This window comes from Gilliamella sp. B14384G10 (assembly GCF_016101685.1).
GTDB lineage: Bacteria > Pseudomonadota > Gammaproteobacteria > Enterobacterales > Orbaceae > Gilliamella > Gilliamella apis_A.
The window spans coordinates 1-57,671 of sequence record NZ_JACFQA010000001.1 but is presented as its reverse complement, the minus strand read 5'-3'; the positions used below and the strand labels follow the sequence as shown (position 1 = coordinate 57,671).

59 protein-coding genes and 1 tRNA gene (1 of these 60 running past the window's edge) are annotated in these 57,671 nt (G+C 33.3%); 39 read left to right on the top strand and 21 right to left on the bottom strand.

Features of this window, described 5'->3' with window-relative positions:
• Positions 1 to 286: the 3' portion of a cysteine hydrolase family protein gene (locus tag H3T54_RS00300; protein ID WP_198220334.1), read on the top strand. It extends 266 nt beyond the left edge of the window; the window shows 286 of its 552 coding nt (coding positions 267-552); the start codon falls outside the window, past its left edge; the stop codon is at positions 284 to 286.
• A 647-nt stretch (positions 287 to 933) separates the two neighbouring features.
• Positions 934 to 1,809: a DUF4261 domain-containing protein gene (locus H3T54_RS00295; protein ID WP_198220333.1), complete on the top strand. Its 876-nt coding sequence runs from the start codon at positions 934 to 936 to the stop codon at positions 1,807 to 1,809.
• A gap of 68 nt (positions 1,810 to 1,877) precedes the next feature.
• On the opposite strand, the gene H3T54_RS00290 is transcribed toward H3T54_RS00295, so the two are convergent.
• The 3 genes from H3T54_RS00290 to H3T54_RS00280 all read right to left on the bottom strand — a co-directional run bounded on the left by H3T54_RS00290 (position 1,878) and on the right by H3T54_RS00280 (position 4,604).
• A complete protein-coding gene (locus tag H3T54_RS00290; protein ID WP_110447771.1) occupies positions 1,878 to 2,294 on the bottom strand; it encodes a DoxX family protein in 417 nt (138 codons plus the stop codon).
• Positions 2,295 to 2,547: 253 nt separating this feature from the next.
• Entirely contained in the window at positions 2,548 to 3,381 is an 834-nt protein-coding gene (locus H3T54_RS00285; protein WP_086364579.1) for a phosphoenolpyruvate hydrolase family protein, read from the bottom strand.
• A gap of 11 nt (positions 3,382 to 3,392) precedes the next feature.
• Positions 3,393 to 4,604, bottom strand: coding sequence for a Tm-1-like ATP-binding domain-containing protein (locus H3T54_RS00280; RefSeq protein WP_198220332.1), 1,212 nt, complete (start codon positions 4,602 to 4,604; stop codon positions 3,393 to 3,395).
• A 219-nt stretch (positions 4,605 to 4,823) separates the two neighbouring features.
• Here H3T54_RS00280 and H3T54_RS00275 point away from each other — a divergent pair, with 219 nt between their 5' ends.
• Positions 4,824 to 5,450, top strand: a complete 627-nt coding sequence (locus tag H3T54_RS00275) for a TetR/AcrR family transcriptional regulator (protein WP_198220331.1) — start codon at positions 4,824 to 4,826, stop codon at positions 5,448 to 5,450.
• A 606-nt stretch (positions 5,451 to 6,056) separates the two neighbouring features.
• On the opposite strand, the gene H3T54_RS00270 is transcribed toward H3T54_RS00275, so the two are convergent.
• Together H3T54_RS00270 and crcB are read right to left on the bottom strand one after the other, a co-directional pair.
• The gene (locus tag H3T54_RS00270; protein WP_110447774.1) at positions 6,057 to 6,455 is read right to left on the bottom strand and encodes a cell division inhibitor SulA; all 399 of its coding nucleotides are present in this window, start codon (positions 6,453 to 6,455) and stop codon (positions 6,057 to 6,059) included.
• 105 nt (positions 6,456 to 6,560) lie between these two features.
• Positions 6,561 to 6,938, bottom strand: a complete 378-nt coding sequence (gene crcB, locus H3T54_RS00265; protein WP_086357986.1) for a fluoride efflux transporter CrcB — start codon at positions 6,936 to 6,938, stop codon at positions 6,561 to 6,563.
• 194 nt (positions 6,939 to 7,132) lie between these two features.
• Between crcB and H3T54_RS00260 the strand changes: the two genes are divergently transcribed.
• The 10 genes from H3T54_RS00260 to hxlB all read left to right on the top strand — a co-directional run bounded on the left by H3T54_RS00260 (position 7,133) and on the right by hxlB (position 15,362).
• Positions 7,133 to 7,741, top strand: a complete 609-nt coding sequence (locus H3T54_RS00260) for a riboflavin synthase subunit alpha (protein ID WP_198220330.1) — start codon at positions 7,133 to 7,135, stop codon at positions 7,739 to 7,741.
• Positions 7,742 to 7,842: 101 nt separating this feature from the next.
• The gene (locus tag H3T54_RS00255; RefSeq protein ID WP_198220329.1) at positions 7,843 to 8,397 is read left to right on the top strand and encodes a YbhB/YbcL family Raf kinase inhibitor-like protein; all 555 of its coding nucleotides are present in this window, start codon (positions 7,843 to 7,845) and stop codon (positions 8,395 to 8,397) included.
• A gap of 25 nt (positions 8,398 to 8,422) precedes the next feature.
• Entirely contained in the window at positions 8,423 to 9,223 is an 801-nt protein-coding gene (locus H3T54_RS00250; RefSeq protein WP_198220328.1) for an AraC family transcriptional regulator, read from the top strand.
• Positions 9,224 to 9,449: 226 nt separating this feature from the next.
• Positions 9,450 to 11,426, top strand: coding sequence for a transcription antiterminator (locus tag H3T54_RS00245; protein WP_198220327.1), 1,977 nt, complete (start codon positions 9,450 to 9,452; stop codon positions 11,424 to 11,426).
• Positions 11,416 to 11,871 (top strand): PTS sugar transporter subunit IIA, encoded by a 456-nt coding sequence (locus H3T54_RS00240; RefSeq protein WP_086364284.1) that lies wholly within the window; start codon positions 11,416 to 11,418, stop codon positions 11,869 to 11,871. The genes H3T54_RS00245 and H3T54_RS00240 overlap by 11 nt, the downstream gene beginning before the upstream one ends.
• A gap of 29 nt (positions 11,872 to 11,900) precedes the next feature.
• Positions 11,901 to 13,238 carry a PTS galactitol transporter subunit IIC gene (locus tag H3T54_RS00235; protein WP_086364285.1) on the top strand — a complete coding sequence of 446 codons (1,338 nt, stop codon included), beginning with the start codon at positions 11,901 to 11,903 and terminating at the stop codon, positions 13,236 to 13,238.
• 14 nt (positions 13,239 to 13,252) lie between these two features.
• On the top strand, positions 13,253 to 13,537 hold the full coding sequence (locus tag H3T54_RS00230) for a PTS sugar transporter subunit IIB (protein WP_034901958.1): 285 nt from the start codon (positions 13,253 to 13,255) through the stop codon (positions 13,535 to 13,537).
• A gap of 96 nt (positions 13,538 to 13,633) precedes the next feature.
• On the top strand, positions 13,634 to 14,149 hold the full coding sequence (locus H3T54_RS00225) for a YjbQ family protein (protein WP_086357980.1): 516 nt from the start codon (positions 13,634 to 13,636) through the stop codon (positions 14,147 to 14,149).
• A gap of 15 nt (positions 14,150 to 14,164) precedes the next feature.
• Positions 14,165 to 14,815: a ribulose-phosphate 3-epimerase gene (locus H3T54_RS00220; RefSeq protein ID WP_198220326.1), complete on the top strand. Its 651-nt coding sequence runs from the start codon at positions 14,165 to 14,167 to the stop codon at positions 14,813 to 14,815.
• A 10-nt stretch (positions 14,816 to 14,825) separates the two neighbouring features.
• The gene (gene hxlB, locus H3T54_RS00215) at positions 14,826 to 15,362 is read left to right on the top strand and encodes a 6-phospho-3-hexuloisomerase (RefSeq protein WP_198220325.1); all 537 of its coding nucleotides are present in this window, start codon (positions 14,826 to 14,828) and stop codon (positions 15,360 to 15,362) included.
• Positions 15,363 to 15,632: 270 nt separating this feature from the next.
• On the opposite strand, the gene mmuM is transcribed toward hxlB, so the two are convergent.
• The 5 genes from mmuM to mfd all read right to left on the bottom strand — a co-directional run bounded on the left by mmuM (position 15,633) and on the right by mfd (position 24,537).
• Positions 15,633 to 16,577, bottom strand: coding sequence for a homocysteine S-methyltransferase (mmuM, locus tag H3T54_RS00210; protein WP_198220324.1), 945 nt, complete (start codon positions 16,575 to 16,577; stop codon positions 15,633 to 15,635).
• On the bottom strand, positions 16,577 to 17,968 hold the full coding sequence (gene mmuP, locus H3T54_RS00205) for an S-methylmethionine permease (RefSeq protein ID WP_198220323.1): 1,392 nt from the start codon (positions 17,966 to 17,968) through the stop codon (positions 16,577 to 16,579). Before mmuP ends, mmuM begins: the two co-directional genes overlap by 1 nt.
• Positions 17,969 to 18,036: 68 nt before the next feature.
• Positions 18,037 to 19,422, bottom strand: coding sequence for a YdgA family protein (locus H3T54_RS00200; protein ID WP_198220322.1), 1,386 nt, complete (start codon positions 19,420 to 19,422; stop codon positions 18,037 to 18,039).
• A gap of 94 nt (positions 19,423 to 19,516) precedes the next feature.
• Positions 19,517 to 21,043, bottom strand: coding sequence for a DUF945 family protein (locus H3T54_RS00195; protein ID WP_198220321.1), 1,527 nt, complete (start codon positions 21,041 to 21,043; stop codon positions 19,517 to 19,519).
• A gap of 32 nt (positions 21,044 to 21,075) precedes the next feature.
• The gene (gene mfd / locus H3T54_RS00190; RefSeq protein WP_198220320.1) at positions 21,076 to 24,537 is read right to left on the bottom strand and encodes a transcription-repair coupling factor; all 3,462 of its coding nucleotides are present in this window, start codon (positions 24,535 to 24,537) and stop codon (positions 21,076 to 21,078) included.
• 159 nt (positions 24,538 to 24,696) lie between these two features.
• Here mfd and lolC point away from each other — a divergent pair, with 159 nt between their 5' ends.
• From lolC to lolE, 3 genes are read left to right on the top strand one after another with little or no spacing between them, the layout of a single operon-like run.
• Positions 24,697 to 25,899 carry a lipoprotein-releasing ABC transporter permease subunit LolC gene (lolC, locus tag H3T54_RS00185; RefSeq protein ID WP_198221110.1) on the top strand — a complete coding sequence of 401 codons (1,203 nt, stop codon included), beginning with the start codon at positions 24,697 to 24,699 and terminating at the stop codon, positions 25,897 to 25,899.
• A complete protein-coding gene (gene lolD, locus H3T54_RS00180) occupies positions 25,892 to 26,590 on the top strand; it encodes a lipoprotein-releasing ABC transporter ATP-binding protein LolD (protein ID WP_110447785.1) in 699 nt (232 codons plus the stop codon). Before lolC ends, lolD begins: the two co-directional genes overlap by 8 nt.
• 20 nt (positions 26,591 to 26,610) lie before the next feature.
• Positions 26,611 to 27,849 carry a lipoprotein-releasing ABC transporter permease subunit LolE gene (gene lolE / locus H3T54_RS00175; protein ID WP_110447786.1) on the top strand — a complete coding sequence of 413 codons (1,239 nt, stop codon included), beginning with the start codon at positions 26,611 to 26,613 and terminating at the stop codon, positions 27,847 to 27,849.
• A gap of 48 nt (positions 27,850 to 27,897) precedes the next feature.
• On the opposite strand, the gene H3T54_RS00170 is transcribed toward lolE, so the two are convergent.
• Complete coding sequence (locus tag H3T54_RS00170) at positions 27,898 to 28,626, bottom strand: rhomboid family intramembrane serine protease (protein ID WP_110447787.1); 729 nt, start codon at positions 28,624 to 28,626, stop codon at positions 27,898 to 27,900.
• Positions 28,627 to 28,673: 47 nt separating this feature from the next.
• A complete protein-coding gene (locus H3T54_RS00165; protein WP_198220319.1) occupies positions 28,674 to 29,168 on the bottom strand; it encodes a GNAT family N-acetyltransferase in 495 nt (164 codons plus the stop codon).
• Positions 29,169 to 29,739: 571 nt separating this feature from the next.
• Between H3T54_RS00165 and H3T54_RS00160 the strand changes: the two genes are divergently transcribed.
• Positions 29,740 to 31,026: a hypothetical protein gene (locus H3T54_RS00160; RefSeq protein WP_198220318.1), complete on the top strand. Its 1,287-nt coding sequence runs from the start codon at positions 29,740 to 29,742 to the stop codon at positions 31,024 to 31,026.
• 151 nt (positions 31,027 to 31,177) lie between these two features.
• Positions 31,178 to 31,711 (top strand): hypothetical protein, encoded by a 534-nt coding sequence (locus tag H3T54_RS00155; RefSeq protein WP_198220317.1) that lies wholly within the window; start codon positions 31,178 to 31,180, stop codon positions 31,709 to 31,711.
• A 73-nt stretch (positions 31,712 to 31,784) separates the two neighbouring features.
• Here H3T54_RS00155 and H3T54_RS00150 read toward each other — a convergent pair whose 3' ends face one another.
• Positions 31,785 to 32,690, bottom strand: a complete 906-nt coding sequence (locus tag H3T54_RS00150; RefSeq protein ID WP_198220316.1) for a LysR family transcriptional regulator — start codon at positions 32,688 to 32,690, stop codon at positions 31,785 to 31,787.
• 225 nt (positions 32,691 to 32,915) lie between these two features.
• Between H3T54_RS00150 and H3T54_RS00145 the strand changes: the two genes are divergently transcribed.
• The 3 genes from H3T54_RS00145 (at position 32,916) to H3T54_RS00135 (ending at position 35,787) form a co-directional block, all read left to right on the top strand.
• A complete protein-coding gene (locus H3T54_RS00145; RefSeq protein WP_198220315.1) occupies positions 32,916 to 34,118 on the top strand; it encodes an MFS transporter in 1,203 nt (400 codons plus the stop codon).
• A 33-nt stretch (positions 34,119 to 34,151) separates the two neighbouring features.
• Positions 34,152 to 34,943: a hypothetical protein gene (locus H3T54_RS00140; protein WP_198199991.1), complete on the top strand. Its 792-nt coding sequence runs from the start codon at positions 34,152 to 34,154 to the stop codon at positions 34,941 to 34,943.
• A 193-nt stretch (positions 34,944 to 35,136) separates the two neighbouring features.
• A complete protein-coding gene (locus H3T54_RS00135; protein ID WP_110447795.1) occupies positions 35,137 to 35,787 on the top strand; it encodes a hypothetical protein in 651 nt (216 codons plus the stop codon).
• 322 nt (positions 35,788 to 36,109) lie between these two features.
• On the opposite strand, the gene H3T54_RS00130 is transcribed toward H3T54_RS00135, so the two are convergent.
• Positions 36,110 to 36,691 carry a YigZ family protein gene (locus H3T54_RS00130; RefSeq protein ID WP_110447796.1) on the bottom strand — a complete coding sequence of 194 codons (582 nt, stop codon included), beginning with the start codon at positions 36,689 to 36,691 and terminating at the stop codon, positions 36,110 to 36,112.
• Between the two features lie 60 nt (positions 36,692 to 36,751).
• Between H3T54_RS00130 and nfi the strand changes: the two genes are divergently transcribed.
• The gene (gene nfi / locus H3T54_RS00125; RefSeq protein WP_198221108.1) at positions 36,752 to 37,417 is read left to right on the top strand and encodes a deoxyribonuclease V; all 666 of its coding nucleotides are present in this window, start codon (positions 36,752 to 36,754) and stop codon (positions 37,415 to 37,417) included.
• Positions 37,407 to 38,153, top strand: a complete 747-nt coding sequence (locus H3T54_RS00120) for a tRNA1(Val) (adenine(37)-N6)-methyltransferase (RefSeq protein WP_198220314.1) — start codon at positions 37,407 to 37,409, stop codon at positions 38,151 to 38,153. The genes nfi and H3T54_RS00120 overlap by 11 nt, the downstream gene beginning before the upstream one ends.
• Before the next feature lie 15 nt (positions 38,154 to 38,168).
• Here the strand turns inward: H3T54_RS00120 and H3T54_RS00115 are convergent, their stop codons facing one another.
• From H3T54_RS00115 to apt, 3 genes are all read right to left on the bottom strand, one after another.
• Positions 38,169 to 39,578, bottom strand: a complete 1,410-nt coding sequence (locus H3T54_RS00115) for a basic amino acid/polyamine antiporter (RefSeq protein ID WP_110447799.1) — start codon at positions 39,576 to 39,578, stop codon at positions 38,169 to 38,171.
• A 44-nt stretch (positions 39,579 to 39,622) separates the two neighbouring features.
• Positions 39,623 to 40,393 (bottom strand): dimethylargininase, encoded by a 771-nt coding sequence (gene ddaH / locus H3T54_RS00110; RefSeq protein ID WP_198220313.1) that lies wholly within the window; start codon positions 40,391 to 40,393, stop codon positions 39,623 to 39,625.
• 242 nt (positions 40,394 to 40,635) lie between these two features.
• Positions 40,636 to 41,181 (bottom strand): adenine phosphoribosyltransferase, encoded by a 546-nt coding sequence (gene apt / locus H3T54_RS00105; RefSeq protein WP_110447801.1) that lies wholly within the window; start codon positions 41,179 to 41,181, stop codon positions 40,636 to 40,638.
• Positions 41,182 to 41,451: 270 nt separating this feature from the next.
• On the opposite strand from apt, the gene H3T54_RS00100 reads away from it, so the two are divergent.
• From H3T54_RS00100 to H3T54_RS00090, 3 genes are read left to right on the top strand one after another with little or no spacing between them, the layout of a single operon-like run.
• A complete protein-coding gene (locus H3T54_RS00100; protein WP_198220312.1) occupies positions 41,452 to 42,798 on the top strand; it encodes a VWA domain-containing protein in 1,347 nt (448 codons plus the stop codon).
• 2 nt (positions 42,799 to 42,800) lie between these two features.
• A complete protein-coding gene (locus H3T54_RS00095; RefSeq protein ID WP_198220311.1) occupies positions 42,801 to 44,243 on the top strand; it encodes a cell wall metabolism sensor histidine kinase WalK in 1,443 nt (480 codons plus the stop codon).
• Positions 44,244 to 44,247: 4 nt separating this feature from the next.
• Positions 44,248 to 44,931, top strand: a complete 684-nt coding sequence (locus H3T54_RS00090; protein WP_086320679.1) for a response regulator transcription factor — start codon at positions 44,248 to 44,250, stop codon at positions 44,929 to 44,931.
• A gap of 181 nt (positions 44,932 to 45,112) precedes the next feature.
• On the opposite strand, the gene H3T54_RS00085 is transcribed toward H3T54_RS00090, so the two are convergent.
• Positions 45,113 to 46,174 (bottom strand): bifunctional transcriptional activator/DNA repair enzyme AdaA, encoded by a 1,062-nt coding sequence (locus tag H3T54_RS00085; protein WP_110447804.1) that lies wholly within the window; start codon positions 46,172 to 46,174, stop codon positions 45,113 to 45,115.
• A 335-nt stretch (positions 46,175 to 46,509) separates the two neighbouring features.
• On the opposite strand from H3T54_RS00085, the gene H3T54_RS00080 reads away from it, so the two are divergent.
• Complete coding sequence (locus tag H3T54_RS00080; protein ID WP_198220310.1) at positions 46,510 to 47,160, top strand: DUF421 domain-containing protein; 651 nt, start codon at positions 46,510 to 46,512, stop codon at positions 47,158 to 47,160.
• 82 nt (positions 47,161 to 47,242) lie between these two features.
• Here the strand turns inward: H3T54_RS00080 and ispE are convergent, their stop codons facing one another.
• Both ispE and lolB read right to left on the bottom strand, forming a co-directional pair.
• Entirely contained in the window at positions 47,243 to 48,085 is an 843-nt protein-coding gene (gene ispE / locus H3T54_RS00075) for a 4-(cytidine 5'-diphospho)-2-C-methyl-D-erythritol kinase (RefSeq protein ID WP_198221107.1), read from the bottom strand.
• A gap of 9 nt (positions 48,086 to 48,094) precedes the next feature.
• A complete protein-coding gene (gene lolB, locus H3T54_RS00070; protein WP_198220309.1) occupies positions 48,095 to 48,715 on the bottom strand; it encodes a lipoprotein insertase outer membrane protein LolB in 621 nt (206 codons plus the stop codon).
• A 159-nt stretch (positions 48,716 to 48,874) separates the two neighbouring features.
• Here lolB and hemA point away from each other — a divergent pair, with 159 nt between their 5' ends.
• The 8 genes from hemA (at position 48,875) to H3T54_RS00030 (ending at position 54,654) form a co-directional block, all read left to right on the top strand.
• Positions 48,875 to 50,146: a glutamyl-tRNA reductase gene (hemA, locus tag H3T54_RS00065; RefSeq protein WP_198220308.1), complete on the top strand. Its 1,272-nt coding sequence runs from the start codon at positions 48,875 to 48,877 to the stop codon at positions 50,144 to 50,146.
• A 34-nt stretch (positions 50,147 to 50,180) separates the two neighbouring features.
• Positions 50,181 to 50,435, top strand: coding sequence for a DUF1289 domain-containing protein (locus H3T54_RS12010; RefSeq protein ID WP_110447809.1), 255 nt, complete (start codon positions 50,181 to 50,183; stop codon positions 50,433 to 50,435).
• Positions 50,436 to 50,552: 117 nt separating this feature from the next.
• Positions 50,553 to 50,795 (top strand): zinc ribbon domain-containing protein, encoded by a 243-nt coding sequence (locus H3T54_RS00055; RefSeq protein WP_198220307.1) that lies wholly within the window; start codon positions 50,553 to 50,555, stop codon positions 50,793 to 50,795.
• Positions 50,796 to 50,894: 99 nt separating this feature from the next.
• Positions 50,895 to 50,981: transfer RNA gene (locus H3T54_RS00050), tRNA-Leu, on the top strand.
• An 833-nt stretch (positions 50,982 to 51,814) separates the two neighbouring features.
• Positions 51,815 to 52,369, top strand: a complete 555-nt coding sequence (locus H3T54_RS00045; protein WP_198220306.1) for a hypothetical protein — start codon at positions 51,815 to 51,817, stop codon at positions 52,367 to 52,369.
• A 680-nt stretch (positions 52,370 to 53,049) separates the two neighbouring features.
• Positions 53,050 to 53,598 (top strand): VENN motif pre-toxin domain-containing protein, encoded by a 549-nt coding sequence (locus H3T54_RS00040; protein ID WP_198220305.1) that lies wholly within the window; start codon positions 53,050 to 53,052, stop codon positions 53,596 to 53,598.
• Positions 53,599 to 53,641: 43 nt separating this feature from the next.
• Complete coding sequence (locus H3T54_RS00035) at positions 53,642 to 54,325, top strand: hypothetical protein (protein ID WP_198220304.1); 684 nt, start codon at positions 53,642 to 53,644, stop codon at positions 54,323 to 54,325.
• Positions 54,325 to 54,654, top strand: a complete 330-nt coding sequence (locus H3T54_RS00030; RefSeq protein ID WP_034901483.1) for a hypothetical protein — start codon at positions 54,325 to 54,327, stop codon at positions 54,652 to 54,654. Before H3T54_RS00035 ends, H3T54_RS00030 begins: the two co-directional genes overlap by 1 nt.
• 70 nt (positions 54,655 to 54,724) lie before the next feature.
• Here H3T54_RS00030 and H3T54_RS00025 read toward each other — a convergent pair whose 3' ends face one another.
• Complete coding sequence (locus H3T54_RS00025) at positions 54,725 to 55,027, bottom strand: SymE family type I addiction module toxin (protein ID WP_198220303.1); 303 nt, start codon at positions 55,025 to 55,027, stop codon at positions 54,725 to 54,727.
• 161 nt (positions 55,028 to 55,188) lie between these two features.
• Between H3T54_RS00025 and H3T54_RS00020 the strand changes: the two genes are divergently transcribed.
• The 4 genes from H3T54_RS00020 (at position 55,189) to H3T54_RS00005 (ending at position 57,401) form a co-directional block, all read left to right on the top strand.
• Positions 55,189 to 55,593 carry an Imm7 family immunity protein gene (locus tag H3T54_RS00020; RefSeq protein WP_198220302.1) on the top strand — a complete coding sequence of 135 codons (405 nt, stop codon included), beginning with the start codon at positions 55,189 to 55,191 and terminating at the stop codon, positions 55,591 to 55,593.
• Between the two features lie 482 nt (positions 55,594 to 56,075).
• Entirely contained in the window at positions 56,076 to 56,633 is a 558-nt protein-coding gene (locus tag H3T54_RS00015) for a cysteine peptidase family C39 domain-containing protein (RefSeq protein WP_198220301.1), read from the top strand.
• Positions 56,608 to 56,883 (top strand): hypothetical protein, encoded by a 276-nt coding sequence (locus H3T54_RS00010; protein WP_198220300.1) that lies wholly within the window; start codon positions 56,608 to 56,610, stop codon positions 56,881 to 56,883. The genes H3T54_RS00015 and H3T54_RS00010 overlap by 26 nt, the downstream gene beginning before the upstream one ends.
• 101 nt (positions 56,884 to 56,984) lie before the next feature.
• Complete coding sequence (locus tag H3T54_RS00005; protein ID WP_198220299.1) at positions 56,985 to 57,401, top strand: hypothetical protein; 417 nt, start codon at positions 56,985 to 56,987, stop codon at positions 57,399 to 57,401.
• The last annotated feature ends 270 nt before the right edge of the window (positions 57,402 to 57,671 follow it).

The following is a 57,671-nucleotide window of genomic DNA, read 5'->3' as shown; positions in this document are numbered from 1 at the left end:
TCCGAATAGTTTTTATCAAACACAATTACAGCAGAAGTTAAAGCAAGCAGAAATAACCCAGCTGGTCATTTGTGGCATGATGAGTCATATGTGTGTTGATTCTACAACTCGTTGTGCATATGAGCTCAATTACCAACCAATTTTAATTCATGATGCTTGTACTACCCGTGATCTTGAATTTAACGGTAATATTATTTCATCGTCAGATGTTCATAATAGCTTTATGTCGGCATTGATGCGATTTGCAACAGTAATGAATATTGAATCATTCATTGAAACAAATTAATAAGTTAAAATACTTTTTCTTAATTTTTGAGGATTAATAAAAAATCCTCATTTTTTGACATAAATATTTATCCGTGATAATCCTAACTGAAAGGAATTTTGTTATAGCTAGTTTTATAAATTGGATTTTATATGGCTCATCCTGTTAATCATATTAATAGTTATATTTTTTTGGGTTTTTCATGGTACCAATTTTTTATGGTATTTATACATTTTCGTTAATATTTGTATTTGTACGGATACATTGGATTATCATGGCCCATACTAGATGCAAATGATTTAAATATAGCAAATTTATTTGAATTTAATGATTGGCTAGAAGCAATAAAAACTAATCGGCACCCCCTATAGAAACAATAAACCATTATTAATATTTGATTAAATCATCGATGTTTTAATATTTATTAATTAATAGGATTTAAATATTTATGCTATTTACCCAAGTCGCAAATTATTACCACTTAGAACTCGATGTTTGATTGACTTTTTAATTATTGAATTAAAAAATTTACAATGGTGAAAATTGATAAATAAAATATTTACTTAATATATGTAAGTGGATATTATTGTTTAAGTTTTATAGCGTCAATTACTATAAAATGCACAAAATTTGATTTAATTTAAAATAGTTGTCATAAGGAATATGAAATGGGTATATTTTCTCGTTTTTTTGCTAAAAAAACAGAATCAAAACAGATGGATAATTCGATTGTCCCAAATCCTGATATTGAAAATGCCATTAGCGTAAGTATTGTATTTAGCGGTGCGCTTAATATTAATAACGATGAATTATTAGCAAAACTTAAATCGATTGATCCGACCATAAAAGATATTCGATATGAAACTCCGTTCGGACAACTTGAAGAAGGTATGTGTATTTTAGTAAGTTGGGGTAAACATGTTATTAGAGTATTTGGTCTTAATGCTCCTTATCCTAAAGCTGTATTAGAAACATGTGTTGCACCAGCAAGTTATAGTCAAGAAATAAAACAACAAGTTTATGAAAGTGATAGTCATTTATTATTATATTATGTCGGCTATGAACAAAATGTATTAGAGCAATACTTAGCTTTAACTCGTTTAGCGGTATGCTTTGAACAATTTAATGCGTTAGCAGTAATTAATGAGGATGCCCATACTTCATTACCAGTTAACTTTATTAATTCACTAGCTTCGGAAAAAGATGGTTTAACCACTTTAGGGGAGTGTTTACCTTTGTTGTTTTGTGGTTTTGTTAAATATGAAATAGAAAATATTAAAGGGATTTGGATGCGCACTTATGGTGCTAATAAATTTGGTTTACCTAATTTTGCTGCATTAGCCAATAGTTATGAGGAAAGTGAATATTATTTTGACATGTTTAGTAACATTTTAAACTATTTGCGACAAAGTCAAGCGACAATGAATCCTGGCGATACCATGGAAATGGGTGATAATCGTATGATGTCATTACGAGCGCCTCAAGATGAGGAATATTTCTTAAAAGATCAGGGTGATCTTTTAGTAATTGAAATTAATAACTAATTTATACTTTTCAAGTTTTAGGAAAGGTAATAAATATTTGTCTCAACCTTTCCTAAATACTTAGCATCTTATTGTTGAATCGTTTGTGGATATTTTTTACCTGCTAAAACACTAAATCGACCTGTCCCTAATAATGCCAAACTAAAAGCAGTTAGTGACATAAAAGCTGGATATTCCCAACCTCCACCAGGATTGGTAAATGACCAACCATTAGTCCAATGTACAATGGTTATTATTGCTAGTTGAAAAAAAGCAATTAGCGCTACTGCACGGGTTAAAATACCGAGTAACAATAGTGCGCCACCACCAATTTCAAAAACGATAACGATATAAGAAAAAAAGCTAGGAAAGCCAAGAGTATGAAAATACTCGGCGGTACCTTCAGGGGTTAGAACAAGTAGTTTGGTAAAACCATGGGCTAAAAACATCATACCTAAAGCAATTCGTAATACAAATGCAGCTACATCAGTTTGATATTCTTTCATTTTGGTTTCCTATATTAAGTTAGCAAAATAACAATAATGAAACTCATAAAGATTTCTTAAAAACGTTATTACTCTTTTAAAACATAGGATACTGCAATTAAGATTGTCTCACAGTTAACAATCAATAGTAAAGTAATAGACAATTATCATCAATTTTTATAACTGAAAATTAAGATGATATAAGTATAATTTGCTTATGTTTGTGAATAGAAAAAATAGCAGTGCGACGAGTCGTCGCACCGTTATTGCTTACTTATTGTTGGTGTCGAATAGACTTAAATCTTTCTGTTGTCTGAGTTAATGCTGTTTCTGTAGGCAAACGTTCCATTGAACTTGCGCCGTAAAAACCATTACAATCAGGACAATTTTGTAAAATATATTCTGCATCTTCAGGGGATGAAATAGGTCCGCCATGGCAAAGTATAATAATATCTGGACGAATTGCTTTAGCTGCTTTAGCCCATTGATTGATTAAAGGTACACAATCCGCAAGTTTTAATGCGGTTTGTGCGCCAATACTACCACCGGTGGTTAAGCCCATATGTGGAACTAAAATATCCGCTCCAGCTTTGGTCATATCAATAGCATCTTGCTCACTAAATACATATGGTGTAGTTAACAGATCTTTTTCATGTGCTTTGCGAATCATCTCAACTTCTAACGCATAGCCCATACCTGTTTCTTCAAGATTAGCTCTAAAATTACCATCAATTAAACCGACAGTAGGGAAGTTTTGTACGCCAGCAAAACCGGTAGCTTTAATTTGATCTAAAAACTGATCAAATTGGCAGAAAGGATCGGTGCCATTTACACCAGCTAAAACAGGAGTATGTTTTACAACCGGTAATACTTCTTTTGCCATATCCATAACAATTTCATTGGCATTGCCATAAGCTAATAAGCCAGCTAGCGATCCGCGACCCGCCATACGATAACGACCAGAATTGTAAATTACAATCAGATCAATACCACCAGCTTCTTCGCATTTCGCCGATAATCCTGTACCAGCTCCTCCACCGATGATAGGTTGACCTTTAGCAATCATATCATGGAATTTTTTTAATAATTGAGCACGTTTACTACTCATAATTTTCTCCATTATTTAATTATATTTTTAAATTCGTTAATAACTAAATTACAAAATTCTGGTGAATTAATATGATGCGAGGTTTTTATTAACCGTCGTTTTTCAGTTTGAATAAAGACTTTTTCAAACTCATCTATGAAAGCTTGATCCGCTTGCGGTGACCAAAAATCCCCATTTTCAATATCAAGTGCAGAAAAACCACTTTCAGGAATAATAAAAACGACTTCACCTTGACATTTATTTAGTTTAGTAGCGATCCAATTTGCCATGATTTTATTCTCTTCTGGCGTGGTTCGCATTAAAGTAACTTGTGGATTATGAGGATAAAACAGACGATCACGATATTTTTCTGGAATAGTATCTGGGCTACCGAAATTAACCATATCAAGGGCACCACATGATCCAATATATGGAACTTGACTTCTTGCAATGGCTTCAAATCGATCTTCATCACAAGCAAGTACTCCATCAAATAGATGATCACAAACTTCAGTGGTCGTAATATCAAGTACACCTTTTAATAAATGGCTATCAGCTAATTTTTCCATTGCCTTACCGCCACTACCCGTTGCATGAAAAACTAAGCAATCGTATTTATCATTTAATTTTGCTGAAAGTGATTGAACACACGGGGTAGTAACACCGAACATAGTTAATCCAATTGCTGGCTTATCTTCAACTTGTTCTTGCGTTTTAAATAACACTGAACCTGCGATAGAATTAGCTGCATTGGCGAGTACTTTTCTTGAAATAACATTTACGCCAGCAATATCTGTAACGGAATAGAGCATGGCAATATCACTTGCACCGATATATCCTGATATATCACCTGAAGCCATAGTTGAAACCATCAACTTTGGTATGCCAATAGGTAGTGCTTGCATAGCTGGAGTGATTAATGCGGTACCACCCGAGCCACCTAAACCGAGTATAGCGTCAACATCATTTTGCGCTATTAAAAATTGTTTAAATGCATTAGCCATTGCAACGATAGCCTTTCCTCTATCGGTGACAAAAACAGCTTTTTCACCCTCGGGATGATATTTAGCAACAGTGCTAGCACTAATATCAGCAATGTGATTAAAAGAATGTGGTTGCTTAGTGGAGATATCAACGATTTTACTTTCAACATTTCTTTTACTAAGTAAATGTTTGACGTAAACAATCTCTTCTCCTTTTGTGTCTAGTGTCGCGACCAAGTAAACCATATTATGCGATGCCATTTATTTCTCCTTAACAGATAAAATAGAACTCGATACTTCTTACTCAACTATCAGCGATTACTACTTTGACGATTATAAGCTAAAAATGAGACATTAGTCTCATTTTTTTTAAATTTTTTTAAAAATTTTTTTAATATTATAGTTATGTTAAAAAAAGTTGTATAATTTACAAAAGTTTACTAATTGGCAATAAATAAAAATATGAATATAGATAGCTTAATGATTTCTAAGAAATATTCTGGAGCCAAAAAAAGAACTTACGATCGTCTTATCGAAACTGCGATTGAGGCTTTAGAGCAGGGTAAAGAGATATCTATCACTGAATTATCAGATAGAACAGGTATTTCTAGAGCTACTGCTTATCGCTATTTTCCGACTAAAACCGATTTAATATCAGCGGCTGTTGAACAATCACTTAGTCCAATATTCTTATGGCAATCAGATAAAGAAAATGTCGAAGATCGGATAAATGATTTTTTAGCTTTTGCTTTGCCACAAATGTTAAAACATGAAGGAACATTACGCGCAGCTTTAAGCCTCTCTTTAAAACAATGGGCAGATGAACGGTCACAATTAACTGAAAAGACTAAAAAACTTGTGCGAGGTAATCGTAAGGAAATTCTTACCAATTTATTACAGCCACTCAAAGCACAATTATCTGATGAGCTTTTTGATAAAGTTATCTACTCAATTTCAATCATATATGGTTCTGAAATATTCATGGTGTTAAAAGATATTTGGAACTTTGACAGTGAGCAAGTAATAGATCTTTCACAATGGATTGTTAAAGCTATCATTAATCAAGCTAAACAAGAAGTGCAAGATGAATCGAATACTGAATCTTGATTGTTCTAAATTCGGTTAAAATTTTTTAATTACATTTTAGCAATAGTTTTAACTAAAATTATAACTTATATTTAAAATACAGTAAGTTATGATACGCTAGTTTAATTTATGCATTAAGTATAAATAAGTCTAATACAGAGTAATCTTAAATTCCCTCTTTTCGATAACAATATTTAACCTATTATCAATTTTAATCTTAATTAGAATAATAAATACAGTGTCTTATTAGGTAAGTTTAAAAATATTTTTAATAACAGCATTCAATTCATTAGAAACTTTAAAGTCTTGTAGCGCAATTTACCATTATTTTCTTAAATAAAAACCAATATTAGTTTGCCAACCTTTTGATGGTTTTAATGTTATTCGTTTGTTAAAAAAGTGATTAAAAACTTAATCCAACATTTAATAAACTTTTTAAAAGCTCGCTTATTCTTTCACAGTAGTAAACAATTTAGTTTATCAGGTGATTTAACATTAATGATCGGATAATAAATAAAAAAGACACTGCTAGATTAGATAGTGTCTTTTTATGATAATTGAAGTTAGTAAAGAAAATAATTAAATTGTATGCCAAATACTTTTATATTTGAAAGGTTAATTTTCAAATTAGTGGTATTGAACAGATTGCTGACTTTGCTCATCGTGAACTAAGAATAAACAAGTATCGCTGGTTAAAACGGCTTGTTCTATACGTTGTTTATCTTGCTCATTAAGATCGTTAATACAAGCAACCACATAACTACAGGTTTTACTTTGTAATGCCTTTTCAATAGTCGAGACTAAATTATTATTAGTTAGGTTAGCTAAATGTACGACTTTTTGTTTATCAAGCCCAGCAATATTCAGCCATGAACGTTTTAACATTGGACGATCTGATAGCCATAATTGCCATTTCTTTTCTTTATTGAACGAACGTAATAAAGGTCTCTGCTGTTGCAACACTTGTTGAAAAGGTGTTTCAAAATTGATAGCCATAAGTTGTGGTGATGAATGTTCAATAAGCATAATAACCTCTACACTGTTTATTTGCACAGTGTATATTAATACAGTATTTTGAGGTTGTAAATACCGTTTTGCTCATTTTTTATATTATTATAGTGTAATATATCTTCATGAACGAAAATATTGATAGGTCAAAATCCCTAAAAACGTCATTAATACTGAACCTGCAACATGAATAGCGATGGTAGTTAATCCCCAACCAATACGTCCTTCTTGAAGAAAATTGACAATCTCAGCTGAAAAGGTGGAGAAAGTCGATAATCCACCACAAAAACCAGTAATTATTAACAATCTCCATTCAGAAGATAGGGTAGAGTGATTAAAAAAGGCAATGGCGAAACCAATAATATAACCAGCAATTAAATTAGCAACTAATGTCCCTAACGGAATAGTAAAAGCAATCACATTTAACTTTAACGATAAAAACCAGCGTAATAAACCACCAGCAACTGAACCGACCGAAATTGCTAAAATAAGTTTTAACATAAATGGTAAACCTTTAAATCATTAATTAAACATGATCATATCAGTAGACTAATAAAATGTGTATCTTTTTGCTGAGTAAATTATTTCATTTATTAGTTAGGCTAACCAAAATCATTTGATTGTAATCATTATTATTTTTTATTGGTTTGCGTTAAAATAGCTGATAATAATGATGAATTATAAAGGTTAAAATAATGTTTACAGGAATCGTTCAAGGTGTTGGTCAAATTATTGATATCATCGATCAAGAAAAATTACGTACTTATAAGGTAAAATTACCAGCAAAATTAACACCGAATATCGAAATTGGTGCATCCATTGCTAACGACGGATGTTGTTTAACCGTGACCGATTTTAAAGATGATTGGGTTACTTTTGATATTATGCAAGAAACGTTAGCCTTAACAACTCTCGGTAGTAAAAAGTTAAATGATTTGGTAAATATTGAACGAAGTGCAAAATATGGTGATGAAATTGGTGGTCATGTAATGTCAGGTCATGTATCTTGCCGAGCCACCATTATTGACATCCAAAAAACAGCAACTAACTGTCAAATGACGTTAGCCATGCCAGAAAAATTTATGAAATATGTTTTATATAAAGGTTTTATTGGTATAGATGGTGCAAGTTTAACGGTAGGAGAAGTAAAAGATAATCAATTTAATATCCATCTAATTCCTGAAACATTAGCGATTACCTCTCTAGATAGTAAAAAAATTGGTGATGAAGTAAATATTGAAATTGACTCACAAACTCAAGCTATCGTTGATACGGTGGAAAGGGTATTAGCAACGAAAAAATAAAGTTAAGCTAATTTGTACCTAAATTGGCTGATAGTGTACTGATTGTTAGTTAATAATGGTTTATTGTTAAACATTCATACGTTAATAAAAAAGGAAACAACATGTTTATAGCAAAACACTTTAAACCATTATTATTAAGCTTGGCGATGCTTGTACCTTTTAATTGTTTAGCCGATCAATTAAAATTAATCATTCCAGAATTAGCTAAAGATGGATTTACTAGTAAATTTATTTCCAATCAATTTGGTTGTACTGGCGATAACATCTCACCGCAAATTGAATGGCAGAATGTTCCAAATAATGCTAAAAGTTTAGTATTGACCATGTATGATCCTGATGCACCGACGGGATCCGGTTGGTGGCATTGGCAGGTGGTAAATATTCCTGTGCAAAGCCAACTTATTATTGAATCAGCTGGTAATCAACCTAAATTATTACCTAAAGGTAGTCAATTAATTCGCAATGACTATGGTACGATTAATTATGGTGGTCCATGCCCACCGGAAAACAGCAATCACCGTTATCAGTTTACACTTTATGCTCTTGATATTGACCGTATTGATGTGACTGATCAAACAACACCCGCGATGATAGGATTTATTGCAAATGCACATCAAATAGCCAAAACAAGTATCACTTATCATTACACTCGTTAGGCAATAATTAATAGGTTAGACTAAATTGGATTTTAAATTAATCGGGCAGATTATTCATATTACTCAACATGGTAACCATAAGTTAAAATATATTGAAAACAGTCAGCCGTTACTGGTATATGTTATTAGTGGTGAAAAATTAGTTGAGTGGAATGGTGAAACACTTAGTGTTAAAGCAGGGCAGATTATTGCTATTCCTGCAAATACCATTTTGAATATGACTAATTTGTCGATTAATAATACACCTTACCAAGCAATATGTTTTAGTTGGTATGATGAATTACTAAATCAATTTGCATCTTCTAATAAACAAATTATTCCTAAACCCCTTAAAAAGATTAAAGTCGAAACTGATTTAAGAGATAATTTTATTAATCGTTTATCACAAATAGAATCTGAATTGATAAATAGCTCAGTGAACGTTTCTAGGATGAATTTGATGTTAGTTAAACATCTATTTTTAGAATTATTAATCAGGTTATCCTCAATAGGCATTGTTTTTAAAGCCAATAATAACACTAGCATCAGTTACCAGATAAGACAAATGATTAGCCAACAACCTGATAAAAAATGGAAACTAAGAGTTATCGCTGATCAATTTGCAATGAGCGAATCAACTTTAAGGCGTTATTTAGCTCGAGAAGGGCAAAATTTATCACAAATTATTTTAGATGTACGTTTAAATTATGGGTTGGTCTTATTACAAACTACCCAAAAATCAATATTAACTATTGCTCAATCAGTTGGTTATGATAGTGGTTCTCGCTTTACCCATTATTTTAAAAAACGCTTTGGCATTTCGCCTAAGATGTTACGTTCTGAATAAGTTTCTATCTCAATATCCACCAATTATTGGTTATCTACATTAAAACAAATACCCCATCTTAAGCTTGATATTCAGTCAATCTCATTATTTTACATTGATTAAGATCACATTCTATTCCAGATTAATCTGGAAAAAAATGTAATCGTCTTATTTATTTAACTAACTATACTTTAAATCATCAAGTTATGAATGTATTGCAACAACAATTAGAAAAAGGAGTTGAGTAATGGAACGACAAATCAAATTACTTAAACTACTTTTTAGCCAATCGGAATTTAAACCGGCTGCTTTTTTTAGTTCAAAATTATCAATTTCAACTAAAACTGTATATTACGATATTGAAAAACTAAATGAACAGTTAATAACGGTACCGAATACGGATATTCGAATCGAAAAGTCTCCCCGTAAAGGGCTAATGCTAGTAGGTGAAAAAACGGATGTTGAGCCGATTATTAGCTATTTAGAACAAAAAAATAGTCATAGCTATTTCAATCAAAAATCACGACGCTTAAGCCCTGAATATCGTCGATTAGATATTGTCAAACGCTGTTTGCTTAAAAGCGAATCAGTATCATTGGAACAATTATCGGATGATTATTTAGTCAGTAAAACATCGTTACACAAAGATATTGAATTTATCAATCGGGCTCTTGAGCAAGAAAATATTCTATTAAATGTCACTCATAAAGGAATCTGTATTGAAGGTAATGAAAATCAAATTCAACGAGCGATTAAACATTTCTTATCTTTGTATATTCATAAACAAGATGATTATTATCTCAATCAATTGATGAAATCATTTATTGGCGATAACTCTTTTGAACAGATAACTCAGTTATTATTTGAACGTTTTGAATCGGTAGTCGTACAATCTTCGGAACATTATTTATCTTCATTACTGATATCCATCACCATTCAGCTAAAAAGATTGTGTTTAGGTTATTCAATTCCTGAAGAGAGTGATTTTTTATTTAATCATATCCGATATATGCAATCTTATTTGATTGCCTCTGAACTGGCTAAAACGTTAGAGTTAACTTTTATTGTGACGTTTTCCACCAATGATATTAAATACCTAAGTAAATTGTTTTTTGCTCATCGTATTATTGATGAAAATGTCATTGTTGATGATAGTTTTTATGAGCAAATTATTCGTAGAATTATCAAAAAAATAGGCGATATTGAAAGTGTCGATCTCTCTGGTGATGGCAAATTATTTCACTCATTATTGTCGCATTTTCCACCGATGATTACTCGGTTACAAAAGCAAATTCGTATTATTAATCCAATATTAGATGAAATAAAACAGGAATATTCGAAATTATTTAGTGTGTTATGGTATGCACTTTCAGACTTAGAACGTAAATTTGATATTCATTTAAATGATCATGAAATTTCATTTTTATTGATTCATTTCCAAATAGCCTTAGATAAAGCTGCTGATGCCAATAACATCGTTATTATATGTCAATATGGATGTTCATCATCAAATTTAATCTTAAATAAAGTCCGCAAATTTTTGCCATCTAAAGATAATATTGAAGTGTATTCTGTGGCTAAACTGAATTCGACTAAGCTTAGTAATGTCGACTTGATCATCACCACTCTTGATATCAAAAATATTAATAAACCGATGGTCAAAATATCATCTTTGTTGAACAAACAAGACTATCAAAATATTATTCAAGCCTACGCTAACTATGTCTTGAATAAACAATCCGATTTTTCAGACAAAGGTAATTATTACCCGTCTACCGCCAAATTTGTCAATGCGGATTTAATTGAATTAAATGTTGATATTCAACATAAAAGTGACTGCCTTAATTTGCTGATAAGTAAGTTAGAAGATAAAGGTTTAGTGACCAGAAACTATCGTGACTCAGTTTTATATCGAGAAGAAATCGGCGACACTTCAATCGAAAACGGTATTGCTTTACCGCATGGCTCGCCAATGTTTGTTATTAAATCGAGTATCTCAATTATGACCCTCAAACGACCAATAAAATGGGGCATGATTGATGTCAGTATTATTATTATGGTTAGTCTTTCCGAAGACAATATCAATAGCATTAATGATGTTTTTACCGAAATTTATGAAATTGTTTCAAATAAACAAGTAATTTCATCCTTAAAAAATCTCACAAATTTTAAACAACTTAAACAATTTTTGGATAATCAAAGAGGAATCAAGAATGTACTTTGATCAACATTTATGCCTATTTAACATTGAGGCAAAAACCAAAGAAGAGATCTTAACCACAATGGCACAAATGTTATTGTCACATGGCATTGTTAAACAAGATTATTTAACAGGTATTTTAGAAAGAGAACAGCAATACCCTACTGGTTTATTAGTTAATTCGATTGGTTTTGCAATTCCCCACACCGATTCCTCAAAAGTGAATCAATCACAAATTTGTTTTGCATCACTAAAAAATCCGGTGATTTTTTCTGGTATGACCGATGATAAAGAGCAAATACCGGTCAAATTTATTTTCATGTTAGCAATGAAAGAGCCACATGAACAAGTTGAGAATTTACAAAATTTAATCGGCTTATTTCAAAATGAGGAGCAAATAAAATTATTAGAACAATGTCAATCAACTAACGAATTTATCTCTATTTTAAATAGCGCTGGTGTTAAATAGGATGGATTATTTTTATTAAGGAGTTACAAATGGATAGTGTCATTAATATTTTTCAATGGCTAATAAATTTAGGTGGGGTCGTTTTTTTACCTATCATCATTTTTATTATTGCCTTGTTTTTTAGAGTTAGCTTTTCCAAAGCGATGATGTCAGGTATTACCGTCGGTATTGGTATTGTCGGTCTTGGTTTAGTTATTGGTTTATTATCAGATACGTTAGGTGTTGCGATTCAAAAAATGGGTGAGCAATATGGAACGTCATTAAGCATCATGGATATTGGTTGTGGAGTAGGTGGCCCGTTAGCATTCTCAACCACATTGGGATTATTACTCATTCCTGCTTCATTAATTATTAACTTTTTATTTATTTCACTCGGTTGGACTAGAACGTTAAACGTTGATATCTGGAACTTCTGGTTTGCAATTTTCCTCGGCTTAGTGGCTTATTCAGTAACCGGTGAATATTGGGTTGGTATTATTGGTTGTATCACTGCAGTAATGTTGCAATGGTTTTTAGCTGATCTTTTACAAAAACCAATTAGTTCCTTCTTTGGATACCCGGGTATTGCCGTTACTCACCTTATGGCATTATCAGGGGCAATTGTTGCAATTCCATTAAATTGGATATTTGACCGCATTCCAGGACTAAATAAATTAAATGCTGATTCAGAAACATTAACCAAACGATTTGGGATTTTCGGTGATACAGTGGTAATTGGTTTAATCATCGGTATTGTTGTTGGCATCTTAGCTAATTACGATGTTCCACAAATTGGTAAATTAGCGATTTCAACTGCTGCAATCATGAAAATTATGCCGAAAATGGTTGCAATGTTTATGGAAGGCTTACTTCCAGTTGCTGATGCTGCTCGTGAATTTACCAGTAAAAAACTCAATGGCAAACAAGTTAACATCGGCATGGATGCTGCGTTAACTGTTGGTCATCCTGCGGTAATGGCAACTGCGTTAATTATGGTACCTGTTTCATTATTATTAGCCTTAATTTTACCGGGTAATAAAGTACTACCTTTTGGTGATTTAGCTTTCTATGCCTTTGGCATCTGTTTAATGGTACCGTTTTTCAAAGGGAATATTATTCGTTCAATTTTAGGCGGTACCATCTATTTGGTCGTCTGCTTATATATGGCAACATGGCTTGCTCCAGTTATTACTGATGTATTCCATTTGGCTAATTACGATGTAGGTACTGCTGGTATTGTTACTGTCATTTTATGTGGATTATGGCCAGTAACCTTATTCGTACTGTTGTTAACTCAGCTTGGTTTTATTGGTCTAATTGGTTTAGCGTTAGTTATTCTTTGCTTGCTTATCTATATCAACAAAATCAAAAAAATTGAAATGTATTAAAAGGGAATAATCATATGAAAAATTTACTTATCATGTGTGGTGCAGGGCATGCAACTTCGACTATCGCAGTAAGCAAAGTGAATAAATGGCTTAGTGATGAAAAATTAACAGATCAGGTAAAAATTTATCAATCTAAGATTGCTGATGAACTTAATAAGATTGACTCTTATGATGTGGTTGTAAGCACAACTATTGTACCGGATTCAATTAAAGCAAAAGTAATTAATGGATTACCACTACTTACTGGTGTTGGATTAAATGAATTTTTTGCTGAATTGAAAAAGCGTTTAGCTATTTAATTTAAATTCAACTTTAAGTTTTGATAATGATCGCCTCATTTATTTTGTGAAGCTTAGCTACAAAGTAGATGGGGCTATAATAAGGAATAAACTATTATGAATATTATTCATCATGCCATTGAAATCAACACGGTTGCAGGTAGGCATTCATACCACGATATTACTGAGCAATTAAAACAGTTTGTAAAGCAATCCAATATCCAAAATGGTCAATTAACGATAGCTACTAGCCATACAACATGTTCACTTTTTTTTGAAGAATGTATGCACGATACTAATTTTTTTGGTGATGAATTTCTGCAAGTTGATATCAACAATACATTAGAAAAAATTGCTCCACGCATGACCAGCGAAAATCAATATAACTCACCGGGTCCAAAGCATGTTGAATTTGGTTTAAGTCTTAGTGATCCTAATTATCCAGCTGAAAAATGGGTTATGTTAAATACCGATGCTCATATCAAATCATCACTGTTTGGTCATTTTTCAATAGTATTAATTATCAAAGATGGTCAGCCATTATTAGGGCAGTTAGGACGAATTTATTTTGTCGATTGGGATGCACTACGTGAAAGAAAACGTAATGTGAATTTTATGCTGATGGGTCGTTAATAAAAGGAGATAATTATGATACTGTCTCCATCACTATTTAATTCTGATCTTTATCAGATCAAAGAAACTCTAGAAAATCTAAAAACTTTAGGTGTTCGCCAACTACATATTGATGTAATGGATAATCATTATGTACCCAATCTAGGCTTTAATGCTAGTTTTGTTAAAAATCTAAAAGCGCATACTGATTTTATTTTAGATTGCCATCTAATGGTTGAAAAACCTGAATTAGCCATAGTTGATTTTATTGATGTTAAAGCTGATATTATTACCTTTCATTATGAAGCAACGGCGCATCATTCATATATTATTAATAAAATTAAAAATAGTAATATTAAAGTCGGTATAGCTATAAACCCTTGTACACCAGTTGAAAATCTGAAGCTCTTATTACCTCAGGTCGATCAGGTTTTAGTCATGACGGTCAATCCTGGCCAAAAAAATGAAAGTTTTTTACCTTTTACGTTACCAAAAATAGAACAATTGAAAAGTATAAAACAAATCGGTAATTATCATTACGATATTCAGGTTGATGGCAATATTAGCGATCAAAACATATCTTCATGTGTTACGGCTGGCGCAAACAGTATCGTATCGGGGGGATTTATCTTTAACAATAATCCGCTTGAAAGCAACATAGAAAGATTAAAAGCGGCAATCAAATAGGGAAATAATAATGGATACCAAAGATGTATTATCAAAAATATTAACTGAAATATCAGCACAAGTAAGCTCCATCAATGAGGAACAACTTAGCCAATTTAAAAATGCCATTATTGCAGCACAACATATCTTTCTTGCTGGGACCGGTCGCTCTGGGTTAATGATTGGGGCATTTGCTAATCGATTAATGCATTTGGGCTTGAATGTTAGCTTGATAACTGAAATTAGTAAACCAAAAGCAAATGTCGGTGATTTATTAATTTTAGGATCGAGTTCCGGTGAAACCAAAAGCTTAATTGCTTATGCTAATCAAGCAAAAGCACTTGGCGTTAAAATAATACTATTTACTACCAATGGTAACTCTAGCTTAGCTAAGTTAGCGGATAATATTGTGGCAATTCCAATAAAAGTGCTTGAACTAAATCAACCGATGGGCAGTACGTTTGAACAACTATCATTACTCACTTATGACAGCATTGTTTACAGTCTAATGACAGAATTGCAACAGACGCCAGAATTAATGAAAAACCGTCATGCTAATATTGAATAGAATACAAACTAAACTTACACCCTTGAGATAAAATTCTACTTATTACAGTAGTTCCAATCTTAAATGAGAACGATAAATATTTCATTATTAAATTTGAGCCAAAAAATTTTGAGGAAAGCACTTTTTTGAAGCAAAAAATTTGAGGAGAGGGGCTTTTTAGGTTATAAAATTCTTAATTATATAACAAAACACCGTTAATTTATCTTATCGATTTAATTAACGGTGCTGATTTATTTGTCTATAGCTATAAATGTAAACTATCGATTATACTTAATTAGCTGCTTTTAAATAATGAGCAATTTGTGCAATATCATTTGGAGTTGTTTGACAGCAGCCACCAATCAATTTGGCCCCTAACTTGATCCAAACTGGCAATTGATTATCAAAGCTACAATTATGTTGATGATCTTTGTGCCATAGTTTAGTGGTTGGATCATATTGCTCACCTGAATTAGGATAAACAATTAAAGGTTTCGCCGTGAGTGTTTGTAATTCGGTTAATGCCAGAGAGACCTTTTCTAAGGCAATGCAATTAATACCGATACTAACCACCTGATCAATCTGATTTAGATAATCAATCACTTCGACAAGTGGAGTTCCATCACTAAGGTGATTGGCATCTTTTAACGTTAACGAAAACCATGCTGTCATTGTGGGATAATGTTGTAGTAATTTAGCTAACGCTTTTATTTCAACAAAGTTGGGTAGGGTTTCACAAGCTAAAATATCAACTTTTGCCTCAATGAGTGCTTGCATTCTGGCCTGATGAAAATCGATAAATTCATTTTCACTGAGTTGATAATTGCCAGTATATTCTGAACCGTCTGCCAAAAAGGCTCCGTAGGGACCCACTGAACCAGCGATAACTAATAACTTATCTGACTTAATTTGATCTAGATATTGTTGTTTGGCTTGTTGAGCTAGCGTTACACTTTGTTTAATCAAATTTATTGATTCGGCAAGTGATATCCCTTTTGGGGCAAAACCTAATGGTGTTGCTTGATAGCTAGCGGTAATAGCACAATCAGCGCCGGCATTAAAATAGTCGTAATGAACTTGTCTAATAAGATCGGGTTGTTCAATTAATACTTTAGCTGACCATAAGCTATCATTAAGATCACAACCACGGCGCTGTAGCTCACTTGCTAAAGCACCATCAATAATTACGTAGTTATTTTGGTTTAATAACTGCGAGAGAGGATTTTCTTTTGACATTATCGATTTACTCGTTGTTGATAAGCTCGGGTAACATGATAGGCGATATAGCAAACCACTACAAATGGAATACCACAATAAAGGGCAATCCGTTGTTCAGGATCGAAAGCCAGTCCAATACAAGCAATTAAACATAATATAAACCCTAAAATTGGCACTAATGGATAAAGTGGTGCTTTATATTTTAGCGATTGTATTTCAGAGGTTGAGAGTTGTTTTCTAAAAAAGTAATGTGAAGCACAAATACTTAACCAAACAGCAACAACGGCAAATCCTGAAATTGCCGTTAAGCCTACAAATACAGTATCGGGAGCAATAACACTGGAGAACAAAGCTAATAATCCTCCAATCATACTAACGGCAATAGCAGTAGTTGGTATTCCTTTTGGATTTAATTTACCAAAGCATTTTGGCAATGTACCTTGATTAGATAGCGACCATAACATGCGACCAGATGCATATAATCCAGAGTTAGCTGCGGATAAAATGGCCGTTAAAATGACAAAATTCATAATGTCAGCAGCATAAGGAATACCGATACTTTCAAATACTTCAACAAATGGACTTTTAATAACGCCAGCTTGTTTCATTGGTAATAGGGCAGCTAATACAAAAATGGTACCAACAAAAAAGATAATCAATCGTAGAATAGTCGTTTTGATGGCTAGTGGAATGGTTTTTTCCGGTTGATGGGTTTCGCCAGCAGCTATACCGATAAGTTCTGTTCCTGAAAATGCGAAATTCACTGATACCATGGTCATAACAATCGGAATAATACCATTAGGAAACCAGCCATGTTCAGTAATATTATGCAAAAATGGGGCAGGTAGGTTATTTTTCATTGGAATAAACCCAAAGATAGCGGCACTACCAGCGATGATAAATACAATAATGGTAATCACTTTAATAATGGAAAACCAAAATTCACTTTCGGCAAAAAATTGTGCGGTAATAATATTTAATAAGAAAATCACTACACAGAAAACTAAGCACCAAATCCAAACTGATACTTGTGGGAACCAATATTGCATACATAAACCGGCCGCAGTAAAACTTGAGCCTAATGCCACAGTCCAGGTTAACCAATAGAGCCAAGCAACAGTATAGCCGGTTGCAGGACTAATAAATTTTGATGCATAAGTATGAAATGCGCCAGTTTCAGGCATCGCAACGGCCAGTTCTCCCAAGCAAAGCATAACTAAATAGACAACAATTGCACCAATTAAATAAGCAATAATAGCACCAATAGCGCCAGCAGTAGCGATGATATACCCAGTATTAAAAAATAATCCAGTTCCAATAACACCTCCTAGTGATAACATGATTAAGTGGCGTGTCTTCATTGATCGTTTAAATTGATTTTCAGGCACAGCAGAAGAGTTTTTGTTCATATAAGTTTTGACTCATTAAATTGTGTTTTAAATGGTATTCCGCCTGATGATAGGCGGAATTTTTTAGATTAGAAGTTTAAATTGTTTAGAAATTCTTGTTTGCTAATTTTATTGCCATTGATAGTCACTTGATCGTTTGATTTTAAGTAATCAAGTTCGCTAAATATACCAGAGGTATTACCTTTTTTAAAGGTGACTAATGGCGATCTGCTCAGTGCCATTTGTGTCATTAATTGTAAATTATTGCTTGCTCTTTGTAGCTGATTATCGGTTATTTGTTCTGACTCAGGAGCTTCTATTTGTGACATAAATCTCGCTATTACAGCAAATGGTGCTTCAAGATTTATTGAAAGTTGGTTAATTTTGTCAATGTCTCTATCATAAATTGTCATTTGGTTAAGGTTAGCAATATCAACTAATGCACTAAAATTGAAATCACCAGAAGCATTGTGCCAATGAAATTTTTTAATGTCTATTTTAGTATTGGTGATGTTTGAGTTATTAGCTGAATCTAATAACCAAGATATTTGCTCAAAATTGTCAAAAAATGATTTATCTAACCCTTGAACATTAAGTTCAAAAGTACCATTTCCCATTTGTTGCTTGCCGTAATTAAAAGCATCAATTGCAATATCCATGTTACCTTCAAGGCCAGTTGTTTTATTGGTAAATTTATAGTCCATTGCAAAATTTTTAAGCGCAATTGTTGGTTTATCGGTATTAGCCTTTAAATTAACAAATAAATCATCAGCACTATTTTGTGCTTCGAAGAAATAATTTTTATAATCAATTTTATTATCAACTTTTAAATTTTTTAGTTTAATCTCATCACCATCGTGTCTTTTATAATTTAAATTATCAATAACCAATGAAAAAGAAGGTGTTTCAAATCCTAGGTTACCAGACACACTATAATCAATTTGGCCTAGTTCGAGTTTACCTTCAAGAAATTGATAATTAGGATCTTGATCACTCAAAACAATCGGTTGTGTTGTCAGGTTAATGGTTAGATTATCAGAATAAGATAAATTGATATGTCCTTTTGCAAATGGTTTGTTACCAGCAAGTTTCCATAAAATTGGGTTAGATTTTTCTGTACCTTGATACTTAAGCCAAGCCATTTGTGGCGAAAAAGTACCTTGTTTCAAGGCGGCTAGCGGGAATGGTCCATGATGGATGATAACATCTTCATCATATAGCGTGATAGTCGAGGATGCACTTGCAGATTCAGCGATAATTTTTATATGTGTTTTAGTTGAAAAAATACCCTTTTCATCATTGGAATGGGTGATTTGTACTTCAACATCATTTTGTAAACTATTAACTTGTTTTGTTAGATGTTTTAATGTGTTATCTAATTCAGCTTCAATTACATTGCCTGTATGCCAAGCTATACCAACATAACCAAGGCCTAATATTGCAATAACGCCAATAGCCAGTGTACTTTTCTTCATGTTTACTCTCTCAATTTTTCTACTTTTAATTATTTTTTAATATAACTTACTTTCATGATTTTTGATTAAAAAATGATGTATCGCCTTTTATTGATTATTCGAAAAGATCTAAAACCTCACTTTTGTTATAAATTTGACCATTAATATTAGCCTCGTTACTGTCTTTAAGTATATCAATATCGATAAATAAACCTTGTTCTTCACCTTTGCTAAATTTAAATATCGCAGAATCATCGAACATATATACCAAGTTTTTTTGGACCGTTTTTTTCGATTCGTTAAACTGTTCCTCAGTGAGAGCACTATGGTGAGGATCATTATATTGGGCATAGCTGTAGGCAATTACATTAAGGGGGGCATTAACATGTAATGAAAAATTATTAATGTTATCTAAAGGATTATCTAGCATATAAATGTCATAAGGTTTTGCGATATCAAGTAATCCTTTAATATTGACATCACCTTTTTTATTACGCCAGTTTAAATTTTTAAGCTCAAATTTACTGTTAATGGGTTGATCATAGTGAGTTTCTTCATCGATAAATTCTTCGCCAAATATCTCTTTATCTAAACCTTGATAATCAATATCTATTTCTGCTTTACCTAAATTTTGTTGTCCATATAAGATTGAATCAACACTGCTAATGAATGAGCCATTAAGAACTCGAGTATCACTTAAATCAGTTTTTTGTTTGATAGATAGTTTGTTTAATATGATGAAGGGTCGTTCATCATCTGACTCAGGAATTAAGGTAAATTTATCAAGATTAGCATTTAAGGTAATATTTTGATTGATGGAATCAATAGTTCCACTTGCCTTTAAATTCTCGATTGAAAAGGTGTCATTATCAGTTTCGGCATAGTCATAATCATCTAGATAATAAAAATAAATATCTCTTAAATTTGTTTTTAAAGAATCTAAATGCAAATTATAACCAATCATAGTTGACTGTTTTTCGCCATCAAGATCAATGTGAAGCTTATCTAACGTAAGATAGTAAACGGTTTTTTGAGTATGAAATTTATCTAAATCTAGTGTTATCGAAGGGATAGCTGAGTCCATATTACTAATAAATGTAAAACTACCTTTGCCTAATTGGTATTCAAATTTAACATTATCTTCAGTTTCTCTATAATGACTGATTTCCTTGCTAAAAAGCTTTACAATCATATTTTCACTATAATCCAAACTAATATAGCCGGTAATAAAGGGTTGATTATCATTAGTCTTCCATGCGGAAGGATTGGATTCTTTGCTAGTTTCAAATTCCACCCAAGCCATTTGTGGTGAAAAAATACCTTGCTTTAAAGCGGCAAGTGGGAAAGGGCCATGATGAATAGTGAAATCCTTATCAGCTAGTTTAAATACCTCAGCAAAACTACCATCTTTAGAGGATAAGGTCATATTAATATGGGTTTTGGTTGAAAATAGCTGTTTTTTATCATTAGAATGGCTGATGTTAATTTTAAATATATTTTGGCTATTATTAAATTGCTCAGTAGCTAGTGTTAACGATTTATCTAAATCATTTTCAATCACGTTACCAGTATGCCAGGCAATACCAACATAACTTAAACCTAATACAGCAATAACGCCTAAAGCCAGTGTCTTCTTTTTCATTTTTACTCTTTATATTCTGTTATATTTTTTAGCTAGTTTTCTTGATGCTCGGCAAAATCCGCTAATAAATTTTTAATATAATCAATACGATCTACTCGCTGTAAATCAGATTTAAGCAATTTTAATCGATTTGTACCTTCTAGGCGATAATTTTTTGGCGATTTTTGAATCGTTTCGATTAAATAATCTATTGAAATTTTGTTGTTAGAACCAAATTCTATAAAGCCGCCTTTTTCACCATATTCAATTTTTGTAATGCCCAATTTACTTGCTTGATAGCGGATTTTAGTTGTTTTTAATAAAAATAGCACCGGATCGGGTAATTGACCAAAACGATCGCGCATTTCAACTTGTATATCGGTGAGTTCATCTAGGTTTTCAATACTCGCAATTCGTTTATATAGTGATAATCGGGTATTAACGTCTGGGATAAAATCATCCGGAATTAGGGTTGGTAATCGTAATTCAACTTCAGTTTGTTGATTATTAAGTAGTGATTCGAGGGTTGGCTCTTTACCTTCTTTAAGCGATTTAACTGCATCATCAAGTAATTCAATGTAAAGATTAAAACCTATTGTTTCAATTTGACCACTTTGATCACTACCGAGTAATTCACCGGCACCTCGTATTTCAAGATCATGGGTGGCTAAAGCAAACCCAGCACCTAAATCTTCTAAAGTAGCAATAGCATCAAGGCGTTTTTTAGCATCTTTAGTTAATAATTTTGGATGTGGCGTTAATAAATAAGCGTAAGCTTGGTGATATGAACGCCCAACTCGACCTCGTAATTGGTGTAACTGAGCAAGACCAAATTTATCAGCACGATCGATAATAATGGTATTGGCATTGGGAATGTCAATTCCAGTTTCGACAATAGTGGTACACACTAATAAATTGAATCGTTGGTGATGAAAATCATTCATAACTCGCTCAAGATCACGTTCATGCATCTGACCATGACCTATAGCAACACGAGCTTCAGGCACGAGTTCAGATAGTTTTTCGGCCACTTTTTCAATATCCGAGACATCATTGTGTAGATAATAAATCTGACCTCCACGCAAAATTTCTCGTAGAATTGCTTCACGAATGACTAAATCATCAGATTCTCGAACAAAGGTCTTTACAGCTAATCGACGCGCAGGCGGTGTGGCAATAATTGATAAATCACGCATACCACTCATTGCCATATTTAGGGTACGTGGAATAGGGGTGGCGGTCAAAGTGAGTATATCGATATTGGCTCGCATTGCTTTGATTCGTTCTTTTTGACGAACACCAAAGCGATGTTCTTCATCAACAATTAATAAGCCTAAATCTTTCCATTTTACATCTTCTTGTAATAATTTATGGGTACCGATGACGATATCGATTTTACCTTCAGCAAGTTCTTGAATAATGGCTTGCTGTTGTTTAGCGGTTTTGAATCGAGACAAACTTTCGATACGGATTGGCCAATTGGCAAATCTATCACAAAAACTTTCATAATGTTGCTGGGCCAGTAATGTAGTCGGTACTAATACGGCGGTCTGCTTATGGTTGATCACAGCTAAGAATGCGGCACGAATAGCCACTTCAGTTTTACCAAAACCAACATCACCACAGACTAATCGATCCATTGCGTAAGGTGAGCACATATCGCCAATAACCGCACCAATGGCATTTTGTTGGTCGTCGGTTTCTTGATACGGGAAAGATTGGCAAAACAGCTCGTATTGTTCACGATCTTGTTTAAATTCAAAACCGGGTTTACTTTCTCGTTCAGCATAAATATCAAGTAATTCAGCGGCAACATCACGTACTTTTTCGGCTGCCTTTTGTCTTGCCTTACTCCAGGCATCAGTGCCTAACTTGTTTAGTGGGGCATTATCTTCATCACCGCCAGAATAACGGCTAATTAAATTTAGTGATGAAACAGGAACATAGAGCTTAGTATCATTTGCATAGAGCAGTATAAGGTATTCGGCAGTGATACCACCAGTTTCTAATGTCGTTAAACCCGCATAACGACCAACACCATGCTCTAAATGTACCACTGGTTTACCGGGTGTTAATTCGGCTAAGCTACGAATTAAACTATCGGTATTGATTGCCTGTTTGCTCTCTTTTTTTCGACGAATAACCCGACGACCTAATAGTTCGTTTTCAGTGATAAAGGCGAAATTTTGTTGCTGATCGATAAAACCTTGTTCACTAGCACCTATCATTAAAAAGTAGCGATTTTCGGCATTGGCTAATTGATCAAGTTGTGAGATGGATGTCGGATGTATTCGCATTCGACCTAAGATTTCTTGCAATGCATCTTTACGGCCTTCCGATTCAACAGAAAAGATAATTTTACCTTGGAAATCTTGAGTAAATTGCTCAAAATGTAAATAAGGTTGTTTTTGCTGAATTTGGATCGCAATCTCTGGCAATAAACTAAACGGTAAATTAATGCTTTTGTTCGAATCAATAATTTCAGCATGTGATACTGTGATTCGAGGGTATTGTTTAAAATGGGCAAAGATTTCATCGGTTTTTGACCAAATTACCGCTGGCGTTAACAATGGTCGCATCGGATCGACTTTGCGACTTTCATAACGTTGGGTAATATCTTGCCAATATTTATTAGCAAATTGTTCAATATTGGCTGTGTTAATGATCAACGAATTGGATAAAAAGTAAGAAAATAACGGAGTAAGTGGTTCGTTAAAAAATAGTGCCTGCCAATATTCGATACCTGTAGGTAAAATATTTTTACTGACTTGCTGATAGATACTTTCAGGATCGAGTCTCACTTCAAATTGCTCACGCCATTGACTACGAAATAATTCGATGGATGTTTTATCAAATGGAAACTCATGGGCTGGAAGAAGTTGAATTTCATTAATTTCATCGAGTGTTCTCTGACTTTCAACATCAAAAGTGCGAATACTATCAATTTCGTCATCAAAAAAGTCGATACGATATGGCTTCTCACTGCCCATTGGGTAGATATCAAATAGCGCACCGCGAGTAGCATATTCGCCATGCTCCATAACTTGACTGACTGAACGATAACCGGCATTTTCAAGTTGTAACCTCAGATTTTCACGACTTATGGCTAAGCCTTTCTTCATCATAAATACATGCCCACCTAAGTAGTTTTGTGGACACACTTTTTGCATAAGAGTATTAATTGGTAGGATTAAGGCACCCTTAGTTAAATGGCCTAGCTGATAAAGACAAGATAGTCGCTCGGAGACAATATCTTGATGCGGCGAAAAACTATCATAAGGTAGTGTTTCCCAATCGGGAAAAAAAATCGATGGGAAAGTTGAAAATTGTTTCAACTCTTCATGAAGACGAGTTGTTTGTTGCATGTCATCTGTAACAATCACCACTAAACCATCGTGCGCAGCAATAGCCTGTGCACAAAATTGGGATAAGGAAGAACCAACAAGTTGACCGACTTGTTTTACTTCACCTGATTTTTTAGGAATGATGTTAGAAATATTGTATGTTTTTGACATGTTAGAGTAATAGATAATTGCGACAAAGTTAGCCTAAGATTATAACGTAATTATATGGTTGTTTTCTATAACTGTTTAATCCTGTATGATAAGCAGTTAAAATTTAACTGGTTAAACTTTATTGAAAACTTTAGGTACTTTATAACTATTATGTCAAAAATATTTCGTCCATTAGTATTTTATATAGGTTTACGCTATGTATACGGGCAAAAAACCGATGGGTTTGGTCGCTTTGTTTCTTGGTTATCTATGATTGGCATTATGCTCGGTTCTATCGGTTTGATTGTGGTTTTGTCGGTAATGAATGGATTGGAAGATCAGATGCAAAATAGTATCTTAAAGTTTTTCCCCCAAGCGCAAATTACTTCAAAAACCGGAAGAATCGATACAACTGTCATTCATTCGAAACAATTTGAAAATATCCCAGGAGTTGAACGAATTACGCCAATAATTACCGGTGATGTGGTATTACAAAGTCAGCAAAGTATTACGGTTAGTACCTTAATGGGTATCACCGCAGAGGATCATGATCCAATAGAAAATTATGTTTATACAGGTTCAATCGATTCATTACAAGCAGGTAGCTATAATGTGATACTGGGACAGACATTGGCTAATCAACTCGGTGTTTTGGTTGGTGACAAAATTCGCTTAATGGTCACCGATGCTAGCCAGATAACGCCAGTTGGACGCATTCCTTCACAACGTTTATTTACTATAAGTGGTTTATTTTCGGTCAATCATGATATTAACCAAGCGTTAATCTATATCAATCAATCTGATGCCAAAAATTTATTACGGTATCCAGCGAATAATATTAGTGGCTGGCGATTATTTTTAACACATCCACTGGAAATCGCATCAGTAACTAACTGTTCGTTACCCGATGATTTAGTTTTTACTGATTGGCGAGCTAAACGTGGTGAATTGTTTCAAGCAATCAAGATGGAAAAAAATGTAATGGGCTTATTAATTAGTTTGATTGTGATTGTGGCAGCTTTTAACATTATTACTTCATTAAGTTTGTTGGTTATGGAAAAACAAGGGGAAGTCGCGATTTTAAAAACGCAAGGCTTGTCACGTTTTAAAATTATGCTGATTTTTATTATTCAAGGTGCGAGTTCTGGTGTCATTGGTACCTTACTCGGTAGTGCCATAGGGCTGTTACTTGCTTCATATCTCAATGAACTGATGTCAGTGCTTGGATTATCCTTTGCTGGTATTGAATTGCCTAGTTTGGTTGAGCCTTCACAGATAGTATTTATTATTTTCGGATTACTTATGTTATCACTAATTTCCACACTTTATCCTGCGTATCGTGCAGCCAATATTCAACCAGCGGAGGCTTTACGTTATGAATAATTTACAGCCACTTCTTTCAGCTAAAAATCTTTATAAAACCTATAAAGAAGGCAAAATGGTTACTGAAGTACTAAAAAATGTTTCATTTGATATTTATCCGCAATCATTACTCGCTATTATTGGTAGCTCAGGATCAGGAAAAAGTACTTTATTGCATCTATTAGGTGGATTAGACAAACCAACTTCAGGTGAAATTATATTTAAATCACAACAGCTTAATCGGTTATCAGAACAAGAAAAAGCACATTTACGTAATCAAGAAATTGGTTTCGTATATCAGTTTCATCATCTACTTCCTGACTTTACCGCATTGGAAAATGTGGCGATGCCGTTATTAATTGCCGGTACTTCACCAAATGAGGCTAAAAAACGGGCTATGGCAATGTTAGAGTCGGTTAATTTAGTTAAACGAGCTAATCACCGCCCAGCAGAGTTATCTGGTGGTGAACGTCAACGAGTGGCAATAGGCAGGGCTTTAATTAATAATCCTGCTTTAGTGATGGCCGATGAACCTACTGGTAACTTAGATAAATCGACCGCTGACGCCATTTTTGATCTGTTAATTAAACTTAATCGAGAACATGGTACGGCATTTTTAGTTGTTACCCATGATTTAGTTTTAGCGAATAAACTTGATCAACAATTGATTATGAGTGATGGCCAGTTGTCTACCAGTAATTCTGTGAAATAAAGCTGAACGGATAATTAAATATGAATTTATCATTAATTACAGCCATTAAATTTCGTAAAGGTCGCCGTAAAAGTGGCATGGTTTCGTTGATATCAATTATTTCAACCTTGAGCATTGCTATTGGTATTGCTGCATTGATTATTGGTTTAAGCGCTATGAATGGTTTTGAACGAGAACTCAACGATCGGGTGTTATCGGTAGTACCTCATGGTCAAATTTATTCACAATATGGCAACTTAGATAATTGGCAGCATGTTCAAACCGAGTTACAAGAGAACAAAAATATCTTATCGGTGACACCTTATGTTAGTTTTACCGGATTGATTGAAAATGGTAGTAAGCTTGGTGCTGTTGAAGTACAAGGATTTGATCCAGAACTAGAACAGAAAATCAGTTCATTACCCAACTATGTCCTTAATAATAGATGGCAAGATTTTAAGGCTGACAGCCAGCAAATCATTTTAGGAGCAGGATTAGCTAAATCATTAGCGGTTAATGAAGGGCAGTGGGTTACCTTACTTATTCCTGTATCAAACAATCCTGAGCAACTTAAGCCCCCTCGGCGTGTTCGTTTGCAAGTACACGGTATTTTAGATCTAAGTGGTACGTTAAGTAACAATGTTGCTTTATTGCCATTAGCTGATTCACAACAGTTACTTGCTATTGGTGACAGTGTCACGGGGTTGATGATTAATGTTGATAATGTCTATCAAGCTAGTGCTATTATTGGTCATGCAACATTAAATCTTGAAGAAGATCTTAGTTTTAATAGTTGGGAACATACCTTTGGCTTCATGTATCGTGATATTCAAATGATTAGACAAATTATGTATTTAGCGATGATTGTGGTTATTGGTGTGGCTTGCTTCAATATTGTGTCGACGTTGGTTATTGCAGTAAAAGATAAACAACGTGATATTGCTATCCTTAAAACACTTGGGGCGACTAATCGCTTAATAAAACGTATTTTTATTTGGTATGGTGTACTTTCAGGATTAATTGGTAGTGTGATTGGTGTATTGCTTGGATCTATATTGGCATGGCAACTTTCTAATATTATGGCAGCGGTTGAATCAATGATGGGACATAAGTTTTTAAACAGTAATATCTATTTTGTTGATTTTTTACCATCAGAAATTCATCTTTTGGATGTCATCATGGTATTTATTACGGCCATGCTGCTAAGTTTGATTGCCAGTTATTATCCAGCGCAAAGAGCTTGTAAAATCGATCCGGCTCGCGTGCTAAGTAGCTATTAATGATAATAAAACATAAACAAGGCGCAATATCTGATTTGCGCCTTATTTTTAATAATATTGATAGCCACTTATCAATTGATAATGCTGATAACCCCAATATAAAAGTAAAGATGACATTATTAATATCGTGATAATTAATAGTGTGCAGATCTGTTTTTGATAGCGGAATTTTTCTAAACAAACACTAATTAGTCCGCCTAAAATAAGGCCAGTGATAGCTCCACCAATATGTGCCATATTATCAATAGAAGGTAGCAATCCTAACCCAAAGGTCAGTAATAAACTGACTACGATTGATTTGATTGGCATCTCTTGTAAGTCAGTACGATTAATTAAACAATACGCAAGTAATGCCGTAATAATTCCTAAAATTGCACCTGATGCGCCACAACTAATGACATTATGATTAATAGTGGCAACATCACTGGCTAAACTACCAAATAATCCTGATAATAGATAAATGCCAATAAAGGCTAATGGTGGTAGCAAGCGTTCTAGAATAATGCCAATACTCCACAATGCTAACATATTCATAGCAAGATGGGTTAAGCTAACATGCATAAAAATATTAGTAAATAAGCGCCAATATTGACCTGAGAAAGTTAACTGAGCAACATCAGCCCCCCAATCAATCAGGAATCTATTTTGACTAAATGTTGAGAATCCTCGCTCATCAAGTAGTCGAGAAATAAAAAAACAAGCTATATTAATCAGTATTAAAATACTGGTAATTTTCGCTTGATTATAGAGCGGTTGAACATTTTTTAAGATAGACATATGCTAAAGTTTCCGTTGAAAAACTCACATTAAATTAGATAATTAGTTTAATCAAATCGTTTACCTAAAATAACCAAATCACGTTTAATACCATCAAGTTCAGCAATGTTGGGCAGTAATGCCCATTGTTGATAATGCATTTTTTCGAATAGCTTAATGCTTGGAATATTATGGCCAAAAACATAGCTCAATATAGCGTCAATACCCACTTGTTTGGCAAATGACTCAATTTCTCGAACAGCAGTTTGACCAATTTTTTTGCCTCTAAAATCTTGATGAATATATAGGCTTATCTCAACTGTTTTATCATAAGCTGGACGACCATAAAAAGATGACAAACTGACCCAACCACAAGGTTGATTTTGATATTTGATTAACCAAAGCGGACGTTTTTGCGGATTATGCTGTTCAAACCATGCAATTCGGCTTTCAACCGACACCGGCTGCAAATCGGCCGTTACCTGACGACTGGCAATAGTCGAATTATAAACCTCCACGATAAAAGGTAAATCATCTAAAGTCGCATTAACATAAGTGATCATAGGAATAAAAGAGTTATGGTTAATTGTGCTTCATTGTAATGGCTTTGCTATTAGCAAGCAATATTTGTTAAAATAGATCGAAATATGAAAAATTACAAAATTGTAGCAATAACTTAATCAAAAAAGATTTTCCGTAATGTTTTTATTATTGCTTAATTTTTTCTTAACAAATGTTTACATAAAAAATTATTGCATATCATTAATTTTATATTAATATTCCTTGCACATCTTTAATGATTTTAGTTTGATGTTTATTTAAACTAATAAACATGAAGTTAGATATTTATCTAATTGTTTTAATTGAAAATTAAGCGTAAATTACAGCAGGGACTAGCGAAAATATGTTAAAATGTGGTCTTAATCGGGCATCGGGCATCGGGCATCGGGCATCGGGCATCGGGCATCGGGTTTATTATTAACACAGAAATGTTTTTATATCCATTCAATAAAAAGTGTATCAAATTGTTTACAAAAATCACTTCAACAACATATATCGTTAAATAATTTATTATTCTATTCTTTTAAGCAATTTTCTGTACCAAAGTGGCTTCTTATTTTCTTATATTTATCTATGGTGCCTAATTCTTATGGTTTAAGTAGTTTTACAGTCAATGTTATTCAAGGAAATAGCCCTAAGGTTGTTAATTTAAAAACAGCCTCAGATAAGCTTGGTTTCACGGTAAATGGTGTATTTTATAGTGAATCAACAGGTAATATAAAAGAAGGTGAAATTAAAGAGTTTGACGGTAATTTAGATCTAAATCAATTTATTGTAAAACAATATAATTATCAAACGTTAGACAATAAAATTAATTATCAAGATTTAGACGGTGATGCTATCGATCCAACGCAGCCCTTTTTAATGACGGCAACTGTGTGGCAATGGTTTGATGCTAATGATAATAAAATAACTGCCAAAGATAAAACTGAGTTAACAGACTGTGGAGAAGATTACTCATTTCCATTAAGGTTAGAGATAAGTAATCAAGTGCAAGCACTTTCACAATATGGTCAGCCAAGAAAAAGTGATTTTGTCACAATAAAAAAAGTATACAAAATCTCATTAGCATCGAAGCTTTGTTATGTAAAACCTTATGCGATAGAAAGAAATCCTAGAAATCAATGGTTAAGCTTTGGTAGTAATAATAGATTTATCAGATGGAATGATCCTAATTATACATCCAGAACAGCTGCTGGTGGCGGTTATAATTCAGATTATGTGCCAAATTTAGGGTTTAAAATCAATCCTACTGAATCAGGAGGTAAAAAATTTCCTACAACCGGATTTGAGGGTGCTAAATTTCAGTTGATTTTTACTCGTCCAGTAAGTGATTATACATTTACTATTACAAATAACCCTGGAGAACAAGTAGTCGTCGATGAAAAAGGCTATGTTACTTTAAATGGTAAACCTAGTGGATATGTAACTGTTCGAGCTACATTAAAACAAGATTCAAATGTCAAACATGACTATACTTTTAATCCTACTAGTGTATGGGTAAATCCAGTTAAAGGTTTTTTTGATTGGTGGAAGCCTGCAATCCAAATATGTGGTGAGGATCAATTATTATCATACAAAGAACTAACTAATGCTCCTCAATATAATATGAATGATACTCAAAATACTGCTAATGGTTATACACGAGCAATTGGTGAGGGTCTTTTTCCTGAATGGGGATATACAGTTCGTACATCTTATCCTGACTCTGGTTGGGAGAAAGCCAATGATAGATATTGGACGAAAGATCGTTATTATGGTAGCAATTATGGTAATCATGTTGATGTTAATGCAGGAACAGGGCTAATTGGTGTTGATGCGGAAAGATCGAATGCACCTGGTTATCTTGTTTGCAGATAATTACTGATTGTTATATTAGATTTTTTATGAGCATTATAAGTTTATAATTATAAGATAAATCGTTAGAACTCAAGTTTGAAAAAGAAAGTCGCCCAGTCACCGGCGTGATGACGCGATTAGCGTTATCACGCCGAAAAAAACAGAATAAAAAATGAACATTAAAATTAATGACAAATTAGAAATTAGTCAAAGACAAGGTTTTTTAAGCCTCATTGATGAAGGTTCTTTTTTACGAATTTATAATCAATCGGCTTTTATTGTTACGCAAATATTGCAACATAATTTTAAAATATCAGCACATACGATTGGAAAATTCCAACAATATCATTTTGTTTATTGTGCCTTTCCAAAAAGGAATTTACATTTTCATTTTGAAAATATTCGCAAAACTGCTTGGGGGTATGAATTAACTGGTGAATATGACTTAGTTGATTATGATAATTGGTTTAAGCAGTTTTTTGTTCAAACGCATAAAAATTTAAATAGAAATATCACTGCTCAACAATTAGATTCACATTTAACTTCTGGGCATTTGTTTTCAAATGAGCGAAGCGTAGAAATTGAAGGTAAGCCTATATACCTAAATCCTAAACAAATCATGTTCTTAAGAAATTGGCAACGTGGATATAATAACAATATTGTTATAGAAAACTTTATTGAAAGTTTGCAACGCAAATTACGATAAATACCAATTTATTAAAAAATGAAAATTTTGAGGAAAGGGGGTTTTTGCAATCCTAATGAAGCCATTCTATACATTAACCTCGCTTAAAATAATTTATTATCGCCTGATTAACTGCGGTGATTTTTAAATCTTTACGCCAAATCAGATAAATATTTATTTTTAATCTTTTATCTTGATTTGAGATCAATTTTTTATAGGTAACTCCTTCAACTTTAGCTTGTGCCATTGATTGTGGTAGAAGCATCATTGCTTTACCTAATGCAACCTCTAGCAGCATAGATAAATTATCTGCAAGTTCGGCTCGACGAGATAGTGGATGGGCGAGTTTATTGAATACTTGTTCACATTGATCGTAAAAAAAAGGATTTACTTGTTGTTTAAACCAAAATAATGGTAAATCAGTGACATCATCAAGATTTACTTTGTTTTGTTGACAACATGGATGACTTGCCGGTAATACTAATGTTACTGGTTCTTGATAAATGAGTAATGAGTTTTCACTAAAATCTCTAGTTGGGTAATCGGAGACAATTGCAAAATCAATATTGCCTTTTTGTAGTTCAAGAAGTAGCTCTTTCGAAGTATAGTTATGTTTATATATTTTAGTCTCATCTCTAAATTCTGATAAAAATAATTTAAAGAAAGGAATATAATCAAAAGATAAGGTTTTTGTTGTCCCTACCGTGACCTTTTCAAGAATACTTGTCTTAGTTGCTTTAGTGATAGAGCAAAGATCATTTAATAATTGTGTTACTTTTGATTTTAATATTTCCCCTTCTTTGGTTAATACAACGTTGTGTGAGTTTCGCAAAAATAATGTGCTTTGTAACTTGTCTTCTAAATTTCTAATTTGCATTGAAAGAGGGGGTTGACTAATGCCCAGTTTTTCAGCTGCACCAGTAAAACTGAGTTCTTCACAAACAGCAATAAAATATTGTAATTGTTTAATCGTTGGTAATCTTTTGCTATAGATGTCCATAAATTTTACTATCCCTAATAAACTATTTCGCTGAGTTGTAAGCGTTTATGTCATTTATCTATCTAAATTAGATTATTATTATGAATGAGAACTTTGTTTTTTGCATTTGTTTATATGATTTTTTCTGCGATACGAATTTCGTATAACAAAATATGTATTTCTATATTGCTGTATTGTTAGATAACCTCTCTCAAGTTTAATCAATTAGCAATTGGTATTTTGTTCATGGAATCCATCTCTACAGAAGAGCCAATACAGACAAAACCGCGTTTAGTGCTGTCAGCATTATTAATCGTGCTGTTAGTCGGATCGGTTTATATAAGTCAACTTATCTTTCAAGAGATCTCTCAAACTTATGATATCGATATTTTAGCCGCCAGAAATGTATTCAGCTTATCATGTTTTTTTTATGCTATCTCGTTTTTTATTTATGGCCCTTTATCGGATAAAGTTTCAACCAAGTTGTTAGTTTTGGTTGGCAGTATTGGAACTGTTTGTTGCCTAGAGTTATCTGTGATTGTAGATAGTTTCAATTTATATTTGGTGGTTATGTCATTGATCGGATTTTTTGCTGCAGCGGTTCCGGCAGCATTGTTTGCTTATACAGCTAAAAATACGCCTAATCATAAGTTACCGCAAGCAATGGGTATTATGATTTCAGCTTCAATTATAGGTATTATTTTTAGTCGAAGTTTGGTTGCTATGTTAACTGATTTTTGGTCTTGGCAAGTTGCCTTTGCCATATATGCCGGTTTGATAACGATCGCATGTCTTTTTGTTCCTTTCGCAATAAAACAATCAAGCCATCAATCTTCAACCACCAGTGTAATTGGTACATATTTGACGGCAATTAAAATATTATTTGATAAAACAGTGATAATATTTCTATCTGTTGGTTTTCTACTTTTCTTTGTTTATTTAGGATTATCTTCACTACTCACTTTTTATCTAAAAAGTGCACCTTTTTCTTTATCTGCAACAGTTTTGGGATGGCTTAATTTTGCTGGGCTTAGTGCGATTATTGGCACCATAATTACGAGTAAATTATTACGGGTTATAAATGAACGCTATCTTTTAATCATTTATTTGTTAGCTGTATGTGTAACGGTTGTGACTATTGGTTATAGCTCAAGGTTATATGTTATTGGGTTAGGGATTTTTAGTTTGTTTTTGTTTGTATTTGGTATTCAACCATTAGTTATTGCCATGCTTAATAAAAATGTACCCATTAATTCACGCGGAGCTATTTCATCCTTATATTTACTTTCTTGTTTGGCAGGAGGCAGTATTGGTACCTATTTATTAGGTATCGTTTATCAAAATATGGCTTGGAATGGCGTGATAGCTATTTGTGTCTTATTGACAATTGTTAATCTAGTTTTAGCGTTAGTTGGTATTCAACTTATCAAAAGTAATCATAGAAAATAAAATTGTAGGTATTAATTATTAAGGAGACTCATCATGAAAAAAAGATTGTTACAATTTTCACTATTTATATTTTGTTGTTTTTATGGAGCATTCTGTATGGCTGATTTAACTAAAATTTCTTCAAGCTTTAGTGCACCAACAGGCATTGCGTTTGATAGTAAGGGATTAATGTATGTAACCAATTGGTCAGGTAACTCAGTTACGAGAGTCAAATCAAATGGTGAAACAGAGACTTTTTATTCAGGTATATCTTCACCAGCTGGTATCGTTATTGATGCAGAAGATAATGTTTATGTTTCATCATATGGCGATGATTACATTGTAAAAATTGATAGTAATGGTAAATCAGAAAAAATATCTGATGGTTATCATACTCCTACTGGTATCGCTTTTTCTAATCAAGGTCAATTACTCATTACTAATCGTTCAACTGGTGAGATAGTTTCTCTTGATCTTAAAACTAAGCAAAAAAGCATTATTGCGCGTGGATTGACCACACCAGTTGGTGTAACTCAATTAGCTGATAACAGTTTAGTTGTTTCACAATACAGTGGTCGTTTAACCATGATCAGCCCAAATGGCACTAAAACTGAGCTAGGTTCGGATTTTAATCGCCCAGGTGTTGGTATTGTTACAGTTGCACCAAATGTTGCCGCCGTTATTGATAATGGTGCTGGAATGGTTCGACAAATTGATGTAAAAACTAAAAAAGTATCGACCTTAGTTGGCAATTTATCTGGAGCAGTAGCCTTAGCTTATCATAATGGTAGCTATTATATTGGTACTTGGGGTGACGGTACAGTATATGAATTGAAAGATAAATAAAATTATCTTCAATATTTTAATAAGTTTTACAAAGATATTAGCTAACAATAAATATTAATAGGAGAATTAACTACATAAAATTATAAGGGAATTTCTATATGCGATAGAAAAGTGAAAGAGGTAATTTACAACTAATCGTGATGTTCTATAATAATTCTGTTTATCATTAAAAGAAATCGTATTAGGAATATCAATGAAACAACGAGTAAAAGAACCTTATTATGCTTTCAATCCTAAAGAGGCGCATTTTTTGTTTGAGCGTACAATTAGATTTGAATCACGAGCAGAGCTTTTGGCAAAAATTTCCCGAATAATACATCGTATGTATTTTCCTAAAAAGGCAATAATCACTTTTTTTGCTTTGATTGTTGCCCTTATCCTCGCCATTATAGTAACTTATATAGTTAATTTATTCTCGCCTTCTTTTGCCAACAAAGTTGGAAAGTATTTGACTGTAATTCCATTAATTGACATAGGAATTTTAGTCTATCTTGTAGATCATTATTTAAAAATATATTTAGAAATACGTTCAGTTAAGAAGCTTTATAAAAAAAATCTTGAATGGCCTGTTGAATGTTATTGTGCTTATTTCCAAGAAGGTATCTACATAAAATCGATCGATATGGAAGGTATTTTTTATTGGGACGATTTTATGGCTATGGGTTGTAGCAAGGATGCACTTGTTTTCCATTTTTGTCCGGCAAGAACCCCAAGTGGAAAATTTTTCAAGCAATATTATCCTCGATTAGATAATGTTTATATTTTTATTGATGGTGATGAACAAGTTAGGTCGTTAATAGCTGCTGTAAATAAACATTATAAAGATTTAGTAACGTTTAAATAATCAAAGCGAAGATTTAACTCTCTTTTAGCAAGTTTTTGACCAGTAATATTGAGTTTTACTGGTCAAAAATAGTTGAATTTTACAAGAAAAAGACCAAAAAAATAATTCCAGCTCTTTCTGTCATATTCATCCATTTTGAATCTATCTTTATATTGGTAGGGAACACGATGCAATATCTAATAGGTCACTAAAATCAAGCGGTTTATCCCTATGTGTATAGGGAACACTCTAATTATAACCATTTGTTTTATAATTAAAATACTCAGTCTACAATTTCTACCAATTTTTTTATTATATTTGACTGTGTGTTTATACAGGTATTTTAAGTCTTGATAATCACTCTACCGCGAGTAATATCGCTAATATTTTTTTTGAGTATAGCTAGATTATCTAGTGTGATAGCAATACTGACAGTTACGCCTTCAGCATCAAAATCTTGTTGTTCAATGAGCGCATCCAGTTCTTTTAAACGGTTTTCGATAATTGGCCATTCATTGTAATAGCAGTGAAATTGCAAAGAAATTCTAGCGATAAGTTCAATTAATTCTGCTTGTTGTAAACAATGACTAGCCGAACCACCGTAAGCCCGAATGAGTCCACCTGTACCTAATTTGATACCACCAAAATAACGGGTAACTACCACTACCACCTGATCACAATCTTGACCTTCGATGGCAGATAAAATAGGGCGGCCGGCGGTACTGGTTGGTTCACCATCATCATTAAAGCGATATTGTTGACCAATTTTCCATGCCCAACAATTATGTGTTGCATTTGGATCACTGACGCTGTCGATAAACTCGGCTGCCTGTTGAGCATTAATAATTGGAGCCGCATTGACAATAAAGCGGCTTTTTTTTATCTCTTCGGTTAATTGGCTAGGATTTGTTAATGTATAAGACATACTAATTCTGGTAAAATCGTTTTATTGCAACTCATAATACTCAGCAGAATTGAAATGTCTATCAATTTAGCACAATTAAAACATTCACAACAACAACTAGCCGAACAGGTGAGGCTGGTTGATGAATTTAATCCAGCAATCAAATTAATTGCTGGTACAGATGTTGGTTTTGAGCAAGATGGAACAGTAACTAGAGCTGCGATAGTGACATTGACTTTCCCTGATTTTGATGTGGTTGAGTATCATATTGCTCGATTAGCGACAAGTTTTCCCTATATTCCGGGATATCTATCTTTTCGAGAATACCCAGCATTGTTAAATGCATGGCAACAGCTTAAACATAAACCAGATTTACTATTAGTTGATGGTCAGGGGATAGCGCATCCAAGACGTTTAGGAATTGCTAGTCATCTTGGTTTATTGTTAGATATGCCAACTATAGGTGTCGCAAAAAGCAAATTATGTGGGCAATATCAAGAGCAAGCAAAACAAGCGGGTAATGTAACCCCTTTACTAGATAAACATGAGCAAATTGGTTGGGTATTGCAGAGTAAAAATAATTGTAATCCGTTATTTATTTCAGCAGGACACAAAATTAGTCAAACTAGTGCATTACATTGGGTAAAACAGTGTTTACGAGGTTATCGATTGCCTGAACCAACTCGCTGGGCTGACGCAATTGCATCGAATAAACCATTATTTAGAAAATTTAAGCATGGCAAATAATCAATTACCATTAAAACAAGGTGGATTTACCTTTAGACGTTTTTTTGTTGCTCACGACAAAAGTCCAATGAAGGTGACAACTGATAGTTGTTTATTAGGTGCATGGGTACCAATTAAAGGTGATGTACAACATGTTTTAGATATCGGTACTGGATGTGGCGTAATTGCCTTAATGTTGGCTCAACGTTTAGAACATCAGGCATGTCAAATTGATGCGATTGATATCGATATGCAAGCTATATTGCAATGTCATGAGAATAGCTTAAATGCAGGCTTTAAAAATATTAAGCCATTAAATATCGATGTGAATCAATTTAGGACTACTGAGCGAAGATGTTATGATTTAATTGTCACTAATCCTCCTTATTTTCAGTCTGCTGTAGAGTGTCGTAGTACAGAACGGCAATTAGCCCGTTATACAGAAAGTCTTAACTATCAGCAACTTATTGATGTAGTAAAACGATTATTAAATCCGCAAGGGTTGTTTGGTTTAGTTTTACCTTATCATCTTACTGAGCAATTTAAGCAATTAACTGTGTTAAACCAGTTATATTTGTGTCATGAACTGCAAGTTAAATATACAGCAAATAAAGATTATTCATTAGTACTGATGGCATTTTCATTTAATCAGCATGCTAGTGTTGAACGTCAATCACTGTGTATGCGAGATGAACAAGGGCGTTATTCCCAACAATTTAGACAACTGTTGACCGACTTTTATCTATTTCGTAAATAACGCCTTATTTATTGATTAATGAGGAATGATATAAAAATAAACAATGGCAATAATGGCAAGTACCACTATAGCTATGGCATAAATTTTATCATGTAAATAGCTAAACGCTGATAGTTGTCTTTGCTTTCTGGCATAAAGATAGAATAGTAGTCCAACACTATATAAAATCATCGATAGTAGTAAATATGATACACCGCCAGCATAGATTAACCAAAGTCCATATAGCGAGCCAAATGCACCAATGAAAATGAGATATTTTCTAGGTTGATGTATTGCTAATTTAAACATAAACAGTGCTGAAAGTAGATAGGGGATAAGCACCATAGATGTTGATAATTGAATCAACGTGTTATAACCAGATTCATAAAAATGAGCAAGTATAATTAACAAGCTAATTAAGCTGGTTGTTAACCATAAAGCATTAGCTGGTGTGCTGTTTTTATTAAGTTTACCAAAGCATCTAGGAACAGTATGTTGTTTACCTTGACCGGCTAAAAATAACATTTCTGCAGCTAACATTAACCATGATAATAATCCACCACTTACTGAAACTATCAAACCAATATTAATAAATGTGGCGCCCCAACTACCAACGACATGTTCAATGACTAGTGCCATTGACGGATTTTTCATTTGTGCGAGTTCATGTTGTGGCACAATGCCTAATGAAAGAACGGAAACACAAACTAATAAAAGACTAGTAATGGCAAAACCAAAAAAAGTGGCTCGACTTATACTGATTATATTTTTCGCTCGTGCAGCATAGACAGTAGCACTTTCAATCCCCAAATAAACCCATACAGTATAAAGCATAGTATATTTTACCTGATCAATGATTGAACCTAATTGTGGTGTTCCCCAAAAATCAGTGTTAAAAGTTGAAATTTTAAAGGCTAAAACAACACAAACGATAAATAAACCGATAGGTACAATTTTAGCTAGCGTTACTAGGCAATTAAGTAAAAATGCTTGGTAAATTCCGTTAATGACAAAAAAGTGCATAATCCATAAAAGGATAAGTCCGGCAATAACGGCAGGAATTGTCGTACCATTACCAAAAAATGCAAAACAATCAAAAGAGCCTAATGCACTAAATAAGATAACTAAATAGCTAGTACAAGACATCCAAGCTGATATCCAATAACCCCACGCGGCATTAAAACCGATATAATCCCCAAATCCTTCACGAACATAACCATATAAACCTTCATTAATTTTGTAAAACCTAATAGAAAGATATTGAAATATTCGTGTCAGCATAAACATGCCGAATAATGTTACGGCCCATGCGATAAGTATCGCACCGGCACCGGCACCTTCAGCCATATTTTGTGGTAGGCTAAAAATACCACTACCGACAATACTTCCCACCACCAGTAATGTGAGAGGAAGTATGCCAAGCTTTTTTCTTACTGGTGTATTCATATTGTTTTCTTATTTAGTTTGTTTAATTTTTGTGGTTTTTTAAATTAAAATCGCAATGACATACAGCTTACTCCACCATCGATTTTGCGATATTCTGAAGTATCAACTTCAATGACCTGATAACCGAGTGCTTCAATTTTGGCTTTAGTAATAGGATAACCAGCCGGCATTATCACTCGTTCATTGACCCATATACAGTTAGCTGCATAACTTTCTTGTTCAGGGATTTCAATGATATTGAGATGTTGAAATTCTGGCTTAGTAATAAATTCACCTGCAGCTAATAAGTTATTGTGTTCCAAATAGGCAAGTCCCGTTTTTAAGTGTAATACTTTTTCTAAAGTGACGACCGAACCAGTTAAACCATATTTTTCCAATATTGCAATCATTTGGTTTGCACCTTCTTGATTGGTTCGAGCGGAAAGACCAATGTAAAAGTGATTTTCAACCATCATGATGTCACCCGCTTCTACGGTGCCTGGTGCCTTAATATATTCAACTTTATTTGGATAAAAACGACTAACAGCCTCAGTAATTAGTTCTGTTTCAGCTCGACGAGATTCGGCTCCTGGTCTAGTAATGATTACGCAATGAGGTGTACAAAGGGCAACATCTTCAACAAAAACTGAATCAGGAAATTGTTCGCTAGCTGGTAGGATGGTGATATCGACATCACATTGTTGTAATGCTCGAATGTAGCTGTTATGTTGATCGAGCGCTTTTTGATAGTCAGGTTTGCCTAGATTAGCTGACGTTAAGCCATTAATTAATGATTTCGCCGGTGTTCTAGCAATGATATGACTAAATTTTTTCATCTTATAAATTCCTTGTAATAATTATGCAGTAATTTTGAATAATAATTCATTAAAAAAACAAAATCAAGCTTTTTGATTAGCTTATAGGTTTGTAATATGCATTTTTATGCTATTTTGTTGATCAGAAATATTGAGAGGAATTTATAAATGGTGAGCAACAACAATTAATTGTTTATATTTAAAATAAGCATCGCTAATATGAGATTAGAAGTAGGGCGAATTATCGCCCGATAATATAAAGATTATTCACCAGCAAAATCGACTAACGTATAGCAGTTGATTCCCATAGCGGTTAATTTGGTTTTACCCTGTAAATCAGGTAAATTGATGACAAAAGCGGCATCTTCAGCGATCCCTCCCGCTTTTTGAATTAATTTAGCGGTTGCTGCAACGGTCCCTCCTGTTGCTAGTAAATCGTCAATAATCAATACTCGCTCATTAGGTTTTATGGCATCACAATGCATTTCTAAAGTATCGGTACCATATTCGAGTTGATATTCTTCTCTAAAAACGTGACGCGGTAACTTATTCGGTTTTCTAACAGGTACAAAACCAACACCTAAGGCTAAAGCAAGAGGGGCGGCAAAAATAAAACCACGCGCTTCGGTGCCAACAACTTTATCGATTTTTTTATCTTTATAATGCTCAATTAAAAGATCGATTGATGTTCTGAAGGCGATTGGGTCTTCTAATAAACTGGTAATATCCCGAAATAAAATCCCTTGTTTAGGATAATTAGGTATAGTAATAATACTATTTCTGATAAGTTCAAGTTTTGATTGAGTCATATTAAATGTTCTCTAACTATTCTCTTTAAGAGCAAATAATATTTTATTATATACCTATGCGGTTTTGACTGGCAATAAACAAACAGTTAACACACCGTAAAATCTAGAGATTGGTTAGTTTAAGTACGAATAGAAATATTTTTAAACGATAATTTTATCTCGGTTATGATTTTACTTTTTACAAACTTTTACAATTAAATACATTAATTAGACAGTTTATTTGGCAATTGGTGAATAATTGAATAAACTTTATACAGGAAGGGAAACACTATGAAATTTATTAAAATATTTGCCATGTTGGGGCTTTCTATTTGTAGCTTATTAAGCTATGCAGAACAAAACAGTGGGGTTAAACAAATTCAAGTTCGTTCAGAATTGTCTTCACCAGTTATAATGGAAGGCCATCCAGAAAAAAATTACTTAAAAGTCTCATTATCAGGCCAAAAAATTGATACCAATAAACGCGTTCCTATTAATTTAGCGATTGTTATTGATAAATCAGGTTCAATGGGTGGGGAGCGCATCGAAAAAGCGAGAGAAGCAGCTATTTTTGCGGTTAATTTATTGAACGAAGAAGATACGCTATCTATTGTTGCTTATGATAATGAAGCAAAAGTGATTGTGCCTGCAACCAAAGTAAAAAATAAACAAAAAATTATACAATTAATTAATAAAAATGTTTTTGCCGGTGGAGGAACAGCTTTATTTGCTGGCTTAAGTAAAGGTATTAAGCAAGTTGAAAATCAACTGACAAAAGATAAAGTTAATCGTATTATTTTGCTATCTGATGGTCAGGCTAATGTTGGTCCAAGCTCAGTAAATGAGCTATCTGAATTGGCTATTATTGCCGCGAAAAAGAATATTGCTATTACCACTATGGGGATAGGTTCTGATTATAATGAATTATTAATGTCATCGATCGCAAGTTATAGTGATGGAAATCATGTGTTTGTAAATAATTCTGCCGATCTCGAAAATGTGTTTGTTCACGAATTTACTGATGTAATGTCAACTATTGCTCAAGACGTTGTGATTACTATTCAATTGAAAGATGGTGTTAAACCTGTGCGTTTACTTGGTCGAGATGGCGTGATCAAAGAGAATCAAGTCACGGTTAAAATGAATCAATTGTTTTCAAATCAAGAAAAGTATGTATTGTTAGAAGTGATACCTGATGAAGGTAAAGTGGGTCAAAATAAAACTTTAGCTCAAATTGATTTGAAGTATGATAATTTATTGGTGAATAAGATTGAACATCAAACGCAATCGGTTAACATTGCGTATACCAATAATCAAAAATTGGTCGAGGATTCAATAATCCAAGATGTCTTAGCAGAGTCAGAAATTCAAAAAGTGACAATTGCGAATGAAAAAGCATTAGAGCTCTATGATCAAGGTATGCAAGAGCAAGCAGAAATGATGATTATAGAAAATAGCAGTAGACTTGCATCATTTTCAGACATAATCGTATCACCTTCGTCAAAAGCGAGATTAGATGGCCAAATTGAGAAAAATAATATTATGGCTGATGCCGTTAAAAATCAGAATAGAAATGTTTCTCGTAAAATAATAACTCAACAACAGTTTGAGTCAAAAAGTAATGTAATTAAAAAATAGTTATGAAGAAATTAACAACGATTTTATCTTTATTGATATTAATGACATTTATAAGTTATTTAGGTTGGCGAAGCGTTGAACATGAGGTTTTATTAAGAGAAAATAATGAAACCTTACTCGCTAAAAGTCATATGAATAATATCAAATTATCGATTGAATCGTTGTTGAATCAACGTCTATCTTATCTTAATAGTTTGGCATTACAAATTGATAATGACTATGGTAAAGCTGAGGATTTATTAGAAACGGAAACGGATTTTAAGAATATTTTTATCATCAACAAAAATAGGATTTTATTTTTAAGTGATTCTGATGATTCTCAATGGCACAATCTGGTTGAATCAATTGCATTAGATAATTCTGTTTTGATCAATCAACAAGATTATTCAGAACAATCTCAACCAAGCTCTGGTTGGTATCAAATATATAACCACTTAATTTATTGGACAATTCAATCGGATAATATTATTGGTTTTGAATTTTCCAATATAAAGTTTTCATTTGATGTTATCAGTTTATTAGATACATATGATTCTGATGATAATTTTAAATTATCCGATGGCGATAAACAGATATATAGTAATGGTGAAAAATTCGATAATGAAATTTCTCTAAGGCTTAATTATCCCCTACAAAATTGGCATTTAACCTATTATTATTCTTCACCAAACTTAGTTAATTTATATTTATTAGGTTCAGGCGTTATTGGATTATTTTTTATCGTTTTGCTTGGGTTTATTGGTTACGGTTATCGAGAATATACCCGAACACTACGTTTAGCAAAACAACAAGTAAGTTTTGTTGGGCAGGTTTCGCATGAATTTAAAACGCCTTTAACCAATATCTCTCTTTATTCAGAAATGTTATCTGAATGTTTAGAAGATGAGCCGGACCCTGTTCCTGATTATCTGCATATAATTAGTGCAGAAAGTAAACGACTTACGCGATTGGTGCAAAATGTTTTAACTTTTAATAAACCAAGTCGTTTAAATATAAAACAAGTAAATTTAACCATACTAATTAAACAGATATATCAAACTTTTAAACCTATTTTAGAGGCTAAATCATTACAACTGAACATCACTACTCTTGAAAATGATTGTATAGTTGATACTGATGAAGATAGTGTCATGCAAATTCTCAATAACTTTTTGAGCAATGCCGAGAAATATGCTTTTAATGGTAAGCGAATTGATTTATCTTTGACCAGAAAAGGAAAACTGGTAACAATTACTGTTCGTGATTATGGAGATGGCATTGCCAGTCATCTATTAAAACAGATTTTTGAGCCATTTTATCGAGTCAATTCATCGATAACTGAAGGCGTTTCGGGTACAGGAATCGGTTTGACGATAGCCAAGCAGTTAGCGAGTCAGATCCATGGAGAGATTAAAGTTTTGAATCATAATCCGGGAATGGCATTTTCACTGATATTAATGGAGTAGTAGAATGAAAATTTTAATTGCTGAAGACGATAAGCACATTCTTAATGGCATGTCAGATTTGTTAGAAAAAGAGGGCTACATTATTATTAAAGCTGTTAATGGTAAAGTTGCGCTGGAACTATTCAATCAATACCAACCCGATTTTATTATTTTAGATATTATGATGCCCGAGCTTGATGGCTATTCTGTTTGCCGTGCAATCCGTAAATTAAATGAAGATGTGCCAATTTTATTTTTATCCGCTAAAGATGAAGAAATCGATCGGGTTATTGGTTTAGAACTAGGTGCTGACGATTATATGAATAAACCTTTTGGTATTCATGAGCTTAGAGCAAGAATTAAGGCTATTGCTAAACGTTATTTAAAATCTAAACATCGAAATCTTTCTAAAGAAGATTATTTTCAATTTGGCGATTTAAATGTATATCCTACCGAATTATACGCTAAAAGAAATGATCAGATTATTGAATTAACTTTACGAGAAATTAAGATTTTAGAATGTTTATATCAATATAAAAATCAAGTTGTTACTCGAGATATGCTTTTTGATTATGTATGGGGATATGATTTTTTACCTAATAGTCGAACTCTTGATCAACATATTTCAAAATTGAGAAAACAAATAGAAATTAACCCAAGCATACCAACTTTAATAAAAACGGTACATGGAATTGGTTATAGACATTAAATTTGCTATACACTCTATTGAGCTGATTTTTCAGCATGTTAAGTCATCATCTCAAAAAGAGATGACGTTATATTGAGCAAATAATTCTGATTAGATGAGACTTGACATAAGGTATCACAGCAATTTTTTTCTATAGCTTTTGTAATATTATTGATTGACTGATAATTATTATTTTCAATAATTATCGATGGTTACGATTTTTATTTTCATGTTCAATTAACCATTTTTTTCTTTCTAATCCACCGCCATAACCAACTAGTTCTCCATTCGATCCTATTACTCGATGACAAGGGACAATAATCGCCACTCTATTATAACCATTGGCATTGGCGACAGCTCGAATTGCTTGTGGATTATTAATTCTTTGTGCTTGCTGTTTATAAGTGGTCAATTCTCCATAGGGAATGTGTTTTAAGCAATCCCAAACGGTTTGTTGAAATAGGGTGCCAGGTGTATGTAAGGCAACGGTAAAGTTTGTTCTTGTTCCTGAAAAATATTCGGCAATTTCAACCTTAGCTTGTTTGATATGTTCATTTTCGCCAAAAATAATCTTCATTTTAAGTAGGCTTTGTAGTTGTTCAAATTCTGTTTCTAACATTCTTCTATCTACAAACTCTAATAAACATATTCCTTGATTTGTTGCACAAATAAACATAGGACCTAAAGGGGAGGTTAATCTATCGATTAAAATAACGTCTTGCTGTTGGTTTGCTGAAGGTGACTTTTTCATAATTTTTTTATAAGTATAACCAAAACCACTTAAGGAATTGTAACCAGTATCAAAGGCAGTATTAATAACATTTTTTCCTGATTTTAATTCTTGAAAAGCACTGTTAATTCGATACATTCGTTGATAAGCATGAAAAGTAATTCCGTAATGTTTTTTAAACCAACGGCGAAGAGTTTCAGGACTTAGTTTATTTTGTCTGAGCTGATAATCAGTGATCTTTTGTTTAGGATTATTATTAATTAATGCTAGGGCTTTAATTATTTCATCTGGTGCTTGATTAGCATTTTCGGTTGGTTTGCATATTTTGCAAGGTCGATAACCGGCATCAAGCGCTGATTTGAATGAATCGAAAAATTCGACATTAGCAAATTTTGGTTTTCTTGCTCGGCAAGTTGCAATACAAAATACCGAAGTGGTTTTGACTCCGACATAAAAGATCCCAATATAGCTATGATCTCTTTCAAGTAAAGCTCGGTAATAAGTCTCTTTTTGATTAGGGTTAGTTATTAGCATTTTATTCTATCTTGTCTAAATTTCGGTAATTTATGAACTAAGCTTATTAAAAATGCTATTCGTTGCGCAACCGAAAAATTGACAACTATTTTTATTCACTTTCTTCGTAAATTTTTTAGCTGTTTAATAAAAATAAATTGCTAAAATGACCATTATCAATCTAATATTGATACATCACTTGTTATCACTCAAGATTTTTATTATTTAATAGTCATTCCTTCGTTCATTGTTGTTAATATTTTTTGTAAATACTTAATATTTAAATCTGTTTTTATGACCAATTTTAGTACTAATTGCTTCTATTGCCTTAGGCATTTATTATTTTGGAGAGTACTATGCTTAGTTATCTTGATTTCCTTATTATTGCTTTAAAGTTGTTGGTTGTATTTATCTGTATTGTGTTATTTTTAAAAATAACCGGCAAAACTTCATTGTCACAAATGTCGAGCATTGATTTTATTGGAAATATGATTTTAGGTGGCATTGCTGGCGGGATTATCTATAACCCCAAATTAACCATATATGATTTTATTGTTGTTTTGTTGATGTGGACGGCAATTATGTATAGCTCTAATTATTTAAAAAAACGCAGTCAAAATGCTAAGGCATTTATTGTCGGTAATCCAATTATATTGATGGATCAGGGTAAATTAAAATTGGACGCTTTCACCTCAATTAATTTAGATCTAGCTAGTTTTGCTGTATTGCTTAGAATGAAAAATGTTTTTACTATTCATGATGTTGAAAAAGCAATTTTGGAACCGAATGGGCAATTATCTATTGTAAAAAAAGGTGACAAAGATATATCGGTTATTGTATTAGAAAATGAACAACCAGTAGATGATGTTTTAAAACAAATTGGTAAAGATGAAAAATGGTTAACATCAAACTTAGCAAAACAAGGTTATAAAAGTTTCCAAGGGCTTTATTGTGTGGAATATTATGATCATCGACTTTTTGTAATACCTAATGATGCAGTAAAATGAGTTTATGTTTTTATAACTAACCACTGACCATATAAATTTAAATCACTTATATGGTCAATGATTATTGCTTTAAGAAAATTATTTAATTAGCGTAAAGTGGTGATATGTTTAATGATTTAGCAATAAAGCTTTTTACGGAGTTGGATTTAAGTTCGCTCTGTATTGATAACGCATGTTGCTTTGACTCACAACGTGTAAATACACAGGCGCCGGTGCCAGTTAATCTGGTTGGCGCATATCGCGATAACTGCTGAATATGGTTATCAATTTCAGGGTAACGCTGACGCACTACAGTTTCACAATCATTACTAAAATCATCAATAGAAATTGACATCAGTTGTTCAATACTACGCTTAGGTGTATTTCGTGGTAAATTTGGATCATTAAACACTGTAACTGTTGAAATTTCTATATTAGGGTTGCTGACTAAATACCAATATTGAGGTATATCAACTTGTTGCAACTGATCACCAATACCTTCTGCAAAAGCAGCATGACCATAAATAAAAATAGGTACATCGGCACCGATTGTGCTACCTATTTCCATCAAGGTAGTTTGCGACAGATGTAAACCCCATAATTGATTTAACGCAACCAACACTGTCGCGGCATTTGACGAAGCGCCACCAAGTCCACCGCCCATGGGGATCATTTTATCTATGGCAATATCTGCACCAAGCTTATTAGTGTTTACATAAGATTTTAAACGCTTAGCGGCTATAACAATTAGATTTTTATCTGCTGGGATATTATCAAATTGCGTTAATAGATTAATTTGCCCATCATCACGAGTCGTAATAGTCAATTTGTCGCAAATATCAATAAATTGAAACAAAGTTTGTAAATCATGATAATTGTCTGGGCGTCGTCCAGTTATATATAAGAATAGATTTAATTTAGCTGGTGATAACCATTGAGTCATAATCATTATCTGTTATCTTAATATCCAATTACTAATTTTTAAACGAATTAACTCATCATCATGAGAGAGTTCAATAATAGCAGGTAAATCAATTTTTTTATTTTTATAGGTATAAGTAGCGTAGCTGCTAATCTTTAATGACCATTTATTGTTATTTTGCATAAATGAGGTGGAAGATAATCTGCCTGAGCTGTCAATTTTATCAGCTTGGCTATCATCAGAAAAACCTTTCAACCAATTATGTAACGAATTGAGTGGGATATTAACTTTGGATATTTTCTTCATTAATAGTTCCACATTAACATCATGGTAGCGAACGCCGTTGTTATCAATTAATTCGGCGTAATTCGGTTCGGCTTTTAAGGTTAAAATATTTGTGCCAACTGGCGTAGTTAATTTTATGTCATAATCGTTTTCAGATTGCTGTGTAATTAGAAAACGTCCATAACTTTTAGTTTTCGTTCCTATATGAGCAATACTACCATTAACTTGAAATGAATTAATTTGTGCAAGAACTTGTTTATGGTTTTGCCATTGCTGTTCTACAGATACATTAGTTTGATATTTTGTTGTTTGGCACGCACTAAGTATAAACGGCAGAATGAATATGAACACATATTTGATTTTAGACATAAATTAACTCTTTAGTTGTGTATGGTCAAAAGTAAGGCGTATTATAGCTGATAATTGGCTGAATAAGAAAAAGTAACTGAAATTAACCTTTATTATTTTTTTTAGGTATAATGAGTTATTAATAAAAACTTTACAAACTATTACAAAAGAATCAATGCAATGTCTATTACTGTATTAGGTGTCAATCACAAAACAGCACCCGTTTCTTTAAGAGAAAAACTGGCTTTTTCTAATGAGGTTATTGATAAAGCATTATATAGTTTATATCAGCATCCTTTAATTGCTGGTTGTGTCATCCTATCAACCTGTAATCGAACTGAAATTTACTTAAGTTATGATCATGAAAGTGATTTTCTGCGGGTAAGACAATCGGTTGAAAATTGGTTAGCACAATATCATGGTATTGATTTGGCTTTATTTAAATCATTATTTTACTGTTATGATGGTCGGCAAGCAGTTGAACATCTTATGTCGGTAGCTTGCGGCATTGATTCATTAATTATTGGTGAACCGCAAATTTTAGGTCAAGTTAAACAAGCATATAGTTTTTCACAGCAAAACAATTGTTTATCAGCAGAATTGGAAAAACTTTTTCAATCCATTTTTCATGTAGCTAAAATTGTTCGTACTGAAACGAATATTGGCGCCAATACTGCATCGGTTGCTTATGCAGCCTGCCTAGTGGCTCGTGATGTTTTTACTGATACGTCTGCATTAAGTGTGATGTTAGTCGGAGCTGGTGAAACAATCGAACTAATTTCACGTTATCTCAAACCTCATGGTTTTAAACATGTCATAGTTGCCAACCGAACTCGAGACAAAGCATTAAAATTAGCTTCATTTATTGAGGCTGAAATCATTTCATTACCTGATATAGCTAATCGGCTGAAAGATGTTGATATTGTTATTAGCTCAACTGCTAGCCCATTGCCTATCATTGGCAAGGGGATGGTAGAGCGCACTATGCATGATCGAAATAATAAAAAGATGTTATTTATTGATTTAGCTGTACCTCGAGATGTTGAGTCAGAAATTAGCCAATTGGAAGATGTGCATCTATTTACTGTCGATGATCTACAACAAACGGTACAAAATAATCTTGAGCAACGAGTAATAGCAGCCAATGAAGCCAAGTACATAATTCAAGAACAAGCAGAGCAATATATTGATTGGTTAAAAACACGCCATGCGGTAGAGTATGTTAAACAGTACCGTAATAATGCTCAAACTATCAAACGTCAATTAGAATTAAAAGCATTAAATGCGATTAAACAAGGAGCCAATATTGATGATGTTATTTTTGAATTTTCACATAAATTAACCAATAAATTAATTCATGCACCAACTCAAATATTGCTGGATGCTGCAACGCATGACTGTGATGATTGTTTTAAAGTCTTAAGTAAAGGATTAGGCCTAGAAGATAATTAATCTTTGATTGGATCTACAAAGGATGATGTAGTTATTGGACCAAATTGAATTTTTTGACATACCAAGCCCTTGCCAAAGAGTATGTCAAATGGATAGGCAAGGGTATTGTATAAAATGCTATCGTTCTCGAGACGAAAGATTTAATTGGCTAAATTATTCTAATTATCAAAAACAAGAAGTTTTGCGATTATGTAGACAAAGGGCCATAAGACGTTATTATCAATTCTTGCAGCAGCAACGACAACAAAATAATCAAATTACTTTTTCACAAATCGATTTTAATTTTTGATATTTAAACATCTATTTTCCTATAACTTGTAATCTTTCTCAACTCGGAGTAGCATTTTTAAATATATTATTATGGTTTTGTATTAATTACCTTAGCTAATTAATGGGGATAGAAAATATGAAAATGTGTATTGCATGTGGTATGCCCATGACGGCTATTGCTGATTATCCTCTGCATGATATGTCAAAAAACTACTGTAAACATTGTGCTCATAGCGATGGAACAATGAAATCATTTGACGAAAAATGGCACGAGGTAACTCTTAAGTATGCTAATAATCATAATATTGATTATTGTGTTGCCAAAGAGACCGCTTATACAATTTTAAAAAAATTACCAGCCTGGAAACGTAGATGGTAGTAGAATTTTTAGGCAACTAACCGCATTTAGAATAATATCTGTTGCAGATATTGCAAAGCTTAGTATAATTGCCAACGTTTACTTTTTTACACTTCTATTGCCAGTGTGGCGAAATTGGTAGACGCAGCGGATTCAAAATCCGCCGCCCTTAAAAGCGTGTCGGTTCGAGTCCGACCACTGGCACCAATAAAATCAATTAGTTAATTCTCATTCTTTCGTAAGTCAAATATCAAAAAAATTTTGAATGGCGGTAAAATGGCGAGTGATTTTTCTTTTGAAAATTTTTAACCAACCTTAAATTCATCAATCATATTTAATTTCTCATATCAATATTCATTTAATAAATCTATTAATAGTTAGCAGATATAGATCCATTATAATTAAAGCTGCTAACCGGTTAGCCAATGATCTCAGTAAAAAGGGTGAATTGATTGAAAAGGTGGCTATTTGGGTGAGGGTGCTTTTGAAATAGTAAATCAAACAGGATTATGAAGTGCCATGATATGGGATCAAGGTAATAAGGTTGGTCACTAGGGGAGTTATTAAAGGAACAGATAAAGTTAGTAATGTTTTAATTCATTATCCTTGGAAAAGCACTACTTATAAAATGACTCAATAAGAATTTAAGAAGGTATATAATGAGATCGCAGTTTCTATTTTAATCCATGTTGATGATAGTTTTATTCCAACAGGGATAGATCTATATCAGTTTATGAAATGGCACCCTGAATACTAGAAAAATAGAGCGAATGAATTTAAAAAATAGGTATATTATGAGTACAAAAGTCGCAAAAGATTTCGGTATTTTTTTAAAGAAACAATTTTAGAGGCAAAAGAAAATTGGTAATTGTTTTTGATCCTATTATGGGCGCTTTAACGCCGACTCTGCTGAAGCAAAATTGGTTAACAATGATGGAGTATAAGAATGGACCTGATGTAAGCATTCTAACCAAACTAAATAATAAAACTCTATCAATTTGATGAATTGAGAAATTCTATTATTCAAGGAAGTGGTAAAGATGGTAGTAAATAGTGAATATATAAAACAACTATTATTAGAAAGAGAGAGATTTGTCAATCCACCAAATCATACAGTTAAAGCTACAGGGGTTGGTATAGCTAGGTTTATTATTCATTGTAATAATAATGCTGATGAAGTGTTAAACTTAGCTAAACGAGTGTTAGTGATAGTAAACTATAATTCAGAGTTAGTTTGGCCTTCTTTTGAAGAATGGTCAAAAATATTACCTAATAAGTTTGTTAATAATTGTGCTCCAGAACTTTCAAAAAGTGAAAGTGAAAAAGAAATTAATTATAGAAGAAGTCTACCTTGGGAAAAACAAGTAAGTCTAGAGAAAAATAAAAAATGGAGTTTAGGAAACTGGCTTGTATGGCTTGAACCAGAGACCAGAGAATGGTTTTGGTGGAATGCTCATAAATTTGATGGTGAAATTGAAAATACACATTTTTTAATTGAGGTTACAGCATTAGATGACCCTTTTGCATCAGGTGCTTTGAAATGGCTATTTAAAGCTTGTGGTGCAATTGATGTCATTTCTACAGATGATCTTTAGTTTATGCATCTGTCATCTAGTTCTGCGAGACTAGTCGCAGAACTGAACTAACTATTTATCCACCCAGTGATCTAGTTCACAAATCGAACAATTAACTCGTCTTTTTAAGTGGTAATGGTGAATGGTCTGTGTTGGATCAGAATTTACCCAACTAGAGGGTTTTAAAGATAATCAGTGAAGAGTAACATCCTTTGTTATAGTTATCATTTTTACACATAATTCCCAAAAACTATGACCACTTCATTCATATTCTAATATCAATAAGACGGTATACACTCCTCAATTGTTTTTACAAATAAACCTCAATAAACTAAATCAAAATAACCATAATCTAAAAAATATAATCACCAATTAGAACTGTTACTAGTAATGACAGTTTTTCACCGACCAGTAGCCAACCAACCGTTTATGATCATAACGATGAAGCCTCGAATATTACGCACTCGGCAATCAGTGACGATGAGTTAATCATTCGTGACCAAGATAAGCAAACACAAGATATTAATGAACTTAGTCGTGATACCGAAAATGCCCATAGTAAGCTCAAACCTATCTTTAATAAAGAGGATGAACAGACCAAACAAAACATTGTCACGAGTTTACAAGAGTTAGCGTCACAGGTTAAAGAGCTTGAACGCACCATTCATAAAGATGCCGGTAAAGACTCAAAAGATGGCAAAATGGGCAATGACTTTAGTAAAGGCGTTGACTCAGCCGTAGCAATTATTACCAGCATTATCACTGGCGATATAACCGGCGGCCTTGCTGGCGCCAGTACCAGTGCACCATGGCTCGCTGAACAGATAAAACTGCATACAGGCGATAATGAAGCAGCAAGGTTAATTGCGCATTCCATACTCGGCGCAGTGGTTGCGGAACTACAAGGTAACTCAGGACTTGCCGGTGGAGCTGGTGCTGTGGTCGGAGAAATAGCAGCAGATATCATCCGCAAACAACTGTATGGCAAAGAAGTCAAAGATTTAACTGAAGAGGAAAAAGAAACCATAAGTGCACTATCTCAGCTAGCTACTGGTCTTGCCACAGCAGCTGGCGGTGGTAATATTAGCGATGCTAGTGCAGCAATTAGTAGCAGTAAAAATGCGGTTGAGAATAATTATTTGAGTGTAAATGAAGCTAAGCGAAAAGCTTATTTGACTTGGATAAAGCCAAACTATCTAGGTGAGGAATTAACAGAAGATGAAAAGAAAGAATTAGAAAAATCTCAATAAACTAGATAAAGAACGAGATCAAATTTTACAGGATAATTGTTCATTGGGTAACATCTCAAGCTCAGCTTGTAAAGGATTGCTGCAAGAAGCATGGGAAATGCAGAATGAATATGAAAAAGAGGTTGCTAGAAGTTTAACAAATGCTGATTTATATAGAGAAGACTCAAAAAATCTTAACGAAGCATTAGTCGGTTTAGATCCCAACAGCATTATTCATTTAATTTCAATTGAAGCAATTGTAAAAGAGACAGGTAGAGATGTAAAAGATGTTGCTCAACAGTATAAATATGTTATGGATGCACATGGAATTGTATCTTCATTGGCTGGTTTGTATGGAGGAGTAAATTTTACGCAACCAAATACCAATATAGGTAAACCCAGTAATATTGTTAATAAGGTTGATGATATTGCTGTAAAAGGGAGTATTCCCGAAATTAAAGGTACTCAAGTCGGATTAAGAGATCCTGCTCAAATTGATTTAATGAAAAGCGATATGCTAAACGGAAGTTTTGAGTTCACGGCTACAAGAGGAAAAATTGCAGGATATATTGATAGTAAAGGAAATTATTATATTACCGAAGGTCATCATAGAATGGCAGCAGCTCAAGAAATATACAAAACTACAGGTGATGCAACATATATCCATAAGCTATTAGAAAATGGTAAATGGGATAAAACTAATAAAGTCCCTGTTGATGCACACCCTCTACCAACAAGGAAACCATGATGAAGAAAAATGAAATATATGTGGAAATGTTAGGACGAACATTAACTTATATAAGAAACGTGCAGTCACAAGACTCGATTAGAAAGGCGAAAGATATATCATGTTATTATGAGGCTGAATTAGTTCATAATTTATTAATTACTATTTTTGATGCTGAATTTGAGCAGCATGATATTTGGTTTTTAAATCATCAGGCTCGATATTATTATGAGAACTGTAATACCGAAATATCTATTAATTATGATAAGCAAGTTAGTTTTATTAAAGAACTCTTTGCTATGGTTCCTGTAGAACTTAAAAATAAGCTGACATGGAATGGACCCATATAATTTGATCCATTACATGCCATTAATGAAGTTAACCTCAACTCAATGATAGGGTGTATTCTGACTATCCGTTTTACTGATTAAGCTTAACGGTGATATCACAGATGCGCTGCTGGGTCTGTTGTATCTCTACCAGTAACTTACGGTTATCCGTCTTGTGTTTAGGTTCGGTGGTGATGACTAAACAACCCTGCATCACCTGGATAATCAGCGGTGTACCGGTGGTAAACTCGGCCTGATTTAGCCATTTACCCTTAAGATGAATAGCCGGAATACTGTCATCACTGCGGGACGGCAGATAACCAACGGTATAATGCCGTTCAATCTTGCTCATCTGGACAATCATCTTATCCAGCGTAGAATGTACCTTAGTCATAATAACTACTCCGTTTAGTTGTTGTGATTAGCAGGTTAGCGGTGGTGGTACACCGTTAATCTGCGTCTGTAATTAATAAACTTAATGAATATAGTAACCGTTACGGAGTAAAAGTTGTTATCGATACTAAACCTCTTAACCCAAAATAATAAGGTAATTAAATGGTTGAATATTACGGTTGGATATCTATAAGTGATTCAACATATGAAAGTGATGATGGCGAAATGAGTTTAATATTAAATAAATTATCTTCATACATCACGGAATATAAAATACAAAATGCATCTGGATTTATCAATGTTCATGAGGTAAATGGTTCTTACCAAGTAATGGTTAGTGGAAATACTAACCATTTATCTCAGGATGTAATAGAGATTTTTAACCTCTATGAATATATAGCAAGGATAGCTATTGGTTCATATGGATTGTTATATATTCGAAATGATGAATCACTAGATGCTTGCAATGAATTTGAAGTTTTGGTTTTAGCAAGAGGTAAAATTAGAAAAGAAAAAGATACGTTCTTATCGCCTTGTATACCAATGATTGAGGATGATGAGGAATAGAATTAATCCCCCCTTACTTAACCTCTGGGGGATTTTATTTTACCTCTTAGCTCAGCCCTTCAATTACTGATAATCAACAATCATTGTTGAATATCAATGATTACCGGCTAACAGTTAGTAAAGCCAAAGGTTTCCAGCGAGCGACTTTTAATTGTCAGTTGCGTTTTAAGGTTGAGTTGCCCGCCGTTGAGGCTATAACCCCCCATTTATGACCACAACGATGAAGCTTCGAATATTACCCATGCGGCAATCAGTGACGGTGAATTAATCATTCGTGACCCAGATAAGCAAACACAAGATATCAATGAACTCAGTCATGATACCGGAAATGCCCATAGCAGACTTAAACCAATCTTTAATATATAATGATTGAGGATTGGAAAGCAGAGGGTCTTAGTAATGAAGAGATACAGTCTAAGCTTCTAAAACTCAATATTATTGATTCTGGAATAGCACCTGTTAATGTAAATGCTCTTCTAAACTTGTATGATAATGGGGCGAGTAAAGATGAAATACTGGCATTTGCATCTGCTGCTATCTTTAATAAACTTGTAGGCAAAGCTAGTAATGCTGCTGGAAAGGGGACGACAGGTTCACCAACTCAAGGTGGTGCTGGCGGAAACTGGAAAGTGATTGACGAAATAACAGATACTAATGTGATTAAACAAGTTACTCCAACGTCTTGTGGTGCTGCCTGCGGTCAAATGTTATTAAAGGATAGAAATATCTTTGTTAACCAAACAAAACTAGGAACTTCGTTGAAAAGTCCAGAACAACTGGCAAGAGATCTAAGTAAGCAAGGTGGAAATTGGGACGGTGGTTTTGTTGGTGAGCAAGCTTTTGATGCACTAAATAAAACAGGTTCGTGGAGTGCCATGATGTGGGATAAAGGTAATAAAGTTGGTCACTGGGTTGTTGTAAAAGGCACTGATAAGGCTGGTAATGTACTAATTCATGACACTTGGAAAGGTACTAGTTATAAGATGACTCAAAAAGAATTTAAGGGAACTTGGAATGGAGTTGCAGTCTTCAATAGATAATATTTATCTTAATGATATTAAGTATGAAAATGGTATTGTTAGTTTATTCTTGCTTATTAATAATATTCATAAAACATTTACGGCAATACCGAAGGATGGTGATATACCTGTAATGACTTCATCAGATGAATTATCAGAATTATTAATGTCACTAATGCCTTATGAACCTGCAATATATAAGAAGTTGTATAATGTTGTATGGGATTATATAAAGGGAAATGATGTAATGTTCCCTATTAAGCTACTTTAAATAGTAAAGCTCCCTCCAGTCGGGGGAGCTTTTATCTCTTTTTAGATCTGTATAGCAAGCTCAATAATTAACTTATCCTGTTCAATCTAAGGAATATTAATATGGGAATGCAAGTCAACATAGATATAAATTTTGCACAAGAATATTCTCCTAAAGAGATATTAAAGTGCCTAATAAATAATAGCGGGAATATTTATTATCAAAATATGGTTACTTATCTATCGTCAAATGATATCGATGATTATAACTGGTTGAATATAGACATGAATTTGTTCAATTTAGACGAGTTTATAAACTCTCATAATATTATGGATAAAGTCGGTATAGTGATGGTTTATGATAATGAATCAGGGGGTAATTTATTAATTTACCCTAACTATTTATCTATGTCATTGTCAATAAATCGTCAGTATTTATCTGGGGAAGATATTCCAGATTTTAATTGGTATCTAAAAAAAATGAGTGTGTTTTTAAGAAATATAAAACTATCTAGCATACAATGTGAAACCATCTACTAATGAATAATCCCCACCTAACCCGTGGGGAGCTTGTTTTACTTCTTAGTTTAGCCCCTCAATCCTAATAATCAATTCCCTCGGCTGCGCATCAATGATGACGGGCTGACCGATGATATATCGATGCTAATCGTCATGTTGCTATTGAAACCTCGGCAGATAAACAATTGGAGCACAGTAAAACAACGAGTAAAAACTGGAGTGCAACGACGGCTGGACCAACGGCGGGCTCATCAGTACGATTTATCAATGGTAGTCCAAATCATGGTGCAA

What these genes read in the sequence shown, in the direction of transcription:
- H3T54_RS00295 (WP_198220333.1), top strand. Translation starts at nt 934, where the DNA reads ATGGGTATATTTTCTCGTTTTTTTGCTAAAAAAACAGAATCAAAACAG.
- H3T54_RS00290 (WP_110447771.1), bottom strand. Translation starts at nt 2,294, where the DNA reads ATGAAAGAATATCAAACTGATGTAGCTGCATTTGTATTACGAATTGCT.
- H3T54_RS00285 (WP_086364579.1), bottom strand. Translation starts at nt 3,381, where the DNA reads ATGAGTAGTAAACGTGCTCAATTATTAAAAAAATTCCATGATATGATT.
- H3T54_RS00280 (WP_198220332.1), bottom strand. Translation starts at nt 4,604, where the DNA reads ATGGCATCGCATAATATGGTTTACTTGGTCGCGACACTAGACACAAAA.
- H3T54_RS00275 (WP_198220331.1), top strand. Translation starts at nt 4,824, where the DNA reads ATGATTTCTAAGAAATATTCTGGAGCCAAAAAAAGAACTTACGATCGT.
- H3T54_RS00270 (WP_110447774.1), bottom strand. Translation starts at nt 6,455, where the DNA reads ATGCTTATTGAACATTCATCACCACAACTTATGGCTATCAATTTTGAA.
- crcB (WP_086357986.1), bottom strand. Translation starts at nt 6,938, where the DNA reads ATGTTAAAACTTATTTTAGCAATTTCGGTCGGTTCAGTTGCTGGTGGT.
- H3T54_RS00260 (WP_198220330.1), top strand. Translation starts at nt 7,133, where the DNA reads ATGTTTACAGGAATCGTTCAAGGTGTTGGTCAAATTATTGATATCATC.
- H3T54_RS00255 (WP_198220329.1), top strand. Translation starts at nt 7,843, where the DNA reads ATGTTTATAGCAAAACACTTTAAACCATTATTATTAAGCTTGGCGATG.
- H3T54_RS00245 (WP_198220327.1), top strand. Translation starts at nt 9,450, where the DNA reads ATGGAACGACAAATCAAATTACTTAAACTACTTTTTAGCCAATCGGAA.
- H3T54_RS00240 (WP_086364284.1), top strand. Translation starts at nt 11,416, where the DNA reads ATGTACTTTGATCAACATTTATGCCTATTTAACATTGAGGCAAAAACC.
- H3T54_RS00235 (WP_086364285.1), top strand. Translation starts at nt 11,901, where the DNA reads ATGGATAGTGTCATTAATATTTTTCAATGGCTAATAAATTTAGGTGGG.
- H3T54_RS00230 (WP_034901958.1), top strand. Translation starts at nt 13,253, where the DNA reads ATGAAAAATTTACTTATCATGTGTGGTGCAGGGCATGCAACTTCGACT.
- H3T54_RS00225 (WP_086357980.1), top strand. Translation starts at nt 13,634, where the DNA reads ATGAATATTATTCATCATGCCATTGAAATCAACACGGTTGCAGGTAGG.
- H3T54_RS00220 (WP_198220326.1), top strand. Translation starts at nt 14,165, where the DNA reads ATGATACTGTCTCCATCACTATTTAATTCTGATCTTTATCAGATCAAA.
- hxlB (WP_198220325.1), top strand. Translation starts at nt 14,826, where the DNA reads ATGGATACCAAAGATGTATTATCAAAAATATTAACTGAAATATCAGCA.
- mmuM (WP_198220324.1), bottom strand. Translation starts at nt 16,577, where the DNA reads ATGTCAAAAGAAAATCCTCTCTCGCAGTTATTAAACCAAAATAACTAC.
- mmuP (WP_198220323.1), bottom strand. Translation starts at nt 17,968, where the DNA reads ATGAACAAAAACTCTTCTGCTGTGCCTGAAAATCAATTTAAACGATCA.
- H3T54_RS00200 (WP_198220322.1), bottom strand. Translation starts at nt 19,422, where the DNA reads ATGAAGAAAAGTACACTGGCTATTGGCGTTATTGCAATATTAGGCCTT.
- H3T54_RS00195 (WP_198220321.1), bottom strand. Translation starts at nt 21,043, where the DNA reads ATGAAAAAGAAGACACTGGCTTTAGGCGTTATTGCTGTATTAGGTTTA.
- mfd (WP_198220320.1), bottom strand. Translation starts at nt 24,537, where the DNA reads ATGTCAAAAACATACAATATTTCTAACATCATTCCTAAAAAATCAGGT.
- lolD (WP_110447785.1), top strand. Translation starts at nt 25,892, where the DNA reads ATGAATAATTTACAGCCACTTCTTTCAGCTAAAAATCTTTATAAAACC.
- lolE (WP_110447786.1), top strand. Translation starts at nt 26,611, where the DNA reads ATGAATTTATCATTAATTACAGCCATTAAATTTCGTAAAGGTCGCCGT.
- H3T54_RS00170 (WP_110447787.1), bottom strand. Translation starts at nt 28,626, where the DNA reads ATGTCTATCTTAAAAAATGTTCAACCGCTCTATAATCAAGCGAAAATT.
- H3T54_RS00165 (WP_198220319.1), bottom strand. Translation starts at nt 29,168, where the DNA reads ATGATCACTTATGTTAATGCGACTTTAGATGATTTACCTTTTATCGTG.
- H3T54_RS00160 (WP_198220318.1), top strand. Translation starts at nt 29,740, where the DNA reads ATGGTGCCTAATTCTTATGGTTTAAGTAGTTTTACAGTCAATGTTATT.
- H3T54_RS00155 (WP_198220317.1), top strand. Translation starts at nt 31,178, where the DNA reads ATGAACATTAAAATTAATGACAAATTAGAAATTAGTCAAAGACAAGGT.
- H3T54_RS00150 (WP_198220316.1), bottom strand. Translation starts at nt 32,690, where the DNA reads ATGGACATCTATAGCAAAAGATTACCAACGATTAAACAATTACAATAT.
- H3T54_RS00145 (WP_198220315.1), top strand. Translation starts at nt 32,916, where the DNA reads ATGGAATCCATCTCTACAGAAGAGCCAATACAGACAAAACCGCGTTTA.
- H3T54_RS00140 (WP_198199991.1), top strand. Translation starts at nt 34,152, where the DNA reads ATGAAAAAAAGATTGTTACAATTTTCACTATTTATATTTTGTTGTTTT.
- H3T54_RS00135 (WP_110447795.1), top strand. Translation starts at nt 35,137, where the DNA reads ATGAAACAACGAGTAAAAGAACCTTATTATGCTTTCAATCCTAAAGAG.
- H3T54_RS00130 (WP_110447796.1), bottom strand. Translation starts at nt 36,691, where the DNA reads ATGTCTTATACATTAACAAATCCTAGCCAATTAACCGAAGAGATAAAA.
- H3T54_RS00120 (WP_198220314.1), top strand. Translation starts at nt 37,407, where the DNA reads ATGGCAAATAATCAATTACCATTAAAACAAGGTGGATTTACCTTTAGA.
- H3T54_RS00115 (WP_110447799.1), bottom strand. Translation starts at nt 39,578, where the DNA reads ATGAATACACCAGTAAGAAAAAAGCTTGGCATACTTCCTCTCACATTA.
- ddaH (WP_198220313.1), bottom strand. Translation starts at nt 40,393, where the DNA reads ATGAAAAAATTTAGTCATATCATTGCTAGAACACCGGCGAAATCATTA.
- apt (WP_110447801.1), bottom strand. Translation starts at nt 41,181, where the DNA reads ATGACTCAATCAAAACTTGAACTTATCAGAAATAGTATTATTACTATA.
- H3T54_RS00100 (WP_198220312.1), top strand. Translation starts at nt 41,452, where the DNA reads ATGAAATTTATTAAAATATTTGCCATGTTGGGGCTTTCTATTTGTAGC.
- H3T54_RS00095 (WP_198220311.1), top strand. Translation starts at nt 42,801, where the DNA reads ATGAAGAAATTAACAACGATTTTATCTTTATTGATATTAATGACATTT.
- H3T54_RS00090 (WP_086320679.1), top strand. Translation starts at nt 44,248, where the DNA reads ATGAAAATTTTAATTGCTGAAGACGATAAGCACATTCTTAATGGCATG.
- H3T54_RS00085 (WP_110447804.1), bottom strand. Translation starts at nt 46,174, where the DNA reads ATGCTAATAACTAACCCTAATCAAAAAGAGACTTATTACCGAGCTTTA.
- H3T54_RS00080 (WP_198220310.1), top strand. Translation starts at nt 46,510, where the DNA reads ATGCTTAGTTATCTTGATTTCCTTATTATTGCTTTAAAGTTGTTGGTT.
- lolB (WP_198220309.1), bottom strand. Translation starts at nt 48,715, where the DNA reads ATGTCTAAAATCAAATATGTGTTCATATTCATTCTGCCGTTTATACTT.
- hemA (WP_198220308.1), top strand. Translation starts at nt 48,875, where the DNA reads ATGTCTATTACTGTATTAGGTGTCAATCACAAAACAGCACCCGTTTCT.
- H3T54_RS00055 (WP_198220307.1), top strand. Translation starts at nt 50,553, where the DNA reads ATGAAAATGTGTATTGCATGTGGTATGCCCATGACGGCTATTGCTGAT.
- H3T54_RS00045 (WP_198220306.1), top strand. Translation starts at nt 51,815, where the DNA reads ATGGTAGTAAATAGTGAATATATAAAACAACTATTATTAGAAAGAGAG.
- H3T54_RS00040 (WP_198220305.1), top strand. Translation starts at nt 53,050, where the DNA reads ATGGGCAATGACTTTAGTAAAGGCGTTGACTCAGCCGTAGCAATTATT.
- H3T54_RS00030 (WP_034901483.1), top strand. Translation starts at nt 54,325, where the DNA reads ATGAAGAAAAATGAAATATATGTGGAAATGTTAGGACGAACATTAACT.
- H3T54_RS00025 (WP_198220303.1), bottom strand. Translation starts at nt 55,027, where the DNA reads ATGACTAAGGTACATTCTACGCTGGATAAGATGATTGTCCAGATGAGC.
- H3T54_RS00020 (WP_198220302.1), top strand. Translation starts at nt 55,189, where the DNA reads ATGGTTGAATATTACGGTTGGATATCTATAAGTGATTCAACATATGAA.
- H3T54_RS00010 (WP_198220300.1), top strand. Translation starts at nt 56,608, where the DNA reads ATGGAGTTGCAGTCTTCAATAGATAATATTTATCTTAATGATATTAAG.
- H3T54_RS00005 (WP_198220299.1), top strand. Translation starts at nt 56,985, where the DNA reads ATGGGAATGCAAGTCAACATAGATATAAATTTTGCACAAGAATATTCT.